The sequence below is a fragment of the uncultured Bradyrhizobium sp. genome (assembly GCF_936928535.1).
Classification (GTDB): domain Bacteria; phylum Pseudomonadota; class Alphaproteobacteria; order Rhizobiales; family Xanthobacteraceae; genus Bradyrhizobium.
Genome location: NZ_CAKZHY010000094.1, coordinates 1 through 56,548 on the forward strand (window position 1 = coordinate 1; position 56,548 = coordinate 56,548).

General features: G+C 65.1%; 54 protein-coding genes (1 of these 54 cut by a window edge). 24 read left to right on the plus strand and 30 right to left on the minus strand.

Annotation, left to right across the window (positions count from 1 at the left end; all coding sequences use genetic code 11):
- Positions 1-173: 173 nt before the first annotated feature.
- Both Q0687_RS16380 and Q0687_RS16385 read left to right on the plus strand, forming a co-directional pair.
- Positions 174-1,103, plus strand: coding sequence for a glycine reductase (locus tag Q0687_RS16380; protein WP_298878505.1), 930 nt, complete (start codon positions 174-176; stop codon positions 1,101-1,103).
- Positions 1,104-1,139: 36 nt separating this feature from the next.
- The gene (locus tag Q0687_RS16385) at positions 1,140-2,333 is read left to right on the plus strand and encodes a CoA transferase (protein ID WP_298878507.1); all 1,194 of its coding nucleotides are present in this window, start codon (positions 1,140-1,142) and stop codon (positions 2,331-2,333) included.
- Between the two features lie 133 nt (positions 2,334-2,466).
- On the opposite strand, the gene Q0687_RS16390 is transcribed toward Q0687_RS16385, so the two are convergent.
- The gene (locus Q0687_RS16390; protein ID WP_298878509.1) at positions 2,467-3,027 is read right to left on the minus strand and encodes a TetR family transcriptional regulator; all 561 of its coding nucleotides are present in this window, start codon (positions 3,025-3,027) and stop codon (positions 2,467-2,469) included.
- Positions 3,028-3,132: 105 nt separating this feature from the next.
- Between Q0687_RS16390 and Q0687_RS16395 the strand changes: the two genes are divergently transcribed.
- Entirely contained in the window at positions 3,133-3,549 is a 417-nt protein-coding gene (locus Q0687_RS16395; protein ID WP_237863402.1) for a Tautomerase enzyme, read from the plus strand.
- 118 nt (positions 3,550-3,667) lie between these two features.
- Here Q0687_RS16395 and Q0687_RS16400 read toward each other — a convergent pair whose 3' ends face one another.
- Entirely contained in the window at positions 3,668-4,432 is a 765-nt protein-coding gene (locus Q0687_RS16400; protein WP_298878512.1) for an SOS response-associated peptidase, read from the minus strand.
- 61 nt (positions 4,433-4,493) lie between these two features.
- Between Q0687_RS16400 and Q0687_RS16405 the strand changes: the two genes are divergently transcribed.
- From Q0687_RS16405 to Q0687_RS16420, 4 genes are all read left to right on the plus strand, one after another.
- Positions 4,494-4,991 carry a hypothetical protein gene (locus tag Q0687_RS16405; protein WP_280707953.1) on the plus strand — a complete coding sequence of 166 codons (498 nt, stop codon included), beginning with the start codon at positions 4,494-4,496 and terminating at the stop codon, positions 4,989-4,991.
- A gap of 3 nt (positions 4,992-4,994) precedes the next feature.
- Entirely contained in the window at positions 4,995-5,429 is a 435-nt protein-coding gene (locus Q0687_RS16410) for an NUDIX hydrolase (protein ID WP_298878514.1), read from the plus strand.
- A 46-nt stretch (positions 5,430-5,475) separates the two neighbouring features.
- Entirely contained in the window at positions 5,476-5,853 is a 378-nt protein-coding gene (locus Q0687_RS16415) for a TIGR02301 family protein (RefSeq protein ID WP_298878515.1), read from the plus strand.
- 256 nt (positions 5,854-6,109) lie between these two features.
- Positions 6,110-6,376: a hypothetical protein gene (locus Q0687_RS16420; protein ID WP_057757219.1), complete on the plus strand. Its 267-nt coding sequence runs from the start codon at positions 6,110-6,112 to the stop codon at positions 6,374-6,376.
- Between the two features lie 39 nt (positions 6,377-6,415).
- Here the strand turns inward: Q0687_RS16420 and Q0687_RS16425 are convergent, their stop codons facing one another.
- From Q0687_RS16425 to Q0687_RS16445, 5 genes are all read right to left on the minus strand, one after another.
- Positions 6,416-6,736 carry a cupredoxin domain-containing protein gene (locus Q0687_RS16425; RefSeq protein WP_298878519.1) on the minus strand — a complete coding sequence of 107 codons (321 nt, stop codon included), beginning with the start codon at positions 6,734-6,736 and terminating at the stop codon, positions 6,416-6,418.
- Between the two features lie 9 nt (positions 6,737-6,745).
- Positions 6,746-7,279, minus strand: a complete 534-nt coding sequence (locus Q0687_RS16430) for a DUF4142 domain-containing protein (protein ID WP_298878520.1) — start codon at positions 7,277-7,279, stop codon at positions 6,746-6,748.
- A gap of 84 nt (positions 7,280-7,363) precedes the next feature.
- Entirely contained in the window at positions 7,364-8,068 is a 705-nt protein-coding gene (locus Q0687_RS16435; protein WP_298878521.1) for an RNA polymerase sigma factor, read from the minus strand.
- 76 nt (positions 8,069-8,144) lie between these two features.
- Positions 8,145-9,014 carry a sulfurtransferase gene (locus Q0687_RS16440; protein WP_298878522.1) on the minus strand — a complete coding sequence of 290 codons (870 nt, stop codon included), beginning with the start codon at positions 9,012-9,014 and terminating at the stop codon, positions 8,145-8,147.
- 180 nt (positions 9,015-9,194) lie between these two features.
- A complete protein-coding gene (locus Q0687_RS16445) occupies positions 9,195-10,529 on the minus strand; it encodes a dihydroorotase (protein WP_298878523.1) in 1,335 nt (444 codons plus the stop codon).
- 101 nt (positions 10,530-10,630) lie between these two features.
- On the opposite strand from Q0687_RS16445, the gene Q0687_RS16450 reads away from it, so the two are divergent.
- From Q0687_RS16450 to Q0687_RS16475, 6 genes are all read left to right on the plus strand, one after another.
- Complete coding sequence (locus Q0687_RS16450) at positions 10,631-11,506, plus strand: folate-binding protein (RefSeq protein ID WP_298878525.1); 876 nt, start codon at positions 10,631-10,633, stop codon at positions 11,504-11,506.
- Positions 11,503-12,129, plus strand: coding sequence for a DNA-3-methyladenine glycosylase I (locus Q0687_RS16455; protein ID WP_298878527.1), 627 nt, complete (start codon positions 11,503-11,505; stop codon positions 12,127-12,129). Before Q0687_RS16450 ends, Q0687_RS16455 begins: the two co-directional genes overlap by 4 nt.
- A complete protein-coding gene (locus Q0687_RS16460) occupies positions 12,126-12,740 on the plus strand; it encodes an HD family hydrolase (protein ID WP_298878529.1) in 615 nt (204 codons plus the stop codon). Before Q0687_RS16455 ends, Q0687_RS16460 begins: the two co-directional genes overlap by 4 nt.
- Positions 12,741-12,875: 135 nt before the next feature.
- A complete protein-coding gene (locus Q0687_RS16465) occupies positions 12,876-13,382 on the plus strand; it encodes a protein tyrosine phosphatase (RefSeq protein ID WP_298878531.1) in 507 nt (168 codons plus the stop codon).
- A 16-nt stretch (positions 13,383-13,398) separates the two neighbouring features.
- Positions 13,399-14,361 carry an NAD regulator gene (locus Q0687_RS16470; protein ID WP_298878533.1) on the plus strand — a complete coding sequence of 321 codons (963 nt, stop codon included), beginning with the start codon at positions 13,399-13,401 and terminating at the stop codon, positions 14,359-14,361.
- Positions 14,362-14,408: 47 nt separating this feature from the next.
- Positions 14,409-17,123 (plus strand): DUF2339 domain-containing protein, encoded by a 2,715-nt coding sequence (locus tag Q0687_RS16475; RefSeq protein ID WP_298878535.1) that lies wholly within the window; start codon positions 14,409-14,411, stop codon positions 17,121-17,123.
- A 3-nt stretch (positions 17,124-17,126) separates the two neighbouring features.
- On the opposite strand, the gene Q0687_RS16480 is transcribed toward Q0687_RS16475, so the two are convergent.
- From Q0687_RS16480 to Q0687_RS16505, 6 genes are all read right to left on the minus strand, one after another.
- A complete protein-coding gene (locus Q0687_RS16480; RefSeq protein WP_298878552.1) occupies positions 17,127-18,815 on the minus strand; it encodes a methyl-accepting chemotaxis protein in 1,689 nt (562 codons plus the stop codon).
- Between the two features lie 313 nt (positions 18,816-19,128).
- Entirely contained in the window at positions 19,129-21,234 is a 2,106-nt protein-coding gene (locus Q0687_RS16485) for a methyl-accepting chemotaxis protein (protein WP_298878554.1), read from the minus strand.
- A gap of 192 nt (positions 21,235-21,426) precedes the next feature.
- A complete protein-coding gene (locus tag Q0687_RS16490) occupies positions 21,427-21,678 on the minus strand; it encodes a hypothetical protein (protein WP_298878556.1) in 252 nt (83 codons plus the stop codon).
- A 160-nt stretch (positions 21,679-21,838) separates the two neighbouring features.
- The gene (locus tag Q0687_RS16495; protein ID WP_298878558.1) at positions 21,839-22,447 is read right to left on the minus strand and encodes a hypothetical protein; all 609 of its coding nucleotides are present in this window, start codon (positions 22,445-22,447) and stop codon (positions 21,839-21,841) included.
- Positions 22,448-22,560: 113 nt separating this feature from the next.
- Complete coding sequence (locus Q0687_RS16500) at positions 22,561-23,547, minus strand: MDR family oxidoreductase (protein WP_298878561.1); 987 nt, start codon at positions 23,545-23,547, stop codon at positions 22,561-22,563.
- Positions 23,548-23,589: 42 nt separating this feature from the next.
- Positions 23,590-24,840, minus strand: a complete 1,251-nt coding sequence (locus tag Q0687_RS16505; protein WP_298878563.1) for an MFS transporter — start codon at positions 24,838-24,840, stop codon at positions 23,590-23,592.
- A gap of 336 nt (positions 24,841-25,176) precedes the next feature.
- Between Q0687_RS16505 and nadA the strand changes: the two genes are divergently transcribed.
- The 3 genes from nadA to nadC all read left to right on the plus strand — a co-directional run bounded on the left by nadA (position 25,177) and on the right by nadC (position 28,958).
- Positions 25,177-26,277, plus strand: a complete 1,101-nt coding sequence (gene nadA, locus Q0687_RS16510) for a quinolinate synthase NadA (RefSeq protein WP_298878565.1) — start codon at positions 25,177-25,179, stop codon at positions 26,275-26,277.
- 183 nt (positions 26,278-26,460) lie between these two features.
- Positions 26,461-28,068 (plus strand): L-aspartate oxidase, encoded by a 1,608-nt coding sequence (locus Q0687_RS16515; RefSeq protein ID WP_298878567.1) that lies wholly within the window; start codon positions 26,461-26,463, stop codon positions 28,066-28,068.
- A gap of 11 nt (positions 28,069-28,079) precedes the next feature.
- Positions 28,080-28,958, plus strand: coding sequence for a carboxylating nicotinate-nucleotide diphosphorylase (gene nadC, locus Q0687_RS16520; RefSeq protein WP_298878569.1), 879 nt, complete (start codon positions 28,080-28,082; stop codon positions 28,956-28,958).
- A gap of 157 nt (positions 28,959-29,115) precedes the next feature.
- Here nadC and Q0687_RS16525 read toward each other — a convergent pair whose 3' ends face one another.
- The 3 genes from Q0687_RS16525 to Q0687_RS16535 all read right to left on the minus strand — a co-directional run bounded on the left by Q0687_RS16525 (position 29,116) and on the right by Q0687_RS16535 (position 34,207).
- Complete coding sequence (locus Q0687_RS16525; protein WP_298878571.1) at positions 29,116-30,555, minus strand: cell wall hydrolase; 1,440 nt, start codon at positions 30,553-30,555, stop codon at positions 29,116-29,118.
- A gap of 463 nt (positions 30,556-31,018) precedes the next feature.
- On the minus strand, positions 31,019-33,955 hold the full coding sequence (gene ppdK / locus Q0687_RS16530) for a pyruvate, phosphate dikinase (RefSeq protein WP_298878573.1): 2,937 nt from the start codon (positions 33,953-33,955) through the stop codon (positions 31,019-31,021).
- 96 nt (positions 33,956-34,051) lie between these two features.
- Positions 34,052-34,207 carry a DUF3096 domain-containing protein gene (locus Q0687_RS16535; protein ID WP_298878575.1) on the minus strand — a complete coding sequence of 52 codons (156 nt, stop codon included), beginning with the start codon at positions 34,205-34,207 and terminating at the stop codon, positions 34,052-34,054.
- Between the two features lie 224 nt (positions 34,208-34,431).
- On the opposite strand from Q0687_RS16535, the gene Q0687_RS16540 reads away from it, so the two are divergent.
- Positions 34,432-34,785, plus strand: coding sequence for a DUF1236 domain-containing protein (locus tag Q0687_RS16540; protein ID WP_298878576.1), 354 nt, complete (start codon positions 34,432-34,434; stop codon positions 34,783-34,785).
- A 257-nt stretch (positions 34,786-35,042) separates the two neighbouring features.
- On the opposite strand, the gene glyS is transcribed toward Q0687_RS16540, so the two are convergent.
- The 6 genes from glyS to Q0687_RS16570 all read right to left on the minus strand — a co-directional run bounded on the left by glyS (position 35,043) and on the right by Q0687_RS16570 (position 40,683).
- Positions 35,043-37,142 (minus strand): glycine--tRNA ligase subunit beta, encoded by a 2,100-nt coding sequence (gene glyS, locus Q0687_RS16545; protein ID WP_298878578.1) that lies wholly within the window; start codon positions 37,140-37,142, stop codon positions 35,043-35,045.
- Complete coding sequence (locus Q0687_RS16550; protein WP_298878580.1) at positions 37,142-38,077, minus strand: glycine--tRNA ligase subunit alpha; 936 nt, start codon at positions 38,075-38,077, stop codon at positions 37,142-37,144. The genes glyS and Q0687_RS16550 overlap by 1 nt, the downstream gene beginning before the upstream one ends.
- A gap of 197 nt (positions 38,078-38,274) precedes the next feature.
- Positions 38,275-38,466 (minus strand): hypothetical protein, encoded by a 192-nt coding sequence (locus tag Q0687_RS16555; RefSeq protein ID WP_298878582.1) that lies wholly within the window; start codon positions 38,464-38,466, stop codon positions 38,275-38,277.
- 104 nt (positions 38,467-38,570) lie between these two features.
- Complete coding sequence (locus tag Q0687_RS16560; RefSeq protein WP_298878584.1) at positions 38,571-39,479, minus strand: S49 family peptidase; 909 nt, start codon at positions 39,477-39,479, stop codon at positions 38,571-38,573.
- 216 nt (positions 39,480-39,695) lie between these two features.
- Positions 39,696-40,463, minus strand: coding sequence for a methyltransferase (locus tag Q0687_RS16565; RefSeq protein ID WP_298878586.1), 768 nt, complete (start codon positions 40,461-40,463; stop codon positions 39,696-39,698).
- Positions 40,456-40,683 (minus strand): DUF2007 domain-containing protein, encoded by a 228-nt coding sequence (locus tag Q0687_RS16570; RefSeq protein WP_298878587.1) that lies wholly within the window; start codon positions 40,681-40,683, stop codon positions 40,456-40,458. The genes Q0687_RS16565 and Q0687_RS16570 overlap by 8 nt, the downstream gene beginning before the upstream one ends.
- Before the next feature lie 132 nt (positions 40,684-40,815).
- Between Q0687_RS16570 and Q0687_RS16575 the strand changes: the two genes are divergently transcribed.
- The 4 genes from Q0687_RS16575 (at position 40,816) to Q0687_RS16590 (ending at position 44,695) form a co-directional block, all read left to right on the plus strand.
- Entirely contained in the window at positions 40,816-41,823 is a 1,008-nt protein-coding gene (locus tag Q0687_RS16575; protein ID WP_011085318.1) for a polyprenyl synthetase family protein, read from the plus strand.
- A gap of 416 nt (positions 41,824-42,239) precedes the next feature.
- A complete protein-coding gene (locus tag Q0687_RS16580; protein ID WP_298878615.1) occupies positions 42,240-42,755 on the plus strand; it encodes a helix-turn-helix domain-containing protein in 516 nt (171 codons plus the stop codon).
- 1 nt (position 42,756) lies between these two features.
- Positions 42,757-44,019 (plus strand): beta-ketoacyl-ACP synthase II, encoded by a 1,263-nt coding sequence (fabF, locus tag Q0687_RS16585; RefSeq protein WP_298878617.1) that lies wholly within the window; start codon positions 42,757-42,759, stop codon positions 44,017-44,019.
- 43 nt (positions 44,020-44,062) lie between these two features.
- Positions 44,063-44,695, plus strand: a complete 633-nt coding sequence (locus tag Q0687_RS16590; RefSeq protein ID WP_298878619.1) for a LysE family translocator — start codon at positions 44,063-44,065, stop codon at positions 44,693-44,695.
- A gap of 51 nt (positions 44,696-44,746) precedes the next feature.
- Here the strand turns inward: Q0687_RS16590 and Q0687_RS16595 are convergent, their stop codons facing one another.
- Positions 44,747-45,019 (minus strand): hypothetical protein, encoded by a 273-nt coding sequence (locus tag Q0687_RS16595; protein WP_298878621.1) that lies wholly within the window; start codon positions 45,017-45,019, stop codon positions 44,747-44,749.
- Positions 45,020-45,421: 402 nt separating this feature from the next.
- Here Q0687_RS16595 and Q0687_RS16600 point away from each other — a divergent pair, with 402 nt between their 5' ends.
- The gene (locus Q0687_RS16600) at positions 45,422-46,297 is read left to right on the plus strand and encodes an alpha/beta hydrolase (RefSeq protein WP_298878623.1); all 876 of its coding nucleotides are present in this window, start codon (positions 45,422-45,424) and stop codon (positions 46,295-46,297) included.
- A 32-nt stretch (positions 46,298-46,329) separates the two neighbouring features.
- Here Q0687_RS16600 and Q0687_RS16605 read toward each other — a convergent pair whose 3' ends face one another.
- The 3 genes from Q0687_RS16605 to Q0687_RS16615 form a co-directional block, all read right to left on the minus strand.
- Positions 46,330-47,214 (minus strand): 4-(cytidine 5'-diphospho)-2-C-methyl-D-erythritol kinase, encoded by an 885-nt coding sequence (locus tag Q0687_RS16605; protein ID WP_298878625.1) that lies wholly within the window; start codon positions 47,212-47,214, stop codon positions 46,330-46,332.
- 29 nt (positions 47,215-47,243) lie between these two features.
- Complete coding sequence (locus Q0687_RS16610; RefSeq protein ID WP_298878627.1) at positions 47,244-49,040, minus strand: tetratricopeptide repeat protein; 1,797 nt, start codon at positions 49,038-49,040, stop codon at positions 47,244-47,246.
- A 314-nt stretch (positions 49,041-49,354) separates the two neighbouring features.
- Complete coding sequence (locus tag Q0687_RS16615) at positions 49,355-51,016, minus strand: electron transfer flavoprotein-ubiquinone oxidoreductase (protein WP_298878629.1); 1,662 nt, start codon at positions 51,014-51,016, stop codon at positions 49,355-49,357.
- Between the two features lie 137 nt (positions 51,017-51,153).
- On the opposite strand from Q0687_RS16615, the gene Q0687_RS16620 reads away from it, so the two are divergent.
- Entirely contained in the window at positions 51,154-51,957 is an 804-nt protein-coding gene (locus tag Q0687_RS16620; RefSeq protein WP_298878631.1) for a uracil-DNA glycosylase, read from the plus strand.
- A 13-nt stretch (positions 51,958-51,970) separates the two neighbouring features.
- On the opposite strand, the gene Q0687_RS16625 is transcribed toward Q0687_RS16620, so the two are convergent.
- The 4 genes from Q0687_RS16625 to Q0687_RS16640 all read right to left on the minus strand — a co-directional run bounded on the left by Q0687_RS16625 (position 51,971) and on the right by Q0687_RS16640 (position 56,085).
- A complete protein-coding gene (locus Q0687_RS16625; RefSeq protein ID WP_298878633.1) occupies positions 51,971-53,479 on the minus strand; it encodes a glycosyltransferase family 39 protein in 1,509 nt (502 codons plus the stop codon).
- 99 nt (positions 53,480-53,578) lie between these two features.
- Entirely contained in the window at positions 53,579-54,352 is a 774-nt protein-coding gene (locus tag Q0687_RS16630) for a ribonuclease HII (RefSeq protein ID WP_298878635.1), read from the minus strand.
- Between the two features lie 77 nt (positions 54,353-54,429).
- The gene (locus tag Q0687_RS16635) at positions 54,430-54,885 is read right to left on the minus strand and encodes a VOC family protein (protein ID WP_298878637.1); all 456 of its coding nucleotides are present in this window, start codon (positions 54,883-54,885) and stop codon (positions 54,430-54,432) included.
- 24 nt (positions 54,886-54,909) lie between these two features.
- Positions 54,910-56,085 carry a PA0069 family radical SAM protein gene (locus Q0687_RS16640; RefSeq protein WP_298878639.1) on the minus strand — a complete coding sequence of 392 codons (1,176 nt, stop codon included), beginning with the start codon at positions 56,083-56,085 and terminating at the stop codon, positions 54,910-54,912.
- A 211-nt stretch (positions 56,086-56,296) separates the two neighbouring features.
- Here Q0687_RS16640 and Q0687_RS16645 point away from each other — a divergent pair, with 211 nt between their 5' ends.
- Positions 56,297-56,548, plus strand: the beginning of a protein-coding gene (locus tag Q0687_RS16645; protein ID WP_298878641.1) for a phosphoketolase family protein. 2,136 nt of this gene lie beyond the right edge of the window; 252 of the gene's 2,388 nt are visible here — the first part of the coding sequence; its start codon is at positions 56,297-56,299; its stop codon lies off the right edge, out of view.

Consider the following 56,548-nt stretch of genomic DNA (forward strand, 5'->3'; position numbering starts at 1 on the left):
CCTCACCCGTCTCGCCGCTAGTGCGGCGAGCCACCCTCTCCCACAAGGGGAGAGGATAGGACAGCGCCGCTCCCCACTGGATTGCAATTCTGTCCTGCGCTTCCCCCTCCCCCGTTGAGCAACCCCAAAACTATCTCTAGTCTGGCTCCAACCAAGAACCAGGAGACGCGCCCATGTCCGCTTCGCGCGACGACGAATTCGGCTTTGCGCCCGACTATGATTCCCCGATTCCCTATATGCAGCGCACGCGGGATTATTACAGCGCAATCGGCTACACCACGCCGTATCGCTGGGCGCATTACACCAGCGCGCCGTTTCAGCCGCTGAAGAAGCCGCTGGCGCAGTCGCGTGTCACCCTCATCACCACGGCCGCGCCTTACGATCCTGCCAAGGGCGATCAAGGTCCGGGCGCGGCGTATAATGGCGGTGCAAAATTCTACCAGGTCTATGACGGCGACACCTCCAAGCAGCACGATCTGCGCATCTCGCACATCGGTTACGACCGCAAGCACACGTCGGCGACCGACAACGGCACCTGGTTTCCGCTGCCGCAGCTGATGAAGGCCGCCGCCGCCGGCCGCATCGGCGAGGTCGCCCCGCGCTTCTTCGGTGCGCCGACCAACCGCAGCCATCGCGTCACGCTCGACACCGACGCGCCGGAGATTCTGGCGCGCTGCCTCGCCGACAAGGTCGACGTCGCCGTGCTGGTGCCGAACTGCCCGGTCTGCCACCAGACCACTGCGCTGGTGGCGCGGCATCTGGAGGCGAATGGCATTCCGACTGTGATCATGGGCTGCGCCAAGGACATCATCGAGCACGCCGCCGTGCCTCGCTTCCTGTTCAGCGACTTCCCGCTCGGCAATTCCGCCGGCAAGCCGCATGACATCGCCTCGCAGGCGCAGACGCTGGAGCTCGCGCTCAAGCTTTTGGAGACCGCAAGCGGCCCGCAGACCACCCTGCAATCGCCGCTGCGCTGGAGCGAGGACGCCTCCTGGAAGCTCGACTACAACAACGTCGCGCAGCTTTCGCCGGAAGAGCTGGCGCGCCGCCGCGCCGAATTCGACAAGCAGAAGGAGATCGCGCGCGGCAACCGCGCCGCCTGACGTCCTCCAATAACAACGATCATCGGGGAGAGAGACGTGACGAGACCGTTCGAAGGCGTAAGGATCCTGGATTTCACGCAAGTGCTGGCGGGGCCTTACGCCAGCTATCAGCTCGCGCTGTTAGGGGCCGACGTCATCAAGGTCGAGCGGCGCGAGGGCGAGGACATGCGACGCACGCCGCTTTCTCGTGAATGGGCCGAACGCGGCCTCGCACCGGCGTTCCAGGCCATCAACGGCAACAAGCGCAGCCTGACGCTGGACCTGCAAAAGCCCGATGCCATCGCGATCGTGAAGAAGCTGGCCGCGCAGGTCGACGTCGTCATGGAAAATTTTCGCCCGGGCGTGATGGACAAGCTCGGCATCGGCTACGAGGCGCTCTCGGCGATCAATCCAAAGCTGATCTATTGCGCGGTGTCTGGCTTCGGCCAGACCGGCCCGGATCGTTTGCGGCCCGGCTATGACGGCAAGATGCAGGCGCTGTCGGGCATCATGGCCATCACCGGTCATCCCTCGACGGGCCCGACGCGCGCGGGCTTTGCCGTCTGCGACGTGCTGTCGGGCGCGACCGCGGCATTTGCGGTATCGAGCGCGCTGTACCAGCGCGACCACACCGGCAAGGGCCAGCTCGTCGACGTCTCCATGCTGGAGGCGACGATGGCGTTTCTGTCCGGCCAGATCGCGGATTGGTCGGTTGCCGGCCATCGCCAGCAGCTGTCGGGCAATCAGGCCGTGAGCCGCAGGACCACGGCGAACTTGTTCAAATGCGGCGACGGCCACATCCTGCTCGCCGTCAACAATGAGAAGCAGTACCGCGCGTTGATGTCCACGCTCGGCCGCGAGGATACGCTGAGCGATCCGCGCTTCGCCGACTGGTTTTCCCGCAACGAGCACGAGCCTGCGCTGCGCGCAATCATCGAGGAAGCGCTTGCGGCAAAGCCGGCGCGCGAATGGGAGACGATCCTCGAGGACGCCGGCGCACCCTGCGCCAGCATCTGGAAGGTCGAAGAGGTGATCGATCATCCGCAGATCAGGGCGCGCGGTGCCATCCAGGAGCTCGACACGAAATATGGTCGCCTGCGCTTTGCCGGCAGCGGCTTCAAGCTCGCGCATGGCGGCGGCAGGCTTGACCGGATGGCGCCGGAGCTGGGCGCGGATACGGATGCGGTGCTGGGCGAGCTCGGCTTTGATGCGGCGGAGATCGCAGCGCTGAGGGCAAGGGAGATTGTTTAAATTGCCGCTCCCGTAGGGTGGGCAAAGGCGCCCTTGCGCCGTGCCCACGATCTCTTTCGGTCATGAAGAATGCGTGGGCACGCTTGCGCTTTGCCCACCCTACGGCACCGAGCTCGTTCGAAGAGCCTGCGAACTAGATCGCCTTCGCCGCAACCTTCGCAGCAGTGAGGATCTCGCGCCTGATGGTATCGTCCTTCACCGCACGCGCCATGTCGGCCGCGCCGGTCAGGATCGCCAGCAGCGCCAGTGCGCGCGGCCGCGCATGCGTGCCGCGAAAACCCTGCGCGACCAGATCTGCCAGGCGCTCCAACTCACCCTGGTAAACGGCGCGCGTCGCCGCATCCGAACGCGCGACATCGGAGGAAAAGCTGGGAAGCGCGCAGGCCTCATCGAGGCCGACCTCCATCCGCGCACCCAGATAGAAATCAATGAAGGGATCACGCCAAGCGCTGCCGTACTGCGCCTGAAACTGGGCAATGCCGCCGCGCAGGAAGGCGAGCCCGTCCGCGACCGCGAGCCGGAACGCATCGGCCTTGGAGTCGAAATGGGCATAGAACGCGCCCGAGGTAAGGCCCGCCCCCTTTGCGAGCGCGTCCACGCCAGCGCCGCCGAATCCGCCGGTACGGAAGCCGCGCCCGACGGCATCCGCCAGCCGCGCCCGCGCGTCACCATCGCTCTTCTTCGGTCGTGCCATCGCCGATCACCTCTCGATAGCGATCGTTATATTATGCTTGACGAGATAACGATCGTTATGTTTCATATAACGACCGTTATCTTACGGTTCAAAGGGAGACTTCACATGCCTATCCAGATCATCGTTCCCGAAGGTGCGCTGACGCCGTCAGGAGAAGCCGAGGCATTCGGCAAGCTGACCGAGTTGCTGCTGCGGCTGCACGGCCTTACCGGCAACCGCTTCATGACGCCGAACGTGATCGGCGAGGTGACCGTGGTACCGAAGCGGCGCACCTATTCCGGCGGCAAACCCGCGGACATCGCCGTGTTCGAGCTCAAGGTGCCGTCATTCGTGCTCCCGACACAGGAGCTGAAAGACGCCTGGATTTCCGAGGGAACTGCCATCATCGAGAAAGCCGCCGAGGGGCGCATCAGGCGCGAGCACATTTTTGCGAATGTCAGCTACGCCGTCGATGGTGGCTGGGGGATCGGCGGCGAGGCGTTCAGCAACGCCGCGCTCGGATCGGCAGTCGCCGCGGCTTAAAGCGAACAAGTCTAGCTCTCGTAGGGTGAGCGAAGCGAAGCGTGCCCACCATCGCGCATTGAATAAAGAGATGGTGGGCACGGCGCTTTGCGCCTTCGCCCACCCTACGGTACCTGAGCTAGAACAATGAACCCTGCCCGTCATCTGATGACGCAGCCGCAACTTTCCGCACCGCCTTTTTCGGCTTCGCAGCCTCGGCTTCAGCCTCCATCTCCTCCGCGCTGATCGGCAGGAGCAGTTGCTCATCGTCATTGGCGACGCGGTTGACGCGGGTGGAGACCGGGTGCCAGGCGAACTCGCCGACGCGCGGCGCCCTCATCAGTGGCAGGATCGAATCGATCTCGTCGCCACGGCAATCGAGCCAGCGCTCGAAATCGCGCGGGCTGATGGTGACAGGCACGCGGTCATGCAGCGTGGCGAGGTCTTCGCCCGCGGCAGCCGTGACGATCGCGACCGTATCGAGCTCCTCGCCGTTCGGCCCGATCCAGGTTTCGAACACCGCGGCAAAGCCCAGCGGCGCACCGTCGGCGTGATGGATGAAAAACGGCTGCTTGCGGCCGCCCTCTGCTTTCCATTCGTAATAGCCGTCAGCCGGGATCAGCCCACGACGACGCCGAATCGCTTTTTTGAACGCGGGCTTTTCCAGCACCGTCTCGGAGCGGGCATTGATCAGCAGCGTGAATCCCTTGGGGTCTTTGACCCAGCTCGGCAACAGGCCCCAGCGCATCAAGCGAAAATGGCGCGCGCCATTCTCCACCAACACGACCGGAATCGGTTGTGTCGGCGCGACATTGTACCGGTACGGGAAATTCGGCTGCTCGATATAGCCGAACAGTTGCCTTAAGGCCGCGGGGGCCGAAGTTATGACGAAGCGTCCACACATCCTTGCGCCAATATAGGGTCCGTTGAGGTCCTTTTAACCCCGAACGTTAACACTGCGGCCAATGAGCTCAATGGCCTCCCAACCCGCGACGCGCGCACAGACGGGCCCCGAGGCCGTGGCCTGGGCTGAGCGGCTGCGCGTGGCCAACATCAACCCGCGAACCGGGCTTGCCACCGACTATCTCAACCATTTCAATGAAGCCGTGATGCTCCTGGAGATGATCCCGGACATGCCTGAATGCGCCGAGGATTTTCTGACCTGGTCGCCGCTGTCCTATGCCGAGCATTTTACGGCGTCGAATTTCAAGGCGCGGGATCTCGCCATCGAAGCCTATGAGAAGGCCGAACCGTCCGTGCGCGCCCAGTTCGACCACATCACCGACACCATGACCTCGATCCTGACAGCGGTCGGCTCGGCCATGCGGGAGGTCGAGAAGGACACGACCCGCGTTCGGCTGGCCGAGCAGGCGACGGCTTGGGTCAAGCCGCTGATCGCAGCTTGCGGCGGCATCATCAACGGCGGCGCAGAAGCCGACGTCGACACCATCATGGCGAATTGAGCCGTGCCTGCGGTCATTCAGCCCACCCATCCGCAGATCGCCGTCAGCGCGGCGATCTTCCGCGACGGCAAGGTGCTGCTGACGCGACGCGCCCGATCCCCCGCCAAGGGCTTCTATTCGCTGCCCGGCGGCCGGGTCGAATTCGGCGAATCGCTGCATCAGGCCCTGAGCCGCGAGGTCGACGAGGAGACCGGGCTCGCCATCGAGATCGTCAGCCTTGCCGGCTGGCGCGAGGTGCTGCCGGCCGCACCCGGTGCCGGCCATTACCTGATCATGTCCTTTGCCGCCCGCTGGGTGGCACGGGAACCGTCCCTGAACGACGAACTCGACGATTTCAGGTGGATCGCCCCGGACGCGCTGGCGAGCCTTCAAGACCTCAAGCTGACCGGGGGGCTGGAGGAGATCATCCACTCCGCCGCCCGCCTGATCGGCCCCTGACGGCCCGCCTTGCGTCCACAGCCCTGAGGGGGCATACAGCCCGCCGATGTCGACGCGATTGCTGGCCATTTTTGCCCTGATCCTCGCCTGCGCCTCTGCGCCCGCCCGGGCTCAGGACGCGGCAGCGCCGTTCGACGGCGATTTGCAGCGGCTGGCCGAGATCCTCGGCGGCCTGCACTATCTGCGTGGCATCTGCGGCTCCAACGAGGGCAGCAAATGGCGCAGCGAGATGCAGGCGCTGATCGATGCTGAAACTCCGGCCGGCGAGCGCCGCACCCGCATGATCGCCGCCTTCAATCGCGGCTATAACGGCTTCCAGCAGACTTACCGAAGCTGCACGCCGGCGGCGACGGTGGCGATCCGCCGTTACATCGAGGAAGGCTCGAAGATTTCGCGGGATCTGACGGCGCGTTACGCGAACTAGAGTCTCTCTTGGTCATTCCAGGGCGCGACGAGGTCGCGAGCCCGGAATCTATTCATCCACCGTCAACGCCGGCCAATGGATTCCGGGTTCGCGCTACGCGCGCCCCGGAATGACGGAGGGCGGGAACCCTGTCATCGACTTTGTTCACAGCCGTTAACCGTTCTTAAAGATGTGGCCTAGCGGTCGTTAATGCGCGTGCTAAACCTTCTCGCGCAGCGCATCGCCGTGGATCGCGCCCCAGCCCTGATCGAGTTTCATGAGCCAGCCGATTTCCTACGCCCCCGCCCGCGCGCCGCTGCCCGATCACGAGCAGAAACAGGCCGCCCTGAGCTACCTGAACGAGGCCTGGGCCGAAGCGCGCCATGACGGCGTCGATGGCGATTGCCTCGCGCAGGCTAGCCTGTTCGCGGCGCTTGCCGAACTCGTCGGCACCTACGGGGAGGACGCGGTGGCGAAATTCGTCGAGGGCTTTCCCGCCCGCATCCGCAATGGCGAGTTCTCGGTCAGCCTCGCACGGCAGTAAGCCGCGCTTCGAAATAGACCCCGCCTCGCGGGCAGGGTCTCAAGGCTCGACCTTGAGCGTCGCTTTCATGTTGGGATGATAGCGACAGTAATATTCGACCGTTCCAGCCTTCTTCAGAACTGACGTCGCCGACTTGTTCGGCGGCAGCGTCACGTCGAAATCGCCATTCTTCGCGGTGGCGGTGTGCGCGAAGGCGTCCTTGTTGACCCAGGTGATGGTGTCGCCGACCTTCGCCGACATTTCGGCCGGTGAGATCACGAGATTCTCCATCGTGATCTCGATGGTCGCGGCGTGCGCCGGGACTGAGATCGACAGCAAGGCGGCTGCAAGCACGCTCGCAGCGAGGCGTCCCGGCGTCATCGCACGCTCCTACTTCAGCTGGGCCGCGACATGCTCGGCGTGCTGCTGATGGCCCTGAAATATCTTCAGGCCCGTTTGCAGCAGGCTCTTCAGCTCGGCATTGCTGGCGGAAGGAATGAGCTGGGTCTCCAGCGCACCATTGACCGTCTTGTGGTAGGCGACCTCATTGGCGACATAGGCCTTGTCGAACGCAGCGCCATCCAGCTTGTCGAGTTCGGCCAGCTCGTCGCTTGCCTGCTTCGACAACGCCTTGCTGGTGTCGTTATCCTCGGGCGTGACGTTCAGCTTCTTGACCAGCGCGAGCGCCTGCTTGTTGACCGCCTCATGGTCGCGCAGCATGTCCGCGGCGAATGCCTTGACGTCCTTGTTCCTGGCCTTCTTCTGCGCCTGCTTGGCCGCGTTGATATCGATCACGCCCGCGGTGTAGGCGATGTGGGCGATCTGCGGGTCGGTGAGCTTGTCGGCCGCGCGCGCAGCTTGCAGCAGCACGGGGCTGGACAACAGAATGGCTGCGGCGAGCGCCGCGCTCCAACGGATGAACATGGTTTGACACTCCTGTGCTGCCGATTTGCCGGCGTTGCTTCACAGGAATTGGATGGGCGCTTCGCGCAAACGTTCCCGAAAAAATCAGCCGCCGCTTCCGAGGCGCTCGAGCACCGCCTCGGTCAGCCGCTCGCAGCGCCAGCCGGCGAACGGAAACGCGTCCATCATGACAGGGCCGATCTCCTTCTCGACGATCTCGCGCAGCATGGTGCGGGCGCGGTGCAGCCGGGTCTTCACCGTCTCCGGCTTCACGCCGAGCAGATCGGCGGTCTCCTCGATGTTCATTCCCTCCATGACGCGTGCGACGAAGACCATACGGAATACTTCCGGCAATTCGTCGATGGCGCGCTCGACGACGCGCTGGATTTCACGTTGGGCCATGGTCCTTTCCGGATCGCCTGCGGGAGAAACGGGAAATTTGATGATCTGCGCCGCGAGCGCGGCTTCGCCGACCGTGCCAAGCTCGACATGCGGCCGGGCGCTGCGCGCCCGGCCCAGCGCCTCGTTGATGGCGATGCGGGACAGCCAGGTCGACAGCGCGGACTCGCCCTTGAAGCCGTCGAGATGGGTGAAGGCGCGGACATAGGTCTCCTGCACCACATCCTCAGCCTCGCTGTCGCTGCGCAGGATGCCGCGCGCGAGCCGATAAAGCCTGCGGTTGTTGGCCTGCATGATCTCGCGCAGCGCAGCCTCATCCCGGCTCCGCGCGCGGTTGATCAGCTCGGCCTCCGACGTCCTGACGTCCCGGGTCTTGGCGCCGGCGGACAGGCCGGCTGCGGTCCGTGGCATGGCGATTACCTGCTCATTCTCGGTGGTTCTGGACATTGGATGCGGGCCTGCAGAAAAGGTTCCCGTTTTCTTGCTCCTAATCCGTCTCGATCGGCAGCGACAAGTCCCTCGCCCACTCACCCATGGAGGCATCGTAGAGCGTCAGCTTGTCGTAGCCGAGTTGCACCAGCATCAAGAGGTCGATCGTCGCCGAAATACCGCCGCCGCAATACAGGATCACGTTCTTGTCGCGCGTGACGCCTGACGCGGTGAATTTCGCTTCGGCATCGGCGAGCGTCGTCAGCGTCTTGTCGGCCTTGAGAAGCGTTGCAGCCGAGACGTTGACGCTGCCGGGCACGCGGCCGGGCCGACCGTAACGGCTCGGCTCGAGTCCCCGGTGAAATTGCGGCCCGAGCGCGTTGACGGTGACGGTCGCGGGATCGCCGATCCGCGCTTTCACGAAATCCTTGTCGACGAAGAAGCCGGCGCGCGGGCTCGCCTTGAAGGTCGTCGCCGGATAGCCCTTCGGCGCACCTGTCTCGACCGCCCGTCCCTCGTCCTTCCATTTGTCAAAACCGCCGTCGAGCACGCGCGCGTCGACGCCGAGCGAACGCAACATCCACCAGAACCGTGTCGACCACATCATGGTGCCGATGCTGTAGAGCACGATGGTCTTGCCGGCATCGAGCCCGTGACGGCGGAAGGCGGCCTCGAGTTGGGCGACACCGGGCATCATGAAGAACTGCTGCGCGGAGGTGTCCGAGAACTCGCCTTGCAGGTCGAGGTAATCGGCACCGGGGATATGGCCGGCGGCGAACGTCTTGTCGCCGGGGACGGCACGGTACGGCACGTCGCTTCCCGGCGGGACCGGCTCGTTGTAGGTGGTGCAGTCGTAAAGGCGGAGGTTGGGATCGTCGAGGATAGCGGCGAGTTGCTCGGTGGTGATGAGGGGTGATGGCTGGGACATTGGACTCTCCCAATTTGAGCTTGCGTTTCGAGGCACACTGTCATTGCCCGCGACGGCGGGCAATCCAGTATCCCAGAGGCGGCACTGGTGTACTCCAACCATCGCCACGGAGTACTGGATGCCCCGGTCTATACATCGAGCCGGGGCATGACAGCAGAGCAAGAAGCTGAACCCAGCTTCCTACTGCTTCAGCGTCTCCAGAAACCGCACCGGCGCGCCCTGCGAGGCCGTCACCAGTTCGCCCTGCCACATCACGCGACGGCCGCGGATGAAAGTGCCGACGGGCCAGCCTGTCACGCGGACGCCGTCATAGGGCGTCCAGCCGGCCTTGGACGCGACCCATTTGTTGGTGATGGTCTCGCTGCGCTTCAGATCGACCACCGTGAAATCGGCGTCGTAGCCGGCGACGATGCGGCCCTTGCAGGCCATGTTGTAAAGACGCGCGGGGCCGGCGCTGGTGAGATCGACGAACCGTGCCAGCGAGAGCCGGCCCGCATTGACGTGATCGAGCATCAGCGGCACCAGCGTCTGCACGCCGGTCATGCCGGAGGGCGAAGCCGGATAGGTCTTCTGCTTCTCTTCCAGCGTGTGCGGGGCGTGGTCGGAACCGAGCACGTCGATGATGCCCTGCTCGATGCCGCGCCAGATGCCGGCGCGGTGGTCGGCGCCACGCACCGGAGGATTCATCTGCGCCAGCGTGCCGAGCCGCTCGTAGCATTCAGGCGCGACCAGCGTGAGGTGATGCGGCGTTGCCTCGCAGGAGGCGACATCCTTGTGGTCGCGCAGGAACTCGATCTCTTCCTTGGTCGAGATGTGCAGCACGTGGATGCGTTTTCCCGTCTCATGCGCGAGCTTGACCAGGCGCTGCGTCGCCATCAGCGCCGCGGTCTCGTCGCGCCAGACCGGATGCGAGCGCGCATCGCCCTCAATACGGAGGGATTTGCGGTCGTTGAGACGATACTCATCCTCGGCATGGAACGCGGCGCGGCGGCGGATCACCTGAAAGATCCGGCGCAGGCTCTCGTCGTCCTCGACCAGCAGCGCGCCGGTCGAGGAGCCGATGAAGACCTTGACGCCCGCGCAGCCCGGCGCGCGCTCAAGCACCGGCAGGTCCTGCACGTTCTCGCGGGTGCCGCCGATGAAGAAGGCGAAATCGCAGTGCATACGATGATGGGCACGCTTGATCTTGTCGGAGAACGTGGCCTCCGTCACCGTGAGCGGCGAAGTGTTCGGCATCTCGAACACGGCGGTGACGCCGCCCATCACGGCGCTGCGCGAACCGGTCTCGAGATCTTCCTTGTGCTCCAGCCCGGGCTCGCGGAAATGCACCTGCGTGTCCATCACGCCGGGCAGGATGTGCAGGCCCTTGCAGTCGATCACCTCGGCGGCGCTCGCTTGCGACAACGGGCCCAGCTCGGCGATGCGGCCATTGACGATGCCGATATCGCGAACGCCCTCGCCGTCCTGGTTGACGACGGTGCCGCCCTTGAGGATCACATCGAAGCGCTGGGTCATGGCTGAAGGCCTCTCTCATCCCCAAGCGCAGGGCTTGAGGTCTTGTCGTTTATGCCTTGCGGGCTTACGTTCCGGAGCAACATGTCGCAAGAGATTTTCGCATGAAATCAGCGTTTCTTCCCGACCGGGGCGTGATCAAGGTCGCGGGCGAGGACGCACGCAACTTCCTCAACGGCCTCATCACCACCGACGTCGACAGGCTCAAGCCGGGCCTTGGGCGATTCGGCGCGCTGCTGACGCCGCAGGGCAAGATCGTCGTGGACTTCCTGATCACGGAAGCGCCCGCCGGCCATGGCGGCGGGTTCCTGATCGACTGCCCCAAGCCGCTGGCCGATGGCCTCGCCACCAAGCTGAAATTCTACAAGCTGCGCGCCAAGGTGACGGTGGACAACCTCGATCTCGGCGTGCTCGCGGCCTGGGATGGCCAGCCTGCCGCACAGCCGGATCTCGCCTTCGCCGATCCCCGCAACGCCGCGCTCGGCACCCGCATCCTGATCCCGGAAGATCTCACGCGGAAGCTGTCCGATTTGATCGGCGCCGAGCTGGTCGATGCCTCCGAGTACGAGGCTCACCGGATTGCGCTCGGCGTGCCGCGCGGCGGGCTCGATTTCATGTACAGCGATGCGTTCCCGCACGAGACCAATATGGACCGCCTCGCCGGCGTCGATTTCGACAAAGGCTGCTATGTCGGCCAGGAGGTCGTCTCGCGCATGCAGCATCGCGGCACCGCGCGCACCCGCAGCGTGAAGGTGCTGCTCGAGGCTTCCTCCCCCGAGGTCGGCGTCAGTGTCATGGCCGGCGACAAGTCCGTCGGCACGATGGGCTCGTCGGCGAATGGCAAGGGCATCGCGCTGGTGCGTCTCGACCGCGTCGCAGACGCGCTCGACGCCGGCCAGGCGCTGACGGCTGGCGGACTCACGCTGAAGCTGGCAGAACCCGAAATCGTTCGCATTCCCGCAAAGCAGCCACTCGCATGAGCCGTGCTCCCCGCCTGCATCCCGACGGAAAGACCCGCTGCCCCTGGCCGGGCGAAGACCCGCTCTATGTCGCCTATCACGACACCGAATGGGGCGTGCCTGAATTTGACGACCGCGCACTCTTTGAAAAGCTGATCCTCGACGGCTTTCAGGCCGGCCTGTCCTGGATCACGATCCTGCGCAAGCGGGACAATTTCCGCAAAGCCTTCGACGATTTCCAGCCGGAGAAGATCGCGCGCTACACCGACAAGAAGGTGCACGCGTTGATGAACGACGCCGGCATCGTGCGCAACAAGGCCAAGATCGACGGCGCGATCCTCAGCGCGAAGTCCTATCTCGACATCATGGAGAAGGGCCCCGGCTTCTCGAAGCTGCTCTGGGACTTCATGGATGGCCGTCCCAAGATCAACAACTTCAAGACCACGGCCGGCGTGCCGGCCTCGACGCCGCTGTCGACGCAGATCTCGAAGGAGCTGTCCTCGCGCGGCTTCAAGTTCGTCGGGCCGACCATCGTCTATGCCTTCATGGAAGCGACCGGCATGGTCAACGACCATCTCGTCGACTGTCATTGTCACGCGAGCTGCAGCAAGCTGCAGCGCAAGCCGCGCCTCAAGGCCAAATGACGGCCAGGAAAACGTCACGTGGTGCAGAGTCGCGCGCCTGGCAGCGCATGCTGTCGGGCCGGCGGCTCGATCTGCTCGATCCCTCTCCGCTCGATATCGAAATCGCCGACATCGCGCACGGGCTGGCGAGGGTAGCGCGCTGGAACGGGCAGACCACCGGCGCGCATATCTTCTCGGTGGCTCAACACACGCTGCTGGTGGAGACCGTGCTGCGGCACGAGATGCCACGCGTGGATACGCGCATGCGGCTTGCCGCGCTGCTGCACGATGCGCCCGAATATGTGATCGGCGATATGATCTCGCCATTCAAGGCCGTGCTCGACGGCCATTACAAGGCGGTGGAGAAGCGCCTGCTCGGCGCCATTCACATCCGCTTCGGCCTGCCGCCCGAGCTGCCCGAGGAGATCACTCTGGCAATCAAGGCCGCCGATCGCGGCGCAGCGTATCTGGAGGCGACCGAGCTCGCCGGCTTCAGCGAGAGCGAGGCGAGGCGCCTGTTCGGCAAGGACCCGGGCCTCTCCGAGGGTATCAGGCGCGACTATCTGACGCCGTGGACGGCGGCGCGGGCCGAGAAGCAGTTTCTGGAGCGGTTTGGCGCCGTGTTTGCGTAGACCTCGTGGGGTGGGCAAAGCAGCGCGTGCCCACCTGACAGAGCGAGGATACGCAATTGCGAGATCGTGGGCACGGCGCTTTGCGCCTTTGCCACCCTATGAGCGCTCGTTATAATCGCCGCAAAAAGGTCCACCATGATCCACGTCTGCTCGCTCGCCGCCCTTCCCGAAACCGTTCGCCGCACCGGGGCCAGCCACGTGCTGACCGTGATGGCCAATGTCGAGCAGGTGGCGCGGCCGGTGTCGGTGCTGCCGGCCAATCATTTGAAGGTGTCGATGGACGACATCATCGAGGAAATGGACGGCTTCGTCGCGCCCTCCGAGAGCCACATCGACCAGGTGCTGAATTTCGTGCGCGGCTGGGACCGCGCTGCGCCGCTGGTGGTGCATTGCTATGCCGGCATCAGCCGCTCCACGGCGAGCGCGTTCGCAGCCGTCTGCGCGCTCAATCCTGATCGCGACGAGATCGAGATCGCCAAGAAGATCCGCGCGGCCTCCCCGATCGCCTCGCCGAACCGCCGCATCGTCAGCCTGGCCGACCGCGCGCTCGGGCGCAACGGCCGCATGCTGCGCGCGCTCGACGAGATGGGCCCGGGCGAGATGCTGGTCGAAGGCCGCCCCTTCGTGATCGAGCTCGAATGACATCAGCGATCGCCGCATGAGCGACAAGCTGCTGACGCCGATCGAGATCGGCCTGACTGCCGCGATCGTCGCGATCGAGGATCACGAGCCGCTGGTGCTCACCGCGCGCGGCGCTGACGGGCTCGCCGGTCTGCCGTTCGGCCCGTTCGATGCGCCGAGCCATCGCACCTTCGAGATCGGCCTGCGGGCCTGGGTCGAGCAACAGGCGGGATTGCGCCTCGGCTATGTCGAGCAGCTCTACACGTTTGGCGATCGCGGCCGTCATGCCGAGGCCGGCGACACCGGCGCGCACATGGTGTCGATCGGCTATCTCGCGCTGACGCGCGGCGCCGAGAAAGCCGCCAATGCCGCGAGCTTCGAGCCCTGGTATCGCTTCTTCCCCTGGGAAGACCGGCGCGAGGCGCCGCCTGCGATCATCGCCCGTGACATCATCCCGGCGCTGACCGCGTGGGCCGAAGAGGAGACGCCGGAAACCTCACGCGCATTGCCACGCAAGGATCGCGTGCGGTTCTATTTCGGCCTCGACGGTGCGGCCTGGGACGAGGAGCGTGTGCTCGACCGCTACGAGCTCCTGTACGAGGCCGGCCTCGTCGAGGAGGCGCGGCGTGACGGGCGCCCCGCGGCACTGGCGCGCAAGGTGCTGCCCGCGCTCGGCACCTCCATGCGCTTCGACCACCGCCGGATCCTCGCCACGGCAATTGCCAGGCTGCGCGCAAAGCTGAAGTATCGTCCTGTGGTATTTGAACTTTTGCCCGCCGAGTTCACACTCACTGAGTTGCAGTATACGGTGGAGGCGATCTCCGGCCGGCATCTGCACAAGCAGAATTTTCGCCGTCTGGTCGAAACCGAGGCGCTGGTCGAACCAACCGGCGTGATGTCGACACAGACGGGCGGGAGACCGGCGGCGCTCTATCGCTTCCGCCGCGACGTGCTCCAGGAACGGCCGGCGCCGGGCTTGCGCGTACGCTCCCGGCGCTAGATCAGAGATTGCGGTCGGCCCCTGCCTGCCGATTGCCAGGAGGCCCCATGTTCGACGCCCCGTTCGACGTCTTCGCAGTGATGTTTGCGATCGCCGCGTTCCTGATCGCGCTGAAGGCGTCGAACCAGGCGACCGAGCTGCGCCGTCGGCTGGGCTCGCTGGAGGCCGCGCTGCAGGCACAGCGACAGGTCCAGCCGCCCCCACCGTTGCCGGTGCAGGAACCTCCAGGCACGCCCGCGACACCTGCGGCAGAGCCGCCGCCGCTTGCGCCGGAAGCCGAGACCGCGCCGCCGCTTCTCACCGAGGAGGCTGCGCCACCCCCGCTGCGAGCAAGCACCGAAGCCGGCCCCTCCGCCGATGCGCCGCCACCGCCATTGCCCGCGCCTGCCCCCGGTTTCGAGGAACGGCTCGGCACCCGCTGGGTGGTATGGATCGGCGGGCTGGCGCTCGCGCTCGGCGGCTTCTTCATGGTGCGCTATTCGATCGAGGCCGGTCTTGTCGGCCCCGGCGTGCGCGTGTTTCTCGGTGGCCTGTTCGCGGCCGCGCTGCTGGGGGCCGGCGAATGGACGCGGCGCAAGGAGAGCATCTCCAATATCCAGGCGCTGCCGATCGCCAACATCCCCGCGATCCTCACCGCTGCAGGAACCGCGGTGGCATTTGCGACCGTCTATGCGGCCTACGCCCTCTATGGCTTCCTCGTGCCCGCCACCGCTTTCGTGCTGCTCGGCATCGTGGCGATGAGCACACTCGCGGCTGCATTGCTGCACGGGCCGGCGCTCGCGGGCCTTGGCGTCGTCGGCGCCTTCGCCACACCCGTGCTCGTCTCCAGCGGCAAGCCGGACTATTGGGCGCTCTACATCTATCTCGCCATCGTCACCGCCGCGAGCTTCGGGCTCGCCCGCATCAGGCTGTGGCGCTGGCTCGCAGTCACGACGATCGTCTTCGCCGTGCTCTGGATCTTCCCGGGCCTCGATACCGGTGACCTGCAGGTCGCGCCGCATGCGTTCCACGTGATGTCAGGCTTCTTGCTCGCCGCGCTGCTCGTGGTCTGCGGCTTCATGTTCGGCCCTGATATCGAGGGCGGACAGATCGAGCCGGTCTCGTCGGGCGCGCTCGGCGCCTATCTGTTCGGCGCGATGTTGATCGTGTTGTCGAGCGCACATGCCGATCTGTCGCTGATCGCCTACACGTTGCTCGTTGCGGCCACGCTGTTCGTCGCCTGGCGCGCAGAAGCTGCCGCCGGCGCGCTGGGCGCGGCGGCTGCGACCGTGTTCATCGTGTTCGCCGAATGGGCCGTGCGCGCCAACCCTGACATGCTGGTGCTGCCGGGCGGCCCGATGCCGGGCATCACGCCGACCGCGACCGACAGCGCGGTGACGCAGCATCTGGTGATGGCCGCTGTCTTCGCCGTCGGTTTCGGCCTCGCAGGCTTCTTTGCGCAAGGTCGCTCGAATTCGGCGATCATTCCCGTGGTGTGGTCGGCAGCAGGTGTCGCGACGCCCATCGCGATCCTCATCGCACTCTACGCCCGCATTGCCCATCTCGACCGCTCGATCCCGTTCGCGATCCTCGCGGTGCTGCTGGCCGCTGCCTTCGGCGCTGCGACGGAACTGCTGACCCGCCGCGAAACCCGGCCGGGCCTTGCGATCTCGACGGCGCTATTCGCGACCGGCACGCTCGGCGCGCTGGCACTGGCGCTGACCTTCGCGTTGGAGAAGGGCTGGCTCACCATCGCGCTCGCGCTGATGTCGCTCGGCACCGCCTGGATTGCTCTGCAGCGGCCGATCCCGTTCCTGCGCTGGCTCGCCGCCATCTTCGCCGGCATCGTCACCGCGCGCGTCGGCTATGATCCGCGCATCGTCGGCGATGCGGTCGGCACTACGCCGATCTTCAATTGGCTGTTGTGGGGTTATGGCCTGCCGGCCGCCTCGTTCTGGGGGGCAAGCATCTTCCTGCGCCGCAGGGGCGACGATCCGCCGCTGCGCATAGTGGAGACGGCCGCGATCCTGTTCACCGCGCTGCTCGCCTTCATGCAGGTCCGCCATCTCGCGACCGGCGGCGACATGATCGCATCGCCCTCGCTGCTCGAGGCCGCCTTGCAGGTCTGCGTGGCGCTGGCGATGGCGATCGGATTGGAACGTTTGCAGCTGCGCAGCCACAGCATCGTGCACAATGTCGGTGCGATCGTGCTCACGGGTATCGCCGGCTTCATCAGCGTGTTCGGCTTGCTGTTCCTGGAGAATCCGCTGCTGTGGCACATCGATGTCGGCGGCGCCGTGTTCAACCTGCTGCTGCTCGGCTACGCGCTGCCTGCGGTGCTGATGCTGCTGCTCGCTTATGCCGCGGCCGGCGCACGCGGCAAGGTCTATGCGAACACGATCGCGGGCGCCGCGCTGGTGTTCGCGCTCGTCTACCTGACGCTGGAGATCCGCCGCTTCTATCACGGCCCGTTCCTCACCAGCGGCGAGACCACGGGGGCCGAGCAATATACCTATTCGATCGGCTGGCTCGGCTTCGGCGTCGTTCTGCTCGGCATCGGCATTCTCGCCAACTCCGAGCGGGCGCGGCTGGCGTCCGCCGCCGTCATCGCGCTGACGATCCTGAAGGCCTTCGTCATCGACATGTCGACGCTGACGGGCGTTTATCGCGCCCTGTCGTTCATGGGCCTCGGCATCGTGCTGGTCGCGATCGGCTGGCTCTACCAGCGCATCCTGTTCCGGCGGCAGCTGGCGCCACCGCCGGCTCCACAGGCAGGAAGTTGAAGATCAGGCCGCGCGGACCGACTCCAGGAACTGCGCGACCTCGACCTTGAGACGTGTGCTGTCGGACGCCAGCGACTTTGCCGCCGAGAGGACTTCGACCGACGCTTCGCCGGTCTCGATCGCACCGCGCTGCACGTCGGTGATGTTCGACGAGACCTCCTGGGTGCCAACGGAGGCCTGCTGGACGTTCCGCGAGATCTCCTGCGTCGCCGCGCCCTGTTCCTCGACCGCGGCCGCGATTGCCGCCGCCACTTCCGACAGCCGCTCGATGGTGCCGCCAATCTCCTGGATGGCGCTGACGGATTCCTGTGTCGCGGCCTGAATGCCCGACACCTGCGCCCCGATCTCGCCGGTCGCCTTCGCGGTCTGTTCGGCCAGTGCCTTCACCTCGGAGGCGACGACGGCAAAGCCGCGGCCGGCCTCGCCCGCACGTGCCGCCTCGATGGTGGCGTTCAGCGCCAGCAGATTGGTCTGGCCTGCGATGGTGTTGATGAGCTCGACGACGTCGCCGATTCGGGCCGCCGCCTGCGACAGCTCGTTGACGCGTTCGTTGGTCCGGGACGCCTGCTCGACGGCCTCCGCCGCCATCCGCGCGGAATCCTGTACCCGGCGGCTGATCTCGGTGATGGAGGACGACAGCTCCTCGGACGCGGACGCCACAGCCTGCACGTTGGTGGATGCTTCCTCGGAAGCCGCGGCGACGACGGTCGCCAGCTCCTGTCCGCGCTGGGCCGTATTGGTCAGCGTCGACGCGGAGGCCTCGAGCTCGGTGGAGGCCGACGACACCGTCCCAACGACCTCGCCGATCATGGCTTCGAACTTGGTGGTGATGGCGTCGACGCGGCGGCCGCGCTCGATCTTGGCCTCGGCATCGAGCCTCGCAGCCTCGTCCGCCGCACGCTTGGCGATCAGCGCCTCCTTGAAGATCTGCAGCGCATCCGCCATCGATCCGATCTCGGTCTTCTCGCCGCGATGCGGCACGTCGGCCGACAGATCGCCCTCACCGAGCGACTGCATCGGCTTGATGATCGAGGCAATGCCGCGCGACACGTCGCGCACGAGATAATAGGCGGCGCCGATTGCGATCACGACCGATGCCATGATGATGCCGACCAGCACGCGGAAGATCGTCGCGTAGCTCTCGGCCGCCTGCTTCGTTTCCAGTTCGGCGCCGTGGTTGTTTAGCTCGATGCCCTTCAGGAGCAGCGGATCAGCCGCCTGGGCCATCTTCGCGACCTTGGTCTGCAACATCTCGTTGGCATCAGTGGGGAACTTGCCGGGACTCTTGCGCGACAGCGCCATCACATCCTGAACGCCCGTCAGGTAATCGGCCCACGCCTTGGTCCATTGCTGGTAGAGCGAGCGCTCTTCCGCGGAGGTGATCAGCGGCTCGTAGACCTTGCGGGTGGTCTCGATGCGCGCCTGCAGCGAGGCCAGTCGCTTCTCGGCGGCCTCCTTACCCTCGAGGGTGTCCTGCATCACGTGCAGACGCAACGCAACGCGCAGCTCGTTGATGTCGGCCCGCATGGAGCCGAGCGCACGCACGCTCGGCAGCCAGCTCTCTGCGATCTCGACTGTATGAGAATTGATGCTCTGCATCGTGCCGATCGCCACGACACCGACGCCGGCGAGCGAGAGCACGAGGACCGACAACACGGTCAGAAGCTTAAAGACGATCGACAATTTCGACATCACAACAAATCCCGATGATACCTGCTAACGCACACGTCACCTGCGCCGCGACCGTCACGACGAACGGCAGGGCGAGGTCATTCCAATAATGCTGGCTGGTTCTTGTCCGGTAAGATTGCTCGCATAGTTGCAAGCAGCCGTTAACAGAGACCTACGTGGAACTACGGATACGACATCGTGGTCATAGGCTTCTTCTACGACCATTAGCTGCAATCACCTGGAGCATCCCGTCTTTCTTACCCCCTCGAACCAGGAACGCAGACGACCGCCGCAGCCGCGACGGTCGTTGATCGGGGGGCCGGGGAGGCCCGGTTCAGGCGGCCCGAACGGTGTCCAAGAACTTGCCGACTTCGAGCTTGAGGCGGTTGCTGTCGCCGGACAGCATCTGCGCGGCGGAGAGCACTTGCGATGACGCCGATCCAGTCTCGCCGGCCCCGCGCTGCACATCGGTGATGTTGGACGACACCTGGTGGGTGCCTGCCGCCGCCTGCTGCACGTTGCGGGAAATTTCCTGCGTAGCCGCGCCCTGCTCCTCGACAGCGGCCGCGATGGTCGAGGATATCTCGGACAGCTTTTCGATGGTGTCGCTGATGTCCCTGATGGCACCGACCGATTGCTCGGTGGCGGTCTGGATGCTGGAGATCTGCTGCCCGATCTCGCCGGTCGCCTTTGCCGTCTGCTCGGCAAGCGCCTTGACCTCGGAGGCGACAACGGCAAAGCCGCGACCGGCTTCGCCGGCGCGGGCCGCCTCGATCGTGGCGTTGAGAGCCAGCAGATTGGTCTGGCCTGCGATGGTGTTGATGAGCTCGACGACGTCGCCGATCCGCATAGCCGCTTTGGACAATTCGCTGACGCGCTCGGTGGTATTGCGGGCCTGACCGACCGCCTCGCTCGCCACCCGCGCTGATTCCTGCACCTGACGGCTGATCTCGGTAATCGAGGACGACAGCTCCTCGGTCGCCGAGGCCACCGACTGGACGTTGGTGGACGCCTCTTCGGAGGCGGCAGCAACCATGGTAGCAAGTCCCTGCCCGCGCTCGGCAGTCGAGGTCAGCGTCGAGGCAGAAGCCTCGAGCTCGGTTGCCGCTGAAGAAACTGTCTCGACGATCTCGCCGATCGCAGATTCGAAGCTGTCGGCAAGCTTGTGCATCTCGGCCTTGCGCTGCGCGGCTGCAATCCGATCAGCGGCGTCCTGCTCGGCTCTCATCCGTTCCACTTCAAGGCCGTTTCGCTTGAAGACCTCTACTGCGACAGCCATCTCGCCGATTTCGACAGTCTGACCAGCGGCCGGCACTTCGACCTCGAAATCTCGATCAGCCAATCGTCTCATCGTGGCCGTGATTGCGGAAAGCGGCTTGAGAATGCGGGAGAAGGTAATCCAGAAGCTCAGCCCCGCCAGACCCAGCGAGATGCCGAGAAGCGCAAGCGTGATGATAAAGTTGCGGAGACTTGAAGTCGCCTCCAAATTCGCTTCCTGGTCGGCAGCCCCTCCGATGGATTCTCCAAGCTTCAGCACAGCATTAATGCCGGCGGTCGCGCGAGCGAAATAGTCGGCCCCGCCGATCATATACGCGCCGGAGTCTCCGCCCGAAAGGACGAGCGTACGCGTCTCACCGTAGCTGCCAAAATAGCTCTTCTCCACCTCTGCCATTGTCTCGCCTATCCCCCTCGGCAGATCCGGGCGGAGCCGCAGCGGCACGACTGCCTCCCATGCAAGCTCGACCTTGGACCGCAGTGCGGCGAGACGCTGGAGCTCATCAACGCCAAGCTTGGCCCGAGCGCCGACCGCGCCGGCGAGGAGCGCACGCTCTCTTCCGGCATTTTCGGCCATTTGGGCCGTGAGGTGTCGCGCGCCAATGAGCTGGGCGAGCTTCGCCGCAGGGGGACTGGTCAAAGTCTCGAGGGTTAGCCGCAACCGGTTGCTCGCGATCTCGATGACATCGGTGATTGCGGGCGCAAAACCATCGACGACATCAGGCGCCCGCTCGGAGCGTGGCCGCGGGAGATTCGTGACGACGTTCTCGCGGAGCCGGCGCAGCGACTCGAATTTGGCTTGGGCTTCTGCAATTTGCGACTGCCCCAGCGCCATTTCGGGAATGGATCGGATCTCAACGATAGCTGCCTGGAAAGCCGCGTCCGCAGTCGCACGGACCTTATCGATCTCGGCACCGCGTTCGGAAGGGAGCGGATCGGCGGACTTCAACGCCCCATTGGTCAATCCGCGTTCGATCGCCCATTGTCCTGCGCTCTGCAGCAGCAACTGGGCGGCGTGATTGGTCTTGAGGAATGCATCGGCTTCACGACGCTTGCCGATCGCTTCGAATGCGATCAAGCCGGCCGATCCCACGCCAAGCACCACCAACGCCGCGATGATGGCCGGCAGCACAGTGCCTATGCGCAATCTGATCTGGCTCAACATTGCGTTTCTCCGAAACGCGAGCAGCCAGACATTGCCGACCGCTTGGACGTTGATCGCCCTTACCCGAAAGGCTATCGGCCAGAGCTCCATCTAAGGTTAACGGCGAGGTCAGCAGAAATACTGATCTTTTGCGCTACATGATTGAAATCGAAGGAGTTTGATCTCGTCATAGTTGTAAATTGCAGCTTGAAGTCAGCGCGGGGTTATTTTGCATCCGACAGTCTCGCTGACCAGGCTGATGCGAAACACCGGCTCCTTGTTCTCGTCGAGCAGCTCCATGCTCCACTTCGCATTCGGCTTCAGATTGCGCGAGATGCTGCCGAGCAGATTGGCGCACACCTCGGTCATCTCGGTCCAGGCCGCGGCACGGTCTTCGAACTCGTACGGCTGATCAGCGGCCCCGGAATAGCGGCCAGTGCTGATGCGAAAGAAATAGAGCGACATGTTTGAACCGTTGGTAGGGCAGCCTCCCGGCCGTTACGCAAGGCTGGGGCGACAGTCGCTACCAAGCCATAAAAACGGCGGGCCGTATGATTACGGCGCCACGGCTTCGCGTGCGATGCATTCGTCAACGGCAGGTAAATGAGCGCCGGGTGCGCCGGTATCACTCGGTCGAGCGGCGCAGCTCCAGCGGACCTTCGCTCTTTGAAACCGACTTTGGCTCGGACTTCGCTTCCGACTTCACCGGCTCGATCCGGCTGCTCTCGACCCGCGGCGTCTCGACCCGCGCGGCGACTTCGGTGCCTGGCGCATTGATCGAACCTGTTTGCTCCGAGCTGCGCAGCGCGCGCGGCCGTGCAACGGCGCGCGCCATCAGCATCTGGTTGCCGCCCTGATGGTGGAAGTCGCAATAGGCAAACCCCATGCCCGACACCGAACCGCGGAAGCTGCGATCGTCGGTCTTTTCAAGGTTGAAACAGGGCTCGAACGGAATGCCCTTGATCGAGGCGCAGACGTTCTGGCCGCGGATCTGGAGCGTGTTGCCGGGGAGACGGAGATGGCGAACCGGGCCTGCGCCCGAGAACTGCACCGCGCCGGCGGCGCCGAGGTCGTCGAGAATGCGGCCTGCCCCGCGGGTCCCGTCGAAACAGGTGAAGGCGAACACCTTGCCGGCGACGAAGCGACGCGCCTCGTCGGCATTCATGCTTCCGGCAATGGCCGGCGCAAACGTCACGGCCGCCGTAACAGCCCCCAACACAATACGCGCAAGCATGCTCTACTCCGAACTAACCCCCGCAGCGGGCGATGCCTTATCTCTTTACCCGCTGCTTACCATACTAACCAAGGCGACATTGAAGCAGCTTGGTTGGTAAAGTCTGAACGTCGTTAGACAATTTTTACCACGATTCGGCCGCGAACCTGGCCCGCGAGGATCTTCGCGCCCCATTCCGGAACTTCATCGAGTGAAATTTCCGTAGTGATTTCAGATAGTTTTGACCGATCCAGATCAGATTCCAGGCGCTGCCAGGCGGCTTTCCGGGGGGCGATCGGGCACATCACGGAATCGATGCCGAGAAGGCACACCCCGCGCAAAATGAAGGGTGCGACAGAAGACGGCAGGTCCATGCCGGCCGCGAGACCGCAGGCGGCGATCGCGCCACCATACTTCGTCATCGACAGCAGGTTGGCCAGCGTGGTCGAGCCAACGCTGTCGACGCCGCCGGCCCAGCGCTCCTTGGCCAGGGGCTTTGGGGGCGCCGACAATTCGTTGCGGTCGATCACCTCGGCGGCGCCCAGGCTCTTGAGGTAATCGGCCTCGGAGGCGCGGCCGGTCGAGGCGATAACGTGGTGGCCCAGCTTCGACAGGATGGCTGTCGCGACCGAGCCGACGCCGCCGGCGGCCCCCGTCACCACGACGGGGCCGCTCTTCGGCGACAAGCCGTGCTTCTCCAGCGCCAACACCGAGAGCATCGCGGTGAAGCCGGCGGTGCCGATCGCCATGGCATCACGTGCCGACAGGCCCTGCGGCAGCGCGACCAGCCAGTCGCCCTTGACCCGCGCCTTCTCGGCATAGGCGCCGAGATGGGTCTCGCCCATGCCCCAGCCGGTGCAGACGACCTTGTCGCCCGCCTTCCACTGCGGATGGGAGGAGGCTTCGACAGTGCCTGCGAAATCGATGCCGGCGATCATCGGGAAGCGGCGCACCACGGGCGCCTTGCCCGTGAGCGCGAGGCCGTCCTTGTAGTTCAGCGTCGACCATTCCACGCGAACGGTGACGTCGCCATCCATCAGCTCGGCTTCGTCGAACTGGGTGAGCGCGGCAGTGGTGCCCTTGTCAGCCTTGTCGATCCGGATCGCCTTGAACGTGCCCACAGCTTGAACTCCCTGACTTGTTTGACAGGGATGTTTAGCCGATCAGGCAGGCTGCGCAACCGCTCGTGCGACCGGCTTCTCCACGATCGGGAGATTGATCAGCGCCGAGAGCACACCGAACAGGATCGAGAGCCACCAGATCGGCGTGTAGGAACCGAACTTCTCGAACACGATGCCGCCGAGCCAGACGCCGAGGAAGCCGCCGACCTGATGGCTGACGAAGGCGAAGCCATAGAGCGTCGCCAGCCAGCGCGTGCCGAACATCAGCGCCACCAGCGCCGAGGTCGGCGGCACCGTCGACAGCCAGGTGAGGCCGGAGACCGCACCGAATGCGATCGCCGAGAACGGAGTGATCGGGAACGAGATGAAGGCGAGCGTCGCCAGCGCGCGGGTTAAATAGATGCTCGAGAGGATGTAGCGCTTGGGCAAGCTATTCTGGAGATAGCCGACGCTGAGCGAGCCCATGATGTTGAACAGGCCGATAGCCGCGATCACCCAGCCGCCGGTTTGCGTCGAGATGCCGCGATCGACCAGAAACGCCGGCAGGTGCACGGTGATGAAAGCAAGCTGGAAGCCGCAGGTGAAGAAGCCGAGCACCAGCAGCACATAGGAGCGATGGCCGAAAGCCTCGGCGAGCGCCCTCGTGATGGTCTGCTCATCCGCAGGCGCTGCGTTGGCCGTGGTGGCGACTGGTGGCGTCGAGATCGCCAGCGACAGCGGAATGATCAGCAGCATCAGGAAGCCGAACACGGTGAGCGCCTGCTGCCAGCCGAAATTGTCGATCAGCGCGACGCCGATCGGCGCGAACAGGAACTGGCCGAGCGAGCCCGCCGCGGTGCCGGCGCCGAGCGCCAGGCCGCGCTTCTCGGCCGGCAACAGTTTCGTGAACGCCGACAGCACCAGATTGAACGAGCAGCCGGCGAGGCCAAAGCCCACCATCACGCCCGCGCCGATGTTGAGCGACAGCGGCGTCGACGAATAGCGCATCAAGAGAAGACCGCCGGCATAGAGCAGCGCGCCGACGCACATCACGCGGAACAGGCCGAAGCGATCGGCGATCGCGCCGGCTAACGGCTGGCCCAATCCCCACAACAGATTCTGGAAGGCGATGGCGAGGCCGAACACGTCGCGGCCCCAGGCGAATTCATGGCTCATCGGCTGCACGAAGAAGCCGAGCGCCGAGCGCGGACCGAAGCCGAGCATGCCGATCGCGCAACCGCAGACGATGATGACGGCCGGGGTCCGCCAGTTTTGGGAACGTGAGGAAGCTAGTCCGCCCGCTTGGATCGACATGGTGTTCCTCATCCGTCGTTGGCGAAGCGCAATTCGGCGACCGCTCATAAGCGGTTTAATGCAGATGCATGAAAATCAAAAGTCAAAAATCGTTGCGTTCCACGAGGGCCTCTTTCGGAAGGATTGCGGTTCATCGCGGCCTCCACGGCGCGCGGAGCGCGAGTTGACGGGAATGTGTGCGGCCGGGGCTAGCGGCTTTCTGGGGGACGTGTTATCTTTGATTTACTCAGATTGAGCATATGTAGCTTTGGTGAAATTCCTCCGGCCCCTCTCGGCCGGATTTCTCGGGCCTCTCATATACTCAAAGAGAGCATAATTGAATGTACGGAGGCTTCGATGCCGATTGCTGAGATTTACGGTCCTGATGACTTCGCCAACCGGCCGCACGGCCGGGCCACCACTCCGATCGCGCCGGCGCGATCAGGGCCGACGCTGCCGCGCCCTTCGCTGGAATGGACCAGCGAGGTCGAACGCGCGACCGCGCCGATCTACCAGCGCCTCAAACATGTGATCCCGTCGATCGAGTGGCCGCTGATGGCGCCGACGATCCACGCGATCAACCAGCTCAAGCGCGAGCGCAATGCGGTGATCCTCGCGCACAATTACCAGGCGCCGGAGATCTTCCACGGCGTCGCCGACATCGGCGGCGATTCGCTCCAGCTCGCCGTCGAGGCCACCAAGGTGAAGGCCGACATCATCATCCAGTGCGGCGTGCACTTCATGGCGGAGACGTCGAAACTGCTCAATCCGGACAAGACGGTCTTGATCCCCGATACGCGCGCCGGCTGCTCGCTCGCCGCCAGTATCACCGGCGCCGACGTGCGGCTGCTCCGCGAAAAATTTCCCGGCGTGCCCGTGGTCGCTTATGTCAACACATCCGCCGAGGTGAAGGCCGAGGTCGACATCTGCTGCACCTCGTCGAACGCGGTGCAGGTGGTCGAGAGCCTGAACGCACCGCGCGTGATCTTCCTGCCCGACCGCTATCTCGCGACCTATGTCGCCTCGAAGACTTCAGTGAAGATCATCGCCTGGAAAGGCGCCTGCGAGGTGCATGAGCGCTTCACCGGCGAGGAGCTGCGCGCCTTCCGCGATGCCAATCCCTCCGTGCAGATCATCGCGCATCCCGAATGTCCGCCCGATGTGCTGGCGGAAGCCGACTTCACCGGCTCGACCGCGCACATGATCAATTGGGTGCGCGAACGGCGGCCGAAGCGTCTCGTGATGATCACCGAGTGCTCGATGGCCGACAATGTCCGCGCCGAGCTGCCTGACGTGGAGATGCTGCGCCCCTGCAATCTCTGTCCGCACATGAAGCGCATCACGCTGTCCAACATCCTTGAGAGCCTGCTGACATCTGGCGAAGAAGTCACGATCGATCCGGCGCTTGCGATGCGCGCGCGGCGCTCGGTCGAGCGGATGATCAATCTGAAGAATTAGCAACACAATCGGTGTCGTCCCGGACAAGCGCCGCGAAGCGGAGCGCAGATCCGGGACCCATAACCCCAGGGAGATGTTTGGCGAAGAAAGGCAATACCCAGCTTCGCACAACAATTTCCGCTGCGGCGTATGGGTCCTGGCTTTCGCCAGGACGACAGCGGAGTGAAAGGAGAAAGCAAAATCATGACAAACAACATCCACAACCTCACCCGCACCACCGATGATGTCGTCATCGTCGGCGGTGGCCTGGCTGGACTGTTCTGCGCGCTCAAGCTTGCGCCGCGGCCGGTGATGCTGATATCGGCGGCGCCGCTCGGACAAGGCGCCTCGTCCGCATGGGCGCAAGGCGGCATCGCGGCTGCCGTCGCCGACGGCGACAGTCCCGAAGCGCATGCCGCCGATACGATTGCGGTCGGCGGCGGCATCGTCGATGAAGCGGCCGCACTCGGCATCGCGCACGAGGCGGGTCCGCGGATCCGCGATCTGCTCGCCTATGGCGTGCCGTTCGACCGCGATCTCGAAGGCCGGCTTGCGGTGGGGCGCGAAGCTGCGCATTCGGCGCGGCGGATCGTGCACGTCCGCGGCGACGGCGCGGGCGCAGCGATCATCGCGGCGCTGAGCGAAGCCGCGCGCCGCACACCGTCCATCCGCCTGATCGAAGGTTTTGTCGCCGAGGCGCTGCTTACCGAGGATGGCGCCGTTACCGGACTTCAATTGCGCGAGGCCGGCAACGTGGCGGCAAGCCCTGTGATGATCGCCTCGCGCGCGGTCGTGTTCGCGACCGGCGGCATCGGCCACCTCTACGCCGTCACAACCAATCCGGCAGAGGCCAATGGATCGGGCCTTGCGATCGCGGCCCGAGCCGGCGCCGTGATCGCCGATCCGGAATTCGTGCAATTCCACCCAACCGCGATCATGGTCGGCCGCGATCCGGCACCGCTTGCGACCGAGGCGCTGCGCGGCGAAGGCGCGACGTTGATCAACAGCAAGGGCGAGCGCTTCATGCTGGCGCAGCATCCCCTCGCCGAGCTCGCGCCGCGCGACATCGTGGCCCGCGGCGTGTTTGCCGAGATCGCATCTGGGTGCGGCGCCTTCCTCGATGCGCGGCAGGCACTGGGCACGCGCTTCGCCGACAAATTCCCGACGGTGCATGCGAGCTGCATCGCCGCCGGCGTCGACCCGGCGACGCAAGTCATCCCGATCGCGCCGGCCGTGCACTATCACATGGGTGGCATCGCGGTCGATGCACGCGGCCGCAGCTCCATCGACGGGCTCTGGGCCGGCGGCGAAGTATCGTCGACCGGCATGCACGGCGCCAACCGGCTTGCGTCGAACTCGCTGCTGGAGGCCATGGTCTACGCCGCGCGCATCGCCGAGGACATCGCCGGCCGGGCGATCGCCTCGCCTGCCCGCCTCCCCGAAGCACTCGTGACGCCACGCGGCGGCGCTCCGGATTCAAGCACTGTCAAGCGGCTGCGCGCGACGATGACCACACATGTCGGCGTCATCCGCGAACGCGACGGGCTTGCGGAAGCCGTGCGCAGCCTTGCTGCGCTCGAGCGTACGGCCACTTCTGTCACTGTCCGCAACATGGCGACAACGGCCTTGCTGGTGGCTGCCGCGGCGTGGAGCCGGAAGGAGAGCCGCGGCGCACATTTCCGCTCCGACCATCCGGCAGAAGTTCCGCTGCTCGCGCAGCGAACGATGACGACACTCGCGGCGGTGCGCGAGATCGCGGACAGCCTCGCCGAACATTCAACACCGCACATCGCGCAATCCATGATCGCCTGACGGAGTTTGTCATGATCACCCCGACCTCCCTGCTCTATCCCGACGCCTTCCTCTCTCCGCTCGCCATCGATGAGGCCGTGCATCGCGCACTCGATGAGGATCTCGGCCGCGCCGGCGACATCACCTCGCTCGCGACGATCCCGGAAGCGACCAAAGCGCAGGCCGACCTGGTTGCGCGCCAACCCGGAATCATCGCCGGCCTGCCGCTGGCGCTGGCGACGCTGCAAAAGCTCTCGCCCGACATCGAGGTACGCGCCCATGTCCGCGACGCCGCCCGCGTCGTCCGCGGGCAGCAGGTGTTGACGATATCAGGACCGGCCCGCGCGATCCTCACCGCGGAACGGACCGCACTGAATTTCGTCGGCCGCCTCTCGGGCGTCGCGACGCTCACGGCCGCATACGTCGCGCGCACCGAGGGCACCAAAATGCGGATCTGCTGCACGCGAAAGACCACGCCCGGATTGCGGGCGCTGGAGAAATATGCGGTGCGGTGCGGCGGCGGCTTCAACCATCGCTTCGGTCTCGACGATGCGATCCTGATCAAGGACAACCACATCGCGGTTGCCGGCGGCATCCGTCCCGTGCTGGAGCGCGCGCGCGCCCATGCCGGCCATCTCGTCAAGATCGAGATCGAGGTCGACACGCTGGCGCAGCTGCGCGAGGTACTCGCCACTGAGCTCGCCGATGCGGTGCTGCTCGACAACATGGACATCGCAACGCTGCGCGAAGCCGTCAGGATGACCGAAGGGCGCCTCAAGCTGGAAGCCTCCGGCGGCGTCACGCCGGACTCGATTCCCGAGATCGCGGCGACCGGCGTCGACTACGCCTCCTCCGGCGCGCTGACGCATTCGGCGCCGAATCTCGACTGCGCGCTGGATATCGAGATGTGAGGTGGTCTGCTCTCTCTCCCCGTTCTTACGGGGAGAGGGTTGGGGTGAGGGGCCTCTCTCCGCGCATACGGCCGTCGAGAGACCTGTACCCCCTCACCCGGATTGCATCTACGATGCAATCCGACCTCTCCCCGCAAGCGGGAGAGGTGAAGAAAGACTACCTTCGCTCCGTCACGCCCATCTCGGCGGAGCTCTTGGCTTCCTGCGCGAGTTCGGCCGAGAGCGCGGCGGTCTGCGCCGGTGTTCCCCAGCTCGGCTCCTCGTCGCCGTCGCCCCAGGCGCGCGGCCGGTAGAAGGTGTGCACGCCGGTCTTGTACATCTTCTTCATCTCGGAGACCCAGGACGGACGTACCCAATAGGCGTGGTAATGGGTCGACTTGCCCACTTCAGGCAGCCAGATCTGGCCGTCGAGCATCGCCTTCGAGATCTTCTTGGCGCGCTCCCACATCTCGGGCTCGCGGATCACGTCGGGATTGTTGTCGCAGGCAAAGGTGAACTGGCAGGCGAAATGGCGGTACTTGTTCTGGTAGACGACGCCGCACACCGTGTCAGGATATTTGCCTGAGAACACGCGGTTCATCACCACCTGCGCGACCGCGATCTGACCGCGCACGGCCTCGCCGCGAGATTCGAAATAGACGGCTTCTGCGAGGCACTTTTCCGACTTGGCGCGTGATTTCTCGTCGAGCGCCAGCCGCTCGGCCGGCGATTTGGCGCGCTGGTTGTCGGCGTTGACCTCGCCCTTCGGCGCGACGCTCTCACCGCTCTCGGTGCTTGCGGCATCTTCGTTCGGCGGCGCCAGCGAGGCCATCTTCATATCGGGATCGGGCGCCACGATCAGCGGCTCGGCGCCGGGCTGCCAGCTCTCGATGCTCTCGATGGCGCCGCCGAGCGAGGAGCTGCCGAAGAACAGGTTCGAGGTCTTGACGCTGAACGGGTCGCGCGGCGGCGCGGTGACCGTCGCCTGCTTCAGCGCGTTGAGCGGCTGGGCCGCCAAGGACAGCGCGTTGTCGTCGGCCTTCGGCGGATTTGTATATTGAGCCAGCGGCGGCGCAAGCATCGCTTCCTGAAGCTCGGGATCCAGCGCCGCGGCGGACTCCGGCGACATGGCCTGCGGCAGCTCGGCGGTCTTCGCTCCGAACACGGAGCTGTTCGAGGTCGCCGGATTTTCCTGCGTGGGCGCTGGAGCAACCGGCTCAGACACAGGCGCCGGTGTCGCGATAGCGAGACGATCGCCCTTCAACGCGCGATCGACCTTGGGAAAGTCGGAGGCCTGGTAGCGTGCCGGCGGCTGCAGCACCGGGTTGCGCGAAATGGAGCCGGTGACGTCGCGGCCATCGAGGCTCGCGAGACGAACCATCGCGCTCTGCGGCGCGGACGTCCCGATCGGGCGCGAGAAGCTGTAAGTGGCAAGCTGAATGGACGAGGCCGCAGAGAACACCTGCTTCTGCCAGCGCTCGGCAACGCCGGGCTGACGCGCCAGCAGCGAGCCTATGTCCTGATATCCGATCTCTCTCGGCATCAATGCGAAGATGCAGAGACCGAGTCCGAAGGATGCGAACCGCGCACCCTTCGGATGGTTACGCAACACTGACATCGATACGCTCACGCTACGCTTACGCCCGTTCGACCGAACTCAGTACATCCGTGCAATTCGATCTTTATCGTGAGTATCTAATTTAGGTTGCCGGGGCGTTAATCCGCGTTGCGCGCAGGGCACACTCAAGCGATGTCAGGTGTTTTCACGGGCCGATGCTGCGCGTTGGTAAAGGCCGCGTCATTCGAAGCGGTAAACATCTGGTCAACGCGCATGGTGAAGGAACCGTTACGCGCACGTATCATTACGGGACGCGTGCGGTTCTCTCTCCTCGTCATTACGAGCGAAGCTCTCTCTACACCGTCATTGCGAGGAGCACTTGCGAGGAAGCAATCGAGACTGCCCCCGGATAGATTCCGAATTGCTTCGCTTCGCTCGCAATGACGGTGTGGAAAGAGTGTCGCGCAAAATGAAAGAGGCGGGGCTGTGGCCCCGCCTCTCTCAGCTCAATCGTGCGTTCGTCCTACGCCTGGCTCGCAACCGCCTTGCCGAGCGCGGCTTGGGCGGCTGCGAGGCGCGCGATCGGCACGCGGTAGGGTGAGCACGACACGTAGTCGAGACCGATATTGTGGCAGAAGGCGACGGAAGCGGGATCGCCGCCGTGCTCGCCGCAGATGCCCATCTTGAGCTTTGGGCGCGTCTTGCGGCCGCGCGCGACGCCGATCTTGACCAGTTCGCCAACGCCTTCCTGGTCGAGCGAGATGAAGGGATCGATCGAGAGGATGCCCTTGCTCACGTAGGGACCGAGGAAGCTCGCCGCGTCGTCGCGGCTGATTCCGTAGGTCGTCTGGGTCAGGTCGTTGGTGCCGAACGAGAAGAACTCGGCACTCTGGGCGATCTCTTCCGCAAGCAGGCAGGCGCGCGGCAACTCGATCATGGTGCCGACCTGATAGGCGAGCTTGGCGCCAGTCTCGCGCATCACCGACTTCGCGGTGGCATCAATGCGGGCCTTGACCAGGTCGAGCTCGGCCTTGGTCGCGATCAGCGGCACCATCACCTCGAGGCCGACGGCCTTGCCGGTGCGCTTCTCGGCTTCGACCGCGGCTTCGAAGATGGCACGGGCCTGCATCTCGGCGATTTCAGGATAGGCGATCGCGATACGGCAGCCGCGGAAGCCGAGCATCGGATTGAACTCCGACAGCTCGCGCGCACGGTCGGCCAGACGCCGCGGATCGGTGTTCATGGCGCGCGCCACTTCCTCGACCTCGGCATGGGTGTGCGGCAGGAACTCGTGCAGCGGCGGGTCCAGCAGACGGATCGTGACGGGCAGCCCCTTCATGATCTCGAACAGCTCGACGAAATCGGCGCGCTGCATCGGCAAGAGCTTTGCCAGCGCGGCACGGCGAGACTGCTCGTCCTCGGAAAGGATCATCTCGCGCACCGTGCGGATGCGGGTCTCCTCGAAGAACATGTGCTCGGTGCGGCACAGGCCGATGCCTTCGGCGCCGAACTTGATGGCGGTGCGGGCGTCATCCGGCGTGTCGCCGTTGACGCGGACGCCGATCTTGCGAACCTGGTCGGCCCAGTTCATCAGCGTGCCGAACTCGCCGGACAGTTCCGGCTCGATCATCGGCATGCGGCCGGCCAGCACCTGGCCGAGCGAACCGTCGATGGTGATGACGTCGCCGGCCTTGAAGGTGCGCGAGCCGATGCTCATGGTGCCGCGGCCGTAATCGACGCGGATGGTGCCGCAGCCGGAGACGCAGGGCTTGCCCATGCCGCGCGCGACCACCGCCGCGTGCGAGGTCATGCCGCCGCGGGTGGTCAGGATGCCTTCGGCGGCGTGCATGCCGTGGATGTCTTCGGGGCTGGTCTCGATGCGGACCAGAATCACCTTGCGCCCGTCGCCCTGGAGCTTGGCCGCTTCGTCCGAGGAGAACACGATCTCGCCGGAGGCAGCACCCGGGGATGCCGGCAGGCCGGTCGCGATCACGTCGCGCTTGGCGTTGGGATCGATGGTCGGATGCAAGAGCTGGTCGAGCGAAGCGGGATCGATCCGCGTCACCGCTTCCTTCTTGGTGATCAGGCCTTCATTGGCAAGCTCGACCGCGATGCGCAGCGCGGCCTTGGCGGTGCGCTTGCCGCCGCGGGTCTGCAGCATCCACAGCTTGCCCTGCTCCACCGTGAATTCCATGTCCTGCATGTCACGATAGTGCTTCTCGAGCAGCGTGTAGATCCGCGTCAGCTCCTTGAAGGCCTCGGGCATCGCCGCTTCCATCGAGGCCTTGTCGGAGCCGGATTCCTTACGCGCCTCCTCGGTGATGTCCTGCGGCGTGCGGATGCCCGCCACCACGTCCTCGCCTTGCGCGTTGATCAGGAACTCGCCGTAGAGCTTGCTCTCGCCGGTCGAGGGGTTGCGGGTGAACGCAACGCCGGTCGCCGAGGTCTCGCCCATGTTGCCGAACACCATGGCCTGCACGTTGACCGCGGTGCCCCAGGATTCCGGGATATCGTGCAGCTTGCGGTAGGTCACCGCGCGGGCGTTCATCCAGGATGAAAACACCGCGCCGACAGCGCCCCAGAGCTGGTCATGCGGATCCTGCGGGAAATCCTTGCCGGTCTCGCGCGCGACCGCGTCCTTGTACTTGCCGACCAGCTCGACCCAGTCATCGGCGGCGAGGTCGGTGTCGAGCGTGTAGCCCTGGCTGTCCTTGAAGGTGTCGAGGATTTCCTCGAAGTGATGATGTTCGAAGCCGAGCACCACGTCGGAATACATGGTGATAAAGCGGCGATAGCTGTCATAGGCGAAGCGACGATCGCCCGAGAGCTCCGACAGCGCTTCCACGGTCTGGTCGTTGAGACCGAGATTGAGCACGGTGTCCATCATGCCGGGCATCGAGGCGCGCGCGCCCGAGCGTACCGAGACCAGCAGCGGGTTCTTGGTGTCGCCGAACACCTTGCCCGTCAACTTGCCGATATAGTCGAGCGCCTTCTCAACCTGCGACTGCAGCTCCTTCGGATAGGATTTGTCGTGGGCGTAGAAGTAGGTGCAGACCGAGGTCGGGATGGTGAAGCCCGGAGGCACCGGCAGGCCGAGATTGGCCATCTCGGCGAGGTTGGCACCCTTGCCGCCGAGCAGGTCGCGCATCTCCGTACGGCCTTCGGCCTTGCCGTCGCCGAACGTGAAGACCCATTTGTTGGCTGGGATCTTGGCCGGCGCGCTTTTGGCCAAAGACGCCTTCGCCGCGACCTTCGGAGCGGCCGGCCTGGTCGCAGCCTTCGCAACGGGCTTGGCTGCCGGCTTCACAGCGGCCTTGGCCGCAGGCTTGGCAACCGGCTTCGGGGCGCTCTTCACGGCGCTCTTGGGAAGCGCCTTGCGGGCCGCCGGCGCGGCTTTCGCCTTGGCGGAGGGCTTTGATTTCGCTGGGGATTTCTTAGGCTTCGAGGCGGCTTTGGCCATAGCTTGCACACAACCTGCGAGAGGGACGGGAAATTGCGGGCCTTACACCATTTTGGGCGGGCCCGCGCAAGTCGAAGAGTTCCGGAAAATGAAGGCTTAGAGATGGAGCCACTTCAGCAAACCGAGCCCGATCGCACCGTTGAGAATGAGAAAGATCGCCACGATGAAGTTGAGCAGGCGAGGCATGACCAGGATGAGCACACCCGCCAGCAACGACAGGAGCGGCGAGATGTGGGCGACGGTGATGTGCATGAAATATCTTTCCGGGGCGTTGGGGCGAATCGCGGGCGGATCATACCGGACCCGGTTCGGCGGGTAGAGACGCGCAAGGGGCGATACGGGTTCCTTGCTTCGCGAAAACTGCCCGAAATTGCCGCGTATGCGGCAAGGCTTTTTCCGGAACATCACGCGCGGCGCAGCATTGGCAACCGGTCGCGCCATTGGCGCCGGCTGAAGTCAATTCGAAGGAGTTGCCCATGCGGAACAGGATTCTCGCTCTTGCAGTGCTTGGCGTCGCGCTCGGCGCGCCCATCGCGGCGCAGGCGCAAACCGGGATCACAGTGGGACGCGCGCCCGTGGTGGTCGATGAAGGCCCGACGATTGCGGTCGAGCAGCGGCCGGCGTTCCGCGACTATGTCGTCGAGCAGCGCGTGCCGGCCTTCCATATCCCCGATCGCGTCGTGGTCGGCACCACCTTACCCGAGACCGGCATCACCTATTACGACGTGCCGCAACGTTTCGGCGCGACGACCTATCGCTACACCGTCGTGAACGGCGAGACGGTGCTGGTCGAGCCGCGCTCGCGGCGCATCGTCGAGGTGATGAACTAAAGTTCCTGCTTGCACGTTCAACTCGATGTCCGGCGCGCCACTTCAATCAGGCTGGCGCAAGCAGTGAAATCGGACATCAGGCCCCGCCCGGTCTTCCCCCCGCCGGGCGGGGCATTTTTTGTTGCGCCGTCATTCCGGGGCGCGCCACTTGGCGCGAACCCGGAATCCATTTCTCGACGTCACGTGCGGTCCGATGGATTCCGGGTTCGCGCTTCGCGCGCCCCGGAATGACAGCGTCGTTTGCCGCGCGACCGAGATCAATCCTGGATCTTCGAGAAATCCGCCACCGCACGGGTGGCGCTGCGGATCTCGTTCAGCAGCTTGAGGCGGTTCTCGCGCACCTTGGCATCATCGTCGTTGACGCGCACCTTGTCGAAAAACGCATCGACCGGCGGGCGAAGCTTTGCCATCGCGCTCATCGCGGCGGCAAAGTCTTCCTTCGCGACGGCAGCACCTGCTTCCGCCTTCACCTCGCCGATCGCCTTGGCCAGCGCCTTCTCCTCAGCGAGGCCATAGAGCGCAGCGTCGGGCGCGCCGTCGAAGGTGCGCTTGTCCTTCTTCTCCTCGATCGCGAGGATGTTGCTGGCGCGCTTGGTGCCGGCGAGCAGGTTCTTGCCGTCGTCGGACTCCAGAAACTTGCCGAGCGCATCGACGCGGCGGACGATCATCAAGAGATCGTCCTGGCCGCCGAGCGCGAACACGGCGTCGACGAGATCGTGACGCGCGCCCTGCTCGCGGAGCTGGACCTTGAGGCGGTCGGCGAAGAAGGCGAGGAGATCGCTCGGAAGCTTGTCCGCATCCGCAGCTTTTACCGAGAGGCCGGCGAGCGCTGACACCGCCACCTTCATCAACGACAAACGCAGCGTGTTCTCGGCGATCAGCCTGATCACGCCCAACGCGGCACGACGCAGCGCATACGGGTCCTTCGATCCCGTCGGTTTCTCGTCAATGGCCCAGAAGCCCACCAACGTATCGAGCTTGTCCGCAAGCGCCACCGCAACGCTGACCGGATCGGTCGGCACGCGATCCGCAGGCCCTTGCGGCTTGTAGTGCTCCTCGCAGGCAGCCGCGACCGAGGCGTCCTCGCCCTGGGCCAGCGCGTAGTACTTGCCCATCAGGCCCTGCACCTCAGGGAATTCGCCGACGACTTCGGTCAGCAGATCCGCCTTGGCGAGGTGGGCGGCACGCGTTGCCTTCGCGACGTCGGCGCCGACCAGCGGTGCGATCTCGGCGGCCAAGCGTTCGATCCGCTTGATCCGCTCCGCTTGCGTGCCGAGCTTCTCGTGGAACACGATCTGCTCGAACTTCGGCAGGCGATCCTCGAGCTTCGTCTTCAGGTCCGTCTCGTAGAAGAATTTTGCATCGCTCAGCCGGGCGCGGATCACGCGCTCGTTGCCGCCGACGATGATCTTGCCGCCGTCGGTGGCCTCGATGTTGGCGACCAGGACGAACTTGCTCGCGAGCTTGCCCGTCTTGGGGTCGCGCACCACGAAGCATTTCTGGTTGTTGCGGATGGTGGCGCGGATCACCTCGTCGGGAGTCTTCAAGAACTCTTCTTCGAACGAGCCCATCAGCACGACCGGCCATTCGACGAGCCCTGCGACCTCGTCGAGCAAATTCTGGTCCTCGACGAGCTCGAACCCTTGCGCGAAGGCGAGCTGCTTGGCGTCGGTGAGGATCGCATCCTTGCGCCTCTCAGGATCGAGCACGACCTTCGCATCCAGCAACTTGGCTTCGTAGTCCTCGAAGCGGCGGACCGAAATGGCTGATGGCGCAAGGAAGCGATGGCCGTAGGTGGTCTGGCCGGCCTCGATGCCGTCGACCGCGAACTTCACCACATCGGGCTCTTCGGTCTCGAGGCCGAAGGTCGCGGTGATCGCGTGCAGCGGACGCACCCAGCTCAGCGAACCGGGCTTTGCCGACCGCGCGCCCCAGCGCATCGATTTCGGCCAGGGGAAGGTTCTGACGATGACCGGCAGGATTTCCGCAAGCACGTCGATGGCGTCGCGGCCGGGCTTCTCGATCAAGCCGATGTAGAAATCACCCTTGGGGTCGCGCTGGATCTTGGCCTCATCCAGCGATGTCAGACCGGTCGCTTTCAGGAAGCCCTGCACGGCCGCATCGGGCGCGCCGACTTTCGGGCCGCGGCGTTCGGTCTTCAGATCAGGCTGACGCGCGGGGATGCCGTGCACGGTCAGCGCGAGGCGACGCGGCGTCGCGAAGGCCTTCGCGCCCTCGTAGACCAGGCCCTCAGCGACGAGCTTGTCGGTGACCAGCCGGCGCAGATCGTCGGCCGCCTTGGCCTGCATACGCGCAGGGATTTCTTCCGAGAACAGTTCGAGCAAAAGATCGGGCATCAGGCCGCTCCACCGGCTTCGGTGTGCACCCAGGCTTCGCCGCAGGCTTTCGCCAGCTCGCGGACCCGGAAAATGTAGCTCTGTCGCTCCGTCACCGAAATCACACCGCGCGCGTCGAGCAAGTTGAAGACATGGCTCGCCTTGATGCACTGGTCATAGGCCGGCAGCGCCATCAGATGCGCCTCGCGCTTGCCGTCTTTCCAACCGGCGTCGAGGTATTTCTTGCAGGCGGCTTCCGCCATCTTGAACTGCTCGAACAGCATCGCCGTGTCGGCATGTTCGAAATTGTGCCGCGAATATTCCTGCTCGGCCTGGAAGAACACATCGCGATAGCTGACCTTCTCTGCGCCCTCGCGGCCGTTGAAGTTCAGGTCCATGATGCGGTCGACGCCTTGCAGATAGCAGGCGAGCCGTTCGAGGCCATAGGTGAGCTCACCCGCGACCGGCGCGCACTCCACGCCGGCGACCTGCTGGAAGTAAGTGAACTGGCTGACTTCCATGCCGTCGCACCAGCACTCCCAGCCAAGCCCCCAGGCGCCGAGCGTCGGGCTCTCCCAATCGTCCTCGACGAAGCGGATGTCGTGCACGGCGGAATCGATGCCGATGGCGGCGAGCGACTTCAGGTACAGCTCCTGAAGGTTCGGCGGCGACGGCTTGAGGATGACCTGGAACTGGTAATAGTGCTGAAGCCGGTTCGGGTTCTCGCCGTAGCGGCCGTCCTTGGGCCGGCGCGAGGGCTGTACATAGGCGGCGTTCCACGGCTTTGGGCCGAGCGCGCGCAGGGTCGTGCCAGGATGGAAGGTGCCGGCGCCGACTTCCATGTCGTAGGGCTGCAGGATCACGCAGCCGTAATCCGCCCAGTAACGCTGCAGGGCCAGGAGCAGGCCCTGGAACGAGCGGTCCGGGCGCATATGGGCGGGCAATGAGGCGTCCATCGTCAGATCAGGCTCTCGCGGGGGGTTTTGAATCGCGCGGGACCGTATCGACGGCGGGGTTGGGAATCAAGGCAAAGGGGTCGGATTCGGCCCAGTTCTCCGTCGTGCCCGGGCTTGTCCCGGGCACCCACGTTCTTCGTGCGACGGGGCAAGGCGTGGATGGCCGGGACAAGCCCGGCCATGACGAACAGCAAGACCTACCCCGGCCTGTACGCTCCGGTCACGGGGTCACGCTTCAGCGTCTGGATATTCCCCATCGAGGCGGCCTCGGCGACGCGCGACAGGCGCATCTCCTCGAGCTCCTCATTGATCCTGAGTGCGGTCTTGTAGGCCCAGCGAACCACGGCAAGCCCACCCAGCACGCCCGCGAATGCGACGAACGGCGGCATCGGTCGATCCTTGTTCAATGCTCAGCCCCCAGAGACATTCTCGCGCAGTCCGGGCCGCGCCGCAATTGGCTCAGCACGGACCAAATGGCGCGGGATGACCGAACCTAGAACCCGAATTTCGCCCAAATCGCCCGCGTCTCGACCGCCGAGATCAGCTCGTCCGGAAGCCCGGCCATTGATTCCATGGCCGAAAGCTGGCCCGCACCGGGTGATTTCCGCCCGAGCAGGCTGGACAGCAAGCCGGTCGGTTGGGCGATCACGGGGGTGAGAACCTTCTCGCCATAGCGGGCACGAAGAGTTGAGCGGAGATCGCCGATGCCGTCGGCGAGCCCGAGCCCGATTGACGTCTCCCCGGCCCAGTACTCGCCGGTGAACAGGACGTCGTCCGCGCCCTTGAGCCTCGCGCCGCGGCTGTCCTTCACCAGCGCGATGAAGATCTGGTGGATCTCGCGCTGGAGTGCCTTCAGCTTGGCGACGTCATCGGGGTTTTCGGGAAGGAACGGATCGAGCATCGCCTTGTGGGCGCCGGCCGTATAGAGCCGCCGCTCGATGCCGAGGCGCTTGATCGCCTCCTGGAAACCAAAGCTGCCGCCGACCACGCCGATCGAGCCGAGGATCGAGGACGGATCGCAGAAGATCTCGTCGCCGGCGCAGGCGATCATGTAGCCGCCGGAAGCCGCTACGTCCTCGACGAACACCAGCACGGGCAGCTTCTTCTCCGCCGCGAGCTGCTTGATGCGCAGATAGATCTGGCGCGACTGCACCGGCGAGCCGCCGGGTGAATTGATGACCAGCGCCACCGCCTTGGCATTCCGGTATGAAAACGCCCGCTCCAGCACCCTTGCGACGCTCGCCAGCGTCATGCCCGGACGCAGCGGCGTCACCGCGCCGATGACGCCTGACAGCCGCACCACGGGCACCACCGCGGCACCTGGCCGAAAGCGCGCCGGAAGATATTGCATGAGCTTGTCGGCCAGGCCGGAATTCTCGCGATCGTTCAATTGTTCGGCCATGCCGTCACCTCTGGTTAACCTTTATTTATCACGCGACTGTCATTGCTGGTGCCTGGAACGTGTTTTGCAGAATCCCTGTTGGGAAGCTGCAATGAGGCAGCGGAGGAAACGACATGAAGATCTATCTGCTGTTGATGCTGATGGGCGCGCTCTTTACGGCAATTCGCTTTACGTCCCAGCCGGAACAGCAGTCGGAATCGCTTCCCCAGTAAGCCGTCACGGCTCCGCCAGCGGCAAGACCGCTCTCCCCTCCAAAATATTCCGCACCTCTTTTTTAGGCACGTGTGACTCATCATTGAGCATGAGGCCCGGCAGCAATCGCGTCGGGGCCCGGCCGCCCTTGACCGCGCGCACCAGCACGCGGATTGCTGGACGCGCCGCATCGCCATGAACCGGCAGGATCGACACGCTGCCGAAGCCGCGCGACAGCGCTGCCAAGACATCAGCAATTCCATCCGCGCGCCAGATCAGGGTCAGCACACCGTTCGATCGGAGGATGCGCCGCGCTGCATGCACCCAGGCATGCAGCGTCTCGTCCGTCGCGACATGCGCGGTGTGGCGCGCCTGGTCCGGCGAGCCGCGGTGCCTGATGGCATCGTTGAAGGGCGGATTCATCAACACGCAATCGGCGCCATCAGGCATGAGGCCGTGTGCCGCGAATGCCTGTGCGTCATCGGTGACGTCGAGCACGATGACATCAGCGGCAATCGCATTCGCGGCTGCATTGGCCCGCGCGAGCGCAGCGAGTTCCGGATCGATCTCGACGAGACGAAGATCGACGCCGGCCACGCGCCGGGCCAGCGCCAGGCCGGCCGTGCCAATGCCGGCACCGAGATCGACCACACGGTCACCTTCACGGGCCTCAGTCGCGGCCGCAAGCAGGATGGCGTCATGTCCTGCCCGGTGGCCGGATCGCTTCTGCTTGAGCAGCAGCTGGCCGCCGAGAAGGGCGTCCTCGGTGAGATCTGTGACGACGTCAATCATCGCCGCGCAATTCGTGGCTGAGGCCGGCTTCAGTCAGCAATTGCCGGGCCTCGCTGGCATCGTCCTCATGAACCAGGATCCGCCTGGGCAGGACGCCGAGCGAGCCCTCGATGATGCTCATGTTCTGGTCCAGCACCAGATGATGGATGTGGGCGCCGTCGAGCAGCGCGCCGATCGCCGACACCAGCACGATATCGTTGGTCCGAACCAATTCACGCAAGACGAGCCTCCTGGGCTGAAAGGGGTCAAAGCGGCAAATGTCAATGGTTCCACAGGCCTTGCCGCATCCCCGTCCAGTTTCTATTGTCTTTCCATCAGAATAGCCCCTCCGGGGCAAATATTGGAGACCGGCGTGGCCGTCATCGTACCTTTCGAAACCCCCGGCGCGTCGATCGAAGAGCTGGTTGCCCTTGTCGCCGGCGACATGGAGCGCGTCAACGCCACGATCCTGTCGCGGACCGGGTCTGACGTCACCATGATCCCTGAAGTCGCCAACCATCTGATCTCCTCTGGCGGCAAGCGGCTGCGGCCGATGCTGACGCTCGCCATGGCCAACCTCGCCGGCTATACCGGCGACGGCCATATCAAGCTCGCCGCCAGCGTCGAGTTCATGCATACAGCCACGCTGCTTCACGACGACGTCGTCGACGAGAGCGAGATGCGCCGCGGCAAGCTGTCGGCGCGCATGCTCTGGGGCAACGAGGCGAGCGTGCTGGTCGGCGACTTCCTGCTCGGCCAGGCCTTCCGCATGATGGTCGAGGTCGGCTCGCTGCGCGCGCTCGACATCCTGTCGGCCGCCGCCGCCACCATCGCCGAGGGCGAAGTGATGCAGCTCGCCGCTGCCAAGAACACCGCAACCACCGAGGACGAATATCTCGCCGTGATCCGCGGCAAGACCGCCGAGCTGTTCGCGGCGGCCTGCGAGGTCGGGCCCGTGATCGCGAACCGCCCCAAGGCCGAGCAGACCGCCTGCCGCTCGGTCGGCATGAATCTCGGCATCGCCTTCCAGCTCGTCGATGACGTGCTCGACTACGGCGGCAAGAGTGCAAAACTCGGCAAGAACACCGGCGACGATTTCCGCGAGGGCAAGATCACCCTGCCCGTTGTGCTCGCCTTCCGCCGCGGCAACGACACCGAGCGCGCCTTCTGGATCAAGGCGCTGGAGCGCGGCGAGATCGGCGACACCGATCTCGACCACGCCATCGGCCTGATGAACAAGCACCGCGCGCTCGAGGACACGCTGAGCCGCGCCCAGCACTATGGCGCCATGGCCGTCGACGCGCTGGCGCTATTCCCGTCCTCACCGATGAAGAGCGCGCTGGAACAGGTGGTGGCGTTCTGCCTGGCAAGGTCGCATTAGGGCGACCGACGCGCTTTCCGCCACTCTATCAACTGCGTCATCCTGAGGCGCGAGTGGCGCGATGCATAGCATCGCGCCAAGAGCCTCGAAGGATGTACGGCCGAGATGCGTCCGGCCGTTCGCCCTTCGAGGGCCGCTGAAGAAGCGGCCACCTCAGGGTAACGGGCGAGATTATGCTTGCCGCTCCCTCCCCGTCATTGCGAGCGCAGCGAAGCAATCCAGAATCCCTCCGCGGAAAGACTCTGGATTGCTTGCTGCGCTCGCGATGACGGAGTGTGCTGCGCGAATGCCGCCCTCCAATTCACATTCAGGCTCGTAGCCGCAATTCTCACCACAGCGAGGCACAGCGCTGCCACATCCCGAAGTCGCTGCCTAGTGACTTGCATTTTGCAAGTAACTTCCCTACCTTCCCGGCCATGCAGCCAAAGTCCCCCTCCATCCAGGAATGCCCGGTCGGCCGCGCCGTGGAGACGGTCGGCGAATGGTGGAGCATTTTGATCCTGCGGGATGCGCTACAAGGCTCGACGCGGTTCGACGAGTTCGAGCGCAATCTCTCGATTGCGCCGAACATCCTGTCGCGGCGGCTTGCTCATCTCACCAAGACCGGCATGTTCGTCCGCCGCCGCTATCAGGAGCGGCCGCCGCGTTACGAATATGTGCTGACCGACAAGGCGCGGGATTTCTTTCCTGTGATCGCGACGCTGCTCGCCTGGGGCAACAAGCACCTCGCGCCGAAGGGCGAATCCATCCTGCTGGCCAACCGGAGCGATCGTCGGCCGCTCGACCCGGTCGTGGTCGACGCCGCCGACAGGCAACCGATCACGCTCGCCAATGCAGTGGTGATCGCAGGTCCCGCGGCGAGCCGCCTGATGCGGCGGCGGCTCACCTCGCTCAAAGCCTTGAACCCGGATCTCGCGCCGACTGGAGACTGACATGCGTCGTATCGTCGTGACGGGAATGGGCGCAGTGTCGCCGCTCGGCTGTGGCGTCGAGATATCCTGGCGCCGGCTGCTCGCCGGTCAAAGTGGGCTGCGTCCTCTGCCGCAATGGGCGCAGGCATTACCGGCGCGCGTTGCCGGCCTGGTGTCCGACAAGGCCGACGATGACGAAGGCGGCTTCGATCCGGCCGAGGCCGTTGCGCCGAAGGACCAGCGCAAGATGGACCGCTTCATCCTGTTTGCCCTGCTCGCCACCGCGGAGGCGGTCGCACAGGCCAGATGGACGCCGCAGGATGCATCTGCGCTGGAGCGGACCGCGACGATCATCGGCTCCGGCGTCGGTGGCTTTCCGGCGATGGCGGAGGCCGTGCGCATCACCGAGCAGCGCGGCCCGCGCCGGCTTTCGCCGTTCACGATCCCCTCCTTCCTCGCCAATCTCGCTGCCGGCCATGTTTCGATCAAATACGGCTACAAGGGCGCGCTGGGTACACCGGTCACCGCGTGCGCCGCCGGCGTGCAGGCGATCGGCGACGGCGCCCGCATGATCCGCGCAGGCGAAGCCGATGTCGCGATCTGCGGCGGTGCCGAAGCCTGCATCGACATCGTCAGCCTCGGCGGCTTTGCGGCGGCCCGCGCTCTGTCGAGCGGCTTCAACAACGAACCGACGCGCGCTTCGCGCCCGTTCGATCGCGACCGCGACGGTTTCGTCATGGGCGAAGGCGCCGGCATCCTGGTGATCGAGGAGCTGGAACATGCGCTGGCGCGCGGCGCCGTGCCGATCGCCGAGCTGATGGGATATGGCACCACCGCCGACGCCTATCACATGACGTCGGGTCCGCCCGATGGCGACGGTGCCCGCCGCGCCATGGAGATCGCGCTGCGACAGGCGAACCTTGCGCCCGGCGATCTGCAGCATCTCAACGCGCATGCGACCTCGACGCCCGCCGGCGACGAGAGCGAACTCGGTGCCATCGGCGCGCTGTTCGGCCGCAACAAATCCATTGCTGTGAGCGCGACCAAATCGGCCACCGGCCACCTGCTCGGCGCCGCCGGCGGGCTTGAAGCAATCTTCACCGTGCTTGCCCTGCGCGACCAGATCGCACCGCCGACACTCAATTTCGAAAGCCCAGATCCGGGTGCGGAGGGGATCGATGTCGTTGCCGGCGCCGCGCGTCCGATGCCGATCCAGCACGCGATCTCCAATGGCTTCGGCTTCGGTGGGGTCAACGCCAGCGCCATCTTCGGCCGCATGGGCTAGCGAGCAGGCTTGCAATCACGCGGGGCATCGCTACCAAAGCAGGATGATCGACACAAATTTCTGGCTGTTCCTCGGCGCTGCCCTCGTCATTGCCGCCATTCCCGGCCCCGGCATCTTCTACGTCGCGGCGCGAACCTTGTCGGAGGGGCGCGCGAGCGGGTTTGCTTCGACCGCGGGCACGGCGCTGGGCGGACTCGTCCACGTGGTCGCCGGCAGCGTCGGCATCTCCGCCATCATCCTGGCGAGCGCTGAGCTGTTTGCCGCAGTCAAGTTCGTTGGCGCGCTTTATCTGGTCTGGCTCGGCATCAAGACGTTTCGCAGCGCCGGCCGGATGCTGTCGCTCGAGAGCGAGCCCGTCGGCGACATCCGCGCCTTCCGTGACGGCGTGCTGGTCGAGGCCCTCAATCCGAAGACCGCAGCGTTCTTCCTTGCCTTCATCCCGCAATTCCTCGATCCCGCGGGCGCGAGCCCCACGCTGCAATTCATCCTGCTCGGCGCCATCTCGGTGACGCTGAACACGCTCGCAGACGTCGTCGTGGTGCTGATGGCGACCGCGACCCGCACGCAGTTGATCGGGCGGCCGCTGCTGATGCGGCGCCTCACACAGGGCTCCGGCGTCTTCATCGCCGGCCTCGGCCTGTCGCTCGCGCTAGCGCGCCGGCCGGTGCAGGGCTAGCGCGTCATACCTGCCTCAAAACGAAAGGGGCCGAAGCCCCTTTCTCACATTTCACCACCGGTGCCAGTGATGCCAGCGGCGCCAGCGCCAACCGCCGTCCCAGTGATGGTGCCAGCCGTAACCACCACCCCAATATTGCGGGTGATAGTAGCCGCCGCCATAGGAATGGCGGTGCCAGCAATGGCCCCATTCGTTGCAGATATAGCCTGATGGAATGACGCCAGACGCACCGGGGACCTCGATCGGCTGGGCCGACACGGCTCCGTTGAACAAAGCGACGCCGCCAAGTGCGGCAAGGCCGACAAACGCGGAAACGAGTTTCATGATTTCACCTCCTAACATCCCGTTGGAGGTGATGAATGGCACGTGCGTTCGGTGCGTTACGAAGGTTTAACGCCGATGAACAAGCTGTCCAACTTGTCATGACTTGCCGATATGTAACGCGCGCTATTCGAACGAAGCATCGGCGCGAGCCCACCCATTGATGTTGCGATGGAGGGTTCAATGAAGATGATGTCCTGGTCGCGTTATCACCTGCTGGCAAGGGCGTTGGCGCGCGCTACTCGCCGCTGTCACCACACGAAGCTGCGCAGGACCCGGCGGCGTTGCCTGGCAGCCGGCACGAAATCGCCGAAGCACCCGTGACCTGCGGCTTGCTTGTGCAATGGCCGGCCGCAGGCTAGTCCTGCTATTGTCTTGTCCGGCCTTCTAAGGAACGCGGCCCCGATGCTTGCTCCGCAAAGTCGCCACTACGAGTCGCACGGCCTCCGCCTGCATTATGCCGATTGGGGCAATGCGGACGCGCCGCCGCTCATCCTGGTCCATGGCGGCCGCGATCATTGCCGGAGCTGGGACGCCATCGCCCGCTCCTTGCATCAGCACTTCCATGTGATCGCGCCGGATCTGCGCGGCCACGGCGATTCCGACTGGACCCGTGGCGGCAGCTACGCGCTGACCGAATATGTCTACGATCTCGTCCAGCTGATCCGCGGCATCGCGGCGCCTCGCGTAACGCTCATCGGCCATTCCATGGGCGGCATGGTGAGCCTGATTTTTTCGGGAGCATTCCCCGAACTGGTCGACAAGCTCGTCGTGCTCGACGGCGTCACGATGCTGCCCGACACGCCGAAAGCGCCGACACATGAACGCATCAGCAAATGGGTCAGCCAGCTCGACAGGCTGCACGACCGTACGCCGCGCCGCTATGCGACACTGCAAGATGCGGCCGCGCAGATGGTGCTTCACAACAAGCGCCTGACCCGCGACCTCGCGCTGCATCTAGCAACGCATGGCGCACGACAGAACGAGGACGGCACCTATAGCTGGAAGTTCGATCCCTACCAGCGCGCCTCAGCGCCGCACCGGCTCTGGCCGGAGGATCATGTCGCGCTGTGGTCGCGAATCGCCTGCCCGACGCTGCTGCTCAATGCCGGTGAGAGCTTTCTCGCCGGCGCGCGCTCGGCTGGCCTGGAGCGCTATTTCCAGCAGGCGCGTATCGAAACGATTGCCGGCGCAGGGCACTGGCTGCAGCACGACAAGCCGGAACAGGTGCTGGCGGAGATCCGGCAATTTCTGGGATTGGCCGAGGACGGCGCGGGCTAGCGTGGCTCCATCCGCGTCATTGCCGAGAAGGCCTAGCCCAACGTCCCCGCATGCACCCACCAGCCAGGGTGGTCGCGCCGAATCGTCTCGGCGGCGGCATGTGCGTCGGCTGGCGCGCCATAGATCGCAAAGCAGGTCGCACCGGAGCCGGACATGCGGGCCAGCTTGACGCCGGCGGAGGAGCGCAAGGCGCCCAACACGTCACCAATGACGGGCTCGATGCGCATTGCGGGGCCTTCGAGATCATTTGCGACGGTTTCGAGAACCTCGACCCAGTCCGAGACCGACCCGCCCGCCTCCGGCCAGGCCGGAGCCTCGAGCACATCGCTCGCGCCGACCAGCAACTCGCCGTTGCGCAGGCCCAAGGCCTGGAACACGTCCTTGGTCGCCACCGGCACGCGCGGATTGACCATCACGCAGGGCATGCTCGGCAGCGCCAGCGGCAGCAACTGCTCGCCGACGCCGGTCATGTCGCAGGCACGCGAGAGCAGGCACACCGGCACATCGGCGCCGGTCGCCAGCGCAACCTTCTGTAGGCGGGGATCATCGAGCGACAGATTGTTGAGACGCGCGAGCAGGCGCAGCGCCGCGGCCGCATCGGCCGAGCCGCCGCCGATACCGGCTGCGACCGGCAGGACCTTGTCGAGCGCGAAGGCGCCGAGCTTCAGATTCGGCACGGCATCGGCCAGCAGCTTGGCGGCTTTGAATACGAGATTGTCTGACGTCTCGCCGCAGGCGGCCGCGAGCGGGCCCGTGGTCGCAAGCCTGAGCTCGCCACCGGGCTCCAGCGTCAGCCGGTCGGCACAGTCGGCGAACGCAACCACGCTTTCGAGATCATGATAGCCGTCAGCGCGACGGCCCACCACGCGAAGGCTCAGATTGACCTTCGCGCGCCCTTCTTCAATCAACGCCGGCATCGGCGATACGCCCCCAGAACCTGACCAGATCAGCCGCCCTTGCCGTCGTCCTTCTTCTTGTCCGCCTGCGCGGCCGAAGAGTTCGAACTGTCATCCGTCATGCCGTTGGCGATCTTGGCTTCGATCTTCGGCAGATCGTCCGGCTCGGGCTTGAGGTCGCGGGCATGGGCCCACTGGAATTTGGCTTCCAGCGTGCGGCCGACGCGCCAATAGGCGTCGCCGAGATGGTCGTTGATGGTGGGATCCTCGGGCTTGAGGTCGATCGCACGCTCGAGGTTCTTCACCGCCTCTTCGTAGTTGCCGATGCGGTAGTAGGCCCAGCCGAGGGAGTCGACGATATAGCCGTCGTCGGGACGCTGCTCGACGGCACGCTTGATCATCTTCATGCCTTCGTCGAGGTTCACGCCCTGGTCGATCCAGGAATAGCCGAGATAGTTGAGGACATGCGGCTGGTCGGGCTGCAGCTCGAGCGCCTTCTTCATGTCGGCCTCGGCCTTGCCCCACTGCTTGGAGCGCTCCTCGCAGATGCCGCGATAATAGTACCAGACGCTGCTGGCCTTGTCGTTGCCCGCGGGCAGCACGTCGATGCCTTGCGAATAGGTCGCACCGCAGTCGCCGAACTTCTTGCGGCCGCGCTCGAGATTGCCGAGCGCCATGATCGCTTCGAGGTCCTTGGGATCCTCCGAGATCACGCCCTTGAGAATCTTGATCGCGTCGTCGCTGCGGTCGGCGGAATCCAGGTCGATAGCGAGCTGGATCTGCGCGTTGCGCTTCAGGGGCGAACTCGACGGAACGCGCTCGTAGATCTTGATCGCCATCTGCGGACGTTTCACCGATTCATAGAGGTCGGCGAGCGAGAGCAGGGCCAGCGGATGGCTGGGCTGCAGATAGAGCGCGAGCTGGAGATAGACCAGCGCCAGATCCTCGCCGCCGCGGCGGGTCAAGGTCGCGCCGATGCCGTAGAGCGCCTCGGCCGCACCGGCCTGTGCGGAATCGACCAGCGACGGCAGCTTCTTGCCGGCCTTGGTCTCACGCAGACCTTCCATGATCAGCGGATGACGGGCGAGCTTCTTGTCGAAGGCTTCATAGATCGCGGTCGCGGAGGCCGCGTCCTTGTTGCGCGACAGCCAGCGCGCATAGGCCTCGCTGACACGCAGCATGGAATCGTCGAGCTTGTAGGCGCGCTCGAAGCGGACGCCAGCGTCCTTCTCCTTGCCGGCGTTCTCGAGGATCATGCCGGCGTGCAGGTCCTTGAACAGCGGATACCATTCCGGGCCCGCCAGCTTGTCGATGGTGGCGACCGCGCCCTTGGCATCGCCCGCACCATAGGCGGCCCAGCCGGACAGCAGCGTGGCGACGAGATCGGTGATCGGTCCGCGAATCGACTGGTTGATATTGCTCTGCGCGCTCGGATATTTCTTCAGCTTCAGATCATGCACGCCGACCACGAGGCGCGCGACGCGATTGGTCTTGTCGATGGTGAGGATGCGCTCGGCGAGCTTGACCGCTTCCTCGATGTCGCCGTCGTCGACCGAGGAGATGAAGGCGCGGTCGAGCAGCTCGTTGTTCTTGGGGTCGGTCCGTAGCGCGGAGCGGTAGAAGGCGGCGGCGGAGGTCGCATCGCGCTCGACGCTGGCGTGGCGGGCGGCGAGATAGCTGCCGGCGGTGGTGAGCGACTTCAGATCGTTTCGCGTCGGAAACTGCGCCGCCGTGTCGGCCGGATGGTCCGGCGTCTGCGCCAGCACCGCGCCGGGGACCGCCACGAGCGCAGAGCCGGCAAGGGCGATGGCAGCAGCAGTCCAGCGGTTGAAACGATTTGAAAACATCAGGGCTCGCCTTGAGTTGGTAGTGCCTGGGTTTAAAGCAAAGGCCGTCTCGCGCGCGAACGCGGCCGGCGACATGTGACCCGGAACCTTCGGGTCGGGACAATGCCGCTTTTGGCGCTTCACCGCAAGGATTCGGACCGGGCGATCCCCTCCGCACGCCCCAAATCGGCCAAGTGACCGTTCAAGAGCCCCAAGACGCCGCCACTATGGCCTTATCGTGGCCGGGAGCCCCCGTGGTGCTCCCGGGGGCACCCATGGCGCTCCCGTTCTCACGCGAACGTGCGTCAGGTCACGTTTTATGACCCGGCGTCCCCTTACATGGCCTCGTAGTTCGGGCCGCCGCCGCCCTCCGGGGGAACCCAGGTGATGTTGCCGTTGGGGTCCTTCACGTCGCAGGTTTTGCAGTGGACGCAGTTCTGCGCATTGATCTGGTAGCGCGGTGCCGCGCCCTCCTCGACCCACTCATAGACGCCGGCCGGGCAATAGCGGTTCGAGGGACCGGCGAAGACATCATGCTCAGACATCTTCTGGAGGTTCATGTCGGCCACCTTGAGATGGATCGGCTGATCCTCCTCGTGGTTGGTGTTGGACAAGAAAACCGAGGACAGCTTGTCGAACGAAATCTTGCCGTCAGGCTTCGGATAGTTTTTGGGCGCGTGCTGCTTGGCCGGATCGAGCGTCGAGCGATCGGGCTTGGCATGCGACTGCGTGCCGAACAGCGAGGTACCGAACAGCGTGTTGCACCACATGTCGAAGCCGCCGAGCGCGACGCCTAACACCGTGCCGAATTTCGACCACAGCGGCTTGACGTTGCGGACCAGGAACAAATCCTTGCCGACCGACGAGGACCGCCAGGCGTTCTCGTAGTCGATGACCTCGTCATTGGCACGATCGGCCGCAAGCGCCGCCGCCGCATGCTCGGCAGCCAGCATGCCGGTGCCCATCGCATTGTGCACGCCCTTGATGCGCGGCACGTTGACGAAGCCGGCCGCGCAGCCGACCAATGCACCGCCGGGGAAGGTCAGCTTCGGCACCGACTGGTAGCCGCCTTCGGTGATGGCGCGCGCGCCGTACGCGAGGCGCTTGGCGCCCTCGAAGGTGCCGCGAATCGACGGATGGGTCTTGAAGCGCTGGAATTCATCGAACGGCGACAGGTAGGGATCGTCGTAGTTCAGATGCACGACGAAGCCGACCGCGACGAGATTGTCGTCGTAGTGATAGAGGAACGAACCGCCGCCCGTCTTCAGGTCGAGCGGCCAGCCGAACGAATGCTGGATCACGCCCTTCTGGTGCTTGGCGGGATCGATCTGCCAGACTTCCTTCAGGCCGATACCGAACTTCGACGGCTCACTCTTGGCATCGAGCGCGAACTTCGCGATCAGCTGCTTGGTCAGGCTGCCGCGCGCGCCTTCGGCGAACAGCGTATACTTGCCGAGCAGCTCCATGCCGCGGGTGAAGGAGTCCTTCGGCTTGCCGTCACGGCCGATGCCCATGTCGCCGGTCGCGATGCCCTTCACAGCGCCCTTCTCGTCATAGAGCACTTCGGCGGCGGCAAAGCCCGGATAGATCTCAACGCCGAGCGCTTCGGCCTTGGTGGCGAGCCAGCGGCAGACCATGCCGAGCGAGCCTATATAACAATGATGATTGTCCATCAGCGGCGGCATCATGAAGTTCGGCAGCTTGATCGCGCCGCCACCCGTCATCCAGTAGAAGCGGTCGTCCTTGACCTGCGTCTTGAGCGGGCAATCCGCATCCTCGCGCCAGTCGGGGATCAGCTTGTCGAGCCCGACTGGATCGATCACGGCGCCGGAGAGAATATGCGCGCCAACCTCGGAGCCCTTCTCCACCACGACGACGTTGAGATCGGCGTTGAGCTGCTTCAGCCGGATCGCCGCGGCCAGGCCCGAGGGGCCGGCGCCGACGATGACGACGTCGAATTCCATGGATTCGCGCGGGGGAAGTTCTTCGGTGCTCATCTGATCTCAGCCCTTGAGACGGTTCCTTGTCATTTGCGCCCCCTTGTTTCCGATTTTTCCGGGTAGGACAACCACGGAAATGCGTTCCGCTGGGATGCAAGGCGCCCTATGATGAACCAATAGTCTGACTTTCCAAAATGATCCCCGAACCCGCACCCACCATCCGAGAGCTTCTTGCCTTCTATCTGGAGGCCGGCGTCGATTGCGCGCTCGCGGAGGAACCGGTCGACCGCCTGGCGGAATTAGACGCGCCACCGCCTGCCCCGCGCGCGGTATCGGCGGAGGCACCCCGGCCTGTCGCCGCGCCTGCGGTGATGCGCGGCGAGGCGGCACCGGCGCCCGACATCGCGATCGCCTCGGCACGCGAAGCCGCGCGCACCGCGCCGACGCTCGAGGCGCTGCGCGAGCTGATGTCGAACTTCGAGGGCTGTGCGCTGAAACACACCGCGACGCGGCTGGTGTTCGCCGACGGCAATCCGCAGGCGCGCATCATGTTCGTCGGCGAGGCGCCGGGCCGCGACGAGGACATCGAGGGACTGCCGTTTGTGGGACGCAGCGGCAAGCTGCTCGATCTGATGATCGGCGCCATAGGCCTCAACCGCACCACGGCCTACATCACCAACGTCATCCCCTGGCGACCGCCCGGTAACCGGACGCCGACGCCACAGGAGACGCAAATCTGCCTGCCCTTCATCCAGCGTCACATCGAGCTGGTGAACCCCGATGTGCTGGTGACACTCGGCAATCCCTCGACGCAGACCCTGCTCTCGACCCGCGAGGGCATCATGCGCACGCGCGGGCGCTGGTTCGAGTATGAGACGGGCCAACGTACCATCCGCGCACTGCCCACCTTCCATCCGGCGTATCTGTTGCGCTCGCCGTCCTACAAGCGGTTGGCCTGGCAGGATCTGCGCGCGATCGCAAAGGCGCTGGCGGGCTAGCAAGCTCTCGTACTCACGCCCCCTTCGGCCGCACGATCGCCCAGCCGATGCGGAGCAATCCCTGACGGCCATTAACCAGCCATTCGAAGGCACGCGGCACTTCAGGCACGATGCCCGGGAAGCGCGCGAGGATTTCGGGCGGCGGCGTGCCCGCAGTATCGGACGCGCGCCAGACCACGACGCCGCCGCTTTCGCTGAATTTGGCCTGAGACATCCACGGTGTGCGGGCCGGATCGGCATCGATGAAAAGATGCGGCCGACCGGAATGCAGCGTGATCAGGCTCGCAAGCTCCGTCTCGCCGGCGACTGCGCGCAGGCGATGGTTGGTGCGGCGGGCGAAGCTGTCGTCGAAGAAATCCGAGATCGCGTGCGCCGGCATCGAGGTCGCGATCTCGCCGGTGCCGGTCCAGGGCAGGAACAGCACGGCCAGCACGACGCCGGCGGCAGGGGCGACGATGGCCGCCGCCCATACCGTGCGCAACATCTGTGCGCGGCGCATCGCGATCAGATCGCCGGCCGCGACCACCATGGCGAGGCCGGACATGACCAGCACGACGCCGGCGCCGCCGACGACGGTCTCGAGCCCGAACAGGCCGGAAATCAGGACCGCACCGAGCGCCGGCGCGAGCGCAAAGAAATAGACGAAGTTGCGTGCGAGCGGCTCGACCGGCGGCCGGTAAATGATCGGCGCCTCCTCGCTCTTGCCGGCAAACAGGGACGTGTTGAGGAAGCTCAAGACCGGGACCGCGATCGCGCCAATCGCGAGCCCACCGAGCAGCCAGACGGCGTGGATGGCGCGGGCACTCAGGTCGGCCAGATGCGGCAAGGCCGGCAGCGCAAGAGTTTGGGCGCGCATCAGCCAAACCGCATAGGGCAGCGCGAGCACGGCGACGACGACGAGCGCGAACAGCGGATCGAGCGCGCGCAACGTGCGCCTGCCGCCCCCCGTCGAGAGCGCAAAGATGACGAGCAGCACGAGCAGGAAGATCGCAGCCGGCGTGGTCAGGAGCAGCAGGCCCGCTTCGATCGACCAGGCGAACCAGGCGTTGCCTCGGCGTTGGCCGAGGATCTGCCAGGAATGCAGCAGCAACAGCGCCCAGAGCGGCCGTGCAAGCACCAAAGGGCCAAAGTCGAGCGCGGACGAGGAGAAGGCCAGCACCGTCATGGTCAGAAGCACGGCGAGCACCGCCTGCTGGGTGCCAACCACGGCCCGCGCCAGATGATAGAGCGTGATGAAGGTCGCAATCTCGCAGAGCTGCGCGAGGACGTAGACGCCGAACACATGGCCGCCTGCCACGCGATAGGCAATGTCCGCGAGCCAGATCGACAGCGGCGGGCCGAGATCAGTGCCGACCTGGTATTCCCTGCCAAACGCCAGCAGGGTCGCAAGGCTGCCGGGCGGGCTGCGGTAGAACAGCAGCGCCACCAGCAGCCACATCGCGGCTTGCAGCAGCACGGCAATCCAGACGATCAACCGCGGCCGGGCGCGAATGAGCTCGATGACCAGGGAGGTAAACCGCATGCAACGCCCGCAAGATGCAGCCAACCCGTCCAGCCGGCCCTATTCGCTCACATCTGTTTTGATAAAGCGCGCCTCGCCTTGTGGCAACGACAGTCTACGCTAGAGGCCCGCTGAAGCCTCGATTTCAACCGAGGTCTCGACCTCGGTGACGGAGAACAGATCCTGCACCGGCTCGACGGTCCAGGGCATATGCTTGGCGCGGGCGGCGGCGACGGGGGCGAAGAAGCTGCGGTGGTGCACGGTCGGGCCGAGGCGATCGAGCGCATCGAGATGCTCGGGCACGCCATAACCCTTGTGCTGCTCGAAGCCGTAGCCCGGGCAATCCTGCGCCAGCGCGCACATCAGCCGGTCGCGCGTCACCTTGGCGACGATGGAGGCGGCCGCGATCGAGAGCACGATACCGTCGCCGCCGATGACCGCCTCGCAGTCGCAAGGCGTATCGAGGCGGTCGCGGCCGTCGACGAAGACGTGCCTGGGCGCCTCGGGCAGCGCGACCACTGCGCGCTTCAGCGCCCACAGCGAGGCGCGCAGGATGTTGTCGCGGTCGATCCGCGCAGGCGAGGCGACGGCGACCGAGACCTGCGCCGTGGCGCAGATCCTGTCGAACAGCTTTTCGCGCTCTTCCGCCGTCAGGCGCTTGGAATCATCGATGCCGCGTGGGATGCGGTCGGGATCGAGAATCACCGCGGCCGCGACCACGGGACCGGCCAGCGGCCCCCGGCCCGCCTCGTCGCAGCCCGCGATCGGCCAGACGCCGCGCTTGATCAGCGCGCGCTCGCGGCGGAAGCTGGCTTTGGCAGGCGCGGCCTTTTTCGCCGCAGCCTTCTCAGGCGCGTCTTTGGCCGGCTTCCTGGCGGACTTGTCCCGAATCATGGCCGGGATCGTGCGCAAGCGGCTTCGCTTGCGCAACCGGGAACCCCGGACAATTCCCGTTATTCAAGCGAGCCGCCCTACTCCGCCAGATGCACCCGCCTGTCGTCGCCGACCTCGATGCCGGGCGCGACCACGACTTCCCAGGGATGGTCGTCGGGATCGGCAAAATAACCGGAATAGCCGCCGTAATCAGTCTCATGCGCGGGCTTCAGCAGCACCGCGCCCTTGCTCACCGCAAACGCCAGCACCGTATCGACCTCCTCGCGCGACGCGCAGTTCCAGGCGAGCGTGACGCCGCGGAAGGTCGTTGGCCTCGGCTGATCCGGCAGGCGGGCGTCATCGGCAAGCTGATCCCAGGGAAACAGGCCGAGCACCGGACCGCCGGTGTCGAAGAACGCAACGGCTTCCCCGGTCGCCTTCATCCGGCGCGAAAAGCCGAGCGAAGCGTAAAACGCGATGCTGGCGCGGATGTCGCGCACGCCGAGCGTAATCACCGTGAGCCGCGGTATCGGAGCCGGTAGTTCCTTACTCATGCTACACCTCTTCTACTATTCCGCTCAGAACAGGCTGAGCTGCTCGCCGTTCTGCTTCGGCCGCGCGAAATGATCCGTGGTCAGCTTGGAGCGGCGCTTGTTCAGACCGAGCCGGTCGCAGGCGATCTCGAAGCGGCGGCCGATGGTCCAGGCCATCGGGCCGGTCCCCTTCATCCGCTCGCCCCATTTCGAATCGTAGTCGCGGCCGCCGCGCATGTCGCGGATCAGGGTGAAGACGTGGCGATAGCGATCCGGGTAATTCGCCATCAGCCATTCGCGGAACAGATCGCGCACCTCCAGCGGCAGGCGCAGCAGCACGTAGGAGGCTTCCTTGACGCCGGCATGGGCGGCGGCGTCGAGGATGCGCTCGATCTCGGAATCGTTCAGCGCGGGGATCACAGGCGCGACCATTACGGTGGTGGGGATGCCGGCCTCGGAAAGCTGCTGCAGCGCCTCCAGCCGCTTCGGCGGCGTCGAGGCCCGCGGCTCCATGGTCCGCGCCAGTTTCGGGTCGAGCGAGGTCACCGAGATCGCGACCTTGGCGAGGTTGCGCTTGGCCATGCGCTGGAGAATGTCGATGTCGCGCACCACCAGCGCCGACTTGGTGACGATGCCGACGGGATGCCCGGTGCGCTCCAGCACCTCGAGAATGCCGCGCATGATTTTGTGCTCGCGTTCGATCGGCTGGTAGGGATCGGTGTTGGTGCCGATCGCGATCATCCGCGGCTCGTAGCCTGCGGCCGCGAGCTCCTTCTCGAGCAGTGCCGGCGCCTCCGGCTTGACGAACAGCTTGGACTCGAAATCGAGCCCCGGCGACAGGCCGAGATAGGCGTGCGTCGGCCGCGCGAAGCAATAGACGCAGCCGTGCTCGCAGCCGCGATAGGGATTGATGGAGCGGTCGAAGCCGATATCCGGCGAGTCGTTGCGGGTGATCACCTTGCGCGAGGTATCCACGCCGACACTGGTCTTGAACGGCGGCAAGTCTTCCAGGCTCTGCCAGCCATCGTCGAAGGCGACGCGCGCCTCGGCTTCAAAGCGACCACTGGCGTTGGACTGGGCACCCCGCCCTCGCCTGCGCTGGCGGTCGATGGCGACCGCCAGTTCAGGGAAGTCAGCAGGAATATCTGAGAGCGCACCCGCCGGCTCGGAGGGCGCCGTGACCGGCGGGTGCTTGAGAGCAGAAGAAGAAGCTGGACTCATGCCATCAAGATAGCACGAGAAAGGAACAAATCAAGAACAAGAATCCAAAACGCGAAAACAACCCCATGCACAGTAGCGCTGCCCAAACTTCGTGCGCGGTCGTTTGACCTCACGCAACACCGCGTGAGTCCGGTCCCGTTTGATGCGGCCCGAAGGATCGATCTCGCCGGAACTCGGTTGGTGACGATCCCGGGTGAAGGTCGGCAGGATCATGACATTTCAACAACAACCATCCGCTGTAACCAGCGACCTCGATCTCCTTGATCGCTACTGGCGCGCCGCAAACTATCTCTCCGTCGGGCAGATCTATCTGCTCGACAATCCGCTGCTGCGCGAGCCCTTGCGGCCCGAGCACATCAAGCCGCGCCTGCTCGGCCATTGGGGGACGACGCCGGGGCTCAATTTCATCTACGCCCACCTCAACCGCGTCATCCGCGCTCTGGACCTCAGCGTGCTCTATGTC

Bases quoted from the DNA above. Each gene is read 5' to 3' on its own strand.
- Q0687_RS16380 (WP_298878505.1), top strand. From the start codon at position 174: ATGTCCGCTTCGCGCGACGACGAATTCGGCTTTGCGCCCGACTATGAT.
- Q0687_RS16390 (WP_298878509.1), bottom strand. From the start codon at position 3,027: ATGGCACGACCGAAGAAGAGCGATGGTGACGCGCGGGCGCGGCTGGCG.
- Q0687_RS16395 (WP_237863402.1), top strand. From the start codon at position 3,133: ATGCCTATCCAGATCATCGTTCCCGAAGGTGCGCTGACGCCGTCAGGA.
- Q0687_RS16400 (WP_298878512.1), bottom strand. From the start codon at position 4,432: ATGTGTGGACGCTTCGTCATAACTTCGGCCCCCGCGGCCTTAAGGCAA.
- Q0687_RS16405 (WP_280707953.1), top strand. From the start codon at position 4,494: ATGAGCTCAATGGCCTCCCAACCCGCGACGCGCGCACAGACGGGCCCC.
- Q0687_RS16415 (WP_298878515.1), top strand. From the start codon at position 5,476: ATGTCGACGCGATTGCTGGCCATTTTTGCCCTGATCCTCGCCTGCGCC.
- Q0687_RS16420 (WP_057757219.1), top strand. From the start codon at position 6,110: ATGAGCCAGCCGATTTCCTACGCCCCCGCCCGCGCGCCGCTGCCCGAT.
- Q0687_RS16425 (WP_298878519.1), bottom strand. From the start codon at position 6,736: ATGACGCCGGGACGCCTCGCTGCGAGCGTGCTTGCAGCCGCCTTGCTG.
- Q0687_RS16430 (WP_298878520.1), bottom strand. From the start codon at position 7,279: ATGTTCATCCGTTGGAGCGCGGCGCTCGCCGCAGCCATTCTGTTGTCC.
- Q0687_RS16435 (WP_298878521.1), bottom strand. From the start codon at position 8,068: ATGCCACGGACCGCAGCCGGCCTGTCCGCCGGCGCCAAGACCCGGGAC.
- Q0687_RS16440 (WP_298878522.1), bottom strand. From the start codon at position 9,014: ATGTCCCAGCCATCACCCCTCATCACCACCGAGCAACTCGCCGCTATC.
- Q0687_RS16445 (WP_298878523.1), bottom strand. From the start codon at position 10,529: ATGACCCAGCGCTTCGATGTGATCCTCAAGGGCGGCACCGTCGTCAAC.
- Q0687_RS16450 (WP_298878525.1), top strand. From the start codon at position 10,631: ATGAAATCAGCGTTTCTTCCCGACCGGGGCGTGATCAAGGTCGCGGGC.
- Q0687_RS16455 (WP_298878527.1), top strand. From the start codon at position 11,503: ATGAGCCGTGCTCCCCGCCTGCATCCCGACGGAAAGACCCGCTGCCCC.
- Q0687_RS16460 (WP_298878529.1), top strand. From the start codon at position 12,126: ATGACGGCCAGGAAAACGTCACGTGGTGCAGAGTCGCGCGCCTGGCAG.
- Q0687_RS16465 (WP_298878531.1), top strand. From the start codon at position 12,876: ATGATCCACGTCTGCTCGCTCGCCGCCCTTCCCGAAACCGTTCGCCGC.
- Q0687_RS16470 (WP_298878533.1), top strand. From the start codon at position 13,399: ATGAGCGACAAGCTGCTGACGCCGATCGAGATCGGCCTGACTGCCGCG.
- Q0687_RS16475 (WP_298878535.1), top strand. From the start codon at position 14,409: ATGTTCGACGCCCCGTTCGACGTCTTCGCAGTGATGTTTGCGATCGCC.
- Q0687_RS16480 (WP_298878552.1), bottom strand. From the start codon at position 18,815: ATGTCGAAATTGTCGATCGTCTTTAAGCTTCTGACCGTGTTGTCGGTC.
- Q0687_RS16485 (WP_298878554.1), bottom strand. From the start codon at position 21,234: ATGTTGAGCCAGATCAGATTGCGCATAGGCACTGTGCTGCCGGCCATC.
- Q0687_RS16490 (WP_298878556.1), bottom strand. From the start codon at position 21,678: ATGTCGCTCTATTTCTTTCGCATCAGCACTGGCCGCTATTCCGGGGCC.
- Q0687_RS16495 (WP_298878558.1), bottom strand. From the start codon at position 22,447: ATGCTTGCGCGTATTGTGTTGGGGGCTGTTACGGCGGCCGTGACGTTT.
- Q0687_RS16505 (WP_298878563.1), bottom strand. From the start codon at position 24,840: ATGTCGATCCAAGCGGGCGGACTAGCTTCCTCACGTTCCCAAAACTGG.
- nadA (WP_298878565.1), top strand. From the start codon at position 25,177: ATGCCGATTGCTGAGATTTACGGTCCTGATGACTTCGCCAACCGGCCG.
- Q0687_RS16515 (WP_298878567.1), top strand. From the start codon at position 26,461: ATGACAAACAACATCCACAACCTCACCCGCACCACCGATGATGTCGTC.
- nadC (WP_298878569.1), top strand. From the start codon at position 28,080: ATGATCACCCCGACCTCCCTGCTCTATCCCGACGCCTTCCTCTCTCCG.
- Q0687_RS16525 (WP_298878571.1), bottom strand. From the start codon at position 30,555: ATGTCAGTGTTGCGTAACCATCCGAAGGGTGCGCGGTTCGCATCCTTC.
- ppdK (WP_298878573.1), bottom strand. From the start codon at position 33,955: ATGGCCAAAGCCGCCTCGAAGCCTAAGAAATCCCCAGCGAAATCAAAG.
- Q0687_RS16535 (WP_298878575.1), bottom strand. From the start codon at position 34,207: ATGCACATCACCGTCGCCCACATCTCGCCGCTCCTGTCGTTGCTGGCG.
- Q0687_RS16540 (WP_298878576.1), top strand. From the start codon at position 34,432: ATGCGGAACAGGATTCTCGCTCTTGCAGTGCTTGGCGTCGCGCTCGGC.
- glyS (WP_298878578.1), bottom strand. From the start codon at position 37,142: ATGCCCGATCTTTTGCTCGAACTGTTCTCGGAAGAAATCCCTGCGCGT.
- Q0687_RS16550 (WP_298878580.1), bottom strand. From the start codon at position 38,077: ATGGACGCCTCATTGCCCGCCCATATGCGCCCGGACCGCTCGTTCCAG.
- Q0687_RS16555 (WP_298878582.1), bottom strand. From the start codon at position 38,466: ATGCCGCCGTTCGTCGCATTCGCGGGCGTGCTGGGTGGGCTTGCCGTG.
- Q0687_RS16560 (WP_298878584.1), bottom strand. From the start codon at position 39,479: ATGGCCGAACAATTGAACGATCGCGAGAATTCCGGCCTGGCCGACAAG.
- Q0687_RS16565 (WP_298878586.1), bottom strand. From the start codon at position 40,463: ATGATTGACGTCGTCACAGATCTCACCGAGGACGCCCTTCTCGGCGGC.
- Q0687_RS16580 (WP_298878615.1), top strand. From the start codon at position 42,240: ATGCAGCCAAAGTCCCCCTCCATCCAGGAATGCCCGGTCGGCCGCGCC.
- fabF (WP_298878617.1), top strand. From the start codon at position 42,757: ATGCGTCGTATCGTCGTGACGGGAATGGGCGCAGTGTCGCCGCTCGGC.
- Q0687_RS16590 (WP_298878619.1), top strand. From the start codon at position 44,063: ATGATCGACACAAATTTCTGGCTGTTCCTCGGCGCTGCCCTCGTCATT.
- Q0687_RS16595 (WP_298878621.1), bottom strand. From the start codon at position 45,019: ATGAAACTCGTTTCCGCGTTTGTCGGCCTTGCCGCACTTGGCGGCGTC.
- Q0687_RS16600 (WP_298878623.1), top strand. From the start codon at position 45,422: ATGCTTGCTCCGCAAAGTCGCCACTACGAGTCGCACGGCCTCCGCCTG.
- Q0687_RS16605 (WP_298878625.1), bottom strand. From the start codon at position 47,214: ATGCCGGCGTTGATTGAAGAAGGGCGCGCGAAGGTCAATCTGAGCCTT.
- Q0687_RS16610 (WP_298878627.1), bottom strand. From the start codon at position 49,040: ATGTTTTCAAATCGTTTCAACCGCTGGACTGCTGCTGCCATCGCCCTT.
- Q0687_RS16615 (WP_298878629.1), bottom strand. From the start codon at position 51,016: ATGAGCACCGAAGAACTTCCCCCGCGCGAATCCATGGAATTCGACGTC.
- Q0687_RS16620 (WP_298878631.1), top strand. From the start codon at position 51,154: ATGATCCCCGAACCCGCACCCACCATCCGAGAGCTTCTTGCCTTCTAT.
- Q0687_RS16625 (WP_298878633.1), bottom strand. From the start codon at position 53,479: ATGCGGTTTACCTCCCTGGTCATCGAGCTCATTCGCGCCCGGCCGCGG.
- Q0687_RS16630 (WP_298878635.1), bottom strand. From the start codon at position 54,352: ATGATTCGGGACAAGTCCGCCAGGAAGCCGGCCAAAGACGCGCCTGAG.
- Q0687_RS16635 (WP_298878637.1), bottom strand. From the start codon at position 54,885: ATGAGTAAGGAACTACCGGCTCCGATACCGCGGCTCACGGTGATTACG.
- Q0687_RS16640 (WP_298878639.1), bottom strand. From the start codon at position 56,085: ATGAGTCCAGCTTCTTCTTCTGCTCTCAAGCACCCGCCGGTCACGGCG.